The sequence below is a fragment of the Propionispora hippei DSM 15287 genome, assembly GCF_900141835.1.
Classification (GTDB): domain Bacteria; phylum Bacillota; class Negativicutes; order Propionisporales; family Propionisporaceae; genus Propionispora; species Propionispora hippei.
In genome coordinates this window covers 57,672-115,342 of record NZ_FQZD01000013.1, presented here as the reverse complement: position 1 = coordinate 115,342, position 57,671 = coordinate 57,672, and the positions used below count along the sequence as shown (strand labels likewise).

Genomic DNA, 57,671 nt, shown 5'->3' with positions numbered 1-57,671 from the left:
AAACAAGAGCGCTGGTGCTTGCCGAAGATGCGGAAATGATCAGGCAAGCAGACGAGGTAGAGGTTTATCGATATTGTCAGCGGATGCCTCTCGGCCACTGCAGGTCGTTATGTAATCTACAAAACCATAAGGCAACTTGTGGGACAAAAAGATTCGTGCAGGGACAACTGAATATAATTATTATGTCTATTTGCGTATGTAGGAGGATAAATATACATGTGTGGTATTGTTGGATATATAGGCCCTAAACAGGCGGCACCTTTTTTGATTGAAGGGTTGACCAAGCTGGAGTATCGCGGTTATGATTCGGCCGGTATTGCGGTATTTGACGGTAAGGAAATCAATGTGGAAAAAAGTGTTGGCCGGTTAGGCGTCCTCAAGAAGAAAGTAGAAAGTGATTCTCCTATCGGTTGCATCGGCATTGGGCATACCCGTTGGGCGACGCATGGGCGTCCTTCCGATGTAAATTCCCATCCCCACACCGATTGCTCGGGAAAATTCGTGGTGGTTCACAACGGGATTATCGAGAACTACCTGCACCTCAAAGAGAAGCTGATCGCCAAGGGTCATGTGTTTAGCTCGGAAACCGACACCGAGGTGGTGGCTCATCTGGTGGAAGAATACTATGAGGGCGATTTTGAAGCCGCCGTACGGAAAGTTCTGACCGAGATTGAAGGCTCCTATGCGCTGGTATTCATGACGGAACATGAACCGGACAAGATTATCTGCACCAAGCAGGATAATCCGCTGGTTATTGGTCTCGGCAACGGGGAGAATTTTGTGGCCTCCGATATCCCGGCCATCATCAGCCGTACCCGCAAGACCTATATCCTGAGCGACGGTGAAATGGCCATTGTGACTAAGGACTCGGTATGGGTCATGAACCGTCAGGGTGTGCCGATTACCAAGAAAGTATTTGAAGTCAACTGGGATGCCGAAGCAGCCGAGAAGGGCGGCTACGAACATTTCATGATTAAGGAAATATATGAACAGCCGAAAGCTGTACGCGAAACCATGTCGGGACGCCTGGCAAAAGACGATAGCCACATTATCTTTGACGAGCTGAAATGGACACCGGAAGAAGTGGCCGGTATTAACAAGATTGCTATTGTTGCCTGCGGTACGGCCTATCATGCCGGCATTGTCGGCAAATACTATCTGGAAAACCTGGCACGTATTCCGGTCGAGGTCGATGTGGCCTCTGAGTTCCGCTACCGTTCACCGCTGGTGGATGACAAAACACTGGTTATTGTCATCAGTCAGTCCGGTGAAACGCTGGATACGCTGGCCGGTTTGAAAGAAGCCAAACGGCTGGGTGCCAAAACACTGGCTATTACCAATGTTGTCGGTTCTTCCATTGCCCGTGAGGCCGATCATGTGATCTACACTTGGGCCGGTCCGGAAATTGCCGTGGCTTCCACGAAAGCCTATACCACCCAGTTGGTAACCTTGTGCATGCTGTCCATCTATATCGCTGCTTTACGCGAAACCCTGGCGGCGGCACAGGTGAAGGAACTGATTCAGGGGTTGCGCGAGCTGCCGGCCCAGGCCCATGAAATCCTCGAGGATGTGGAGCCGATCAAAACCTTTGCCCAGCAGTACGGTTTTAACGAAGATGTATTCTTTATCGGCCGTGCCCTGGACTATTGTGTGGCGCTGGAAGGTTCCCTGAAACTTAAGGAAATATCATATATCCACGCTGAAGCCTATGCGGCCGGTGAACTGAAGCACGGCACCCTGGCGCTGATTATCGAAGGCGTACCGGTCATTGCGCTGGCGACACAGCCGGATGTGTATGAAAAAATGCTCAGCAACATCAAGGAAGTCAAAGCCCGCGATGCGGTGGTCATCGGGATTGCCATGAAGGGCGACGACCAGATTCGCAACTATGTGGACCATGCCATTTATATCCCGGATGCCCACAAGTATCTGGCACCGCTGCTGGCCGTTATCCCGCTGCAGCTTCTCGCCTACTATGCCGCCATTACCCGTGGCTGCGACGTAGATAAACCGAGAAACCTGGCCAAGAGCGTAACGGTAGAATAATTCAGTAATGAAATAAAAGCACACAATCCCTGCAGTTTTATGCTGCGGGGATTGTGTGCTTTTTTTGCTACTAAAGTATCAGCCAAATCAATATTTTCTGGCCTGCCTGATTCCGGCGGATAAGAATGGAATATAGGTAAATACCTGATACTGCTATTTTATTTAATTAGATTTTTCTGAGGTTGGATAGCAACAATCAGCAGCATTGACGTGCTTGACTGCATCAAAACAGAGCTTAGCGACAGCGTGGAAAATCCGGGATAATATCAACAAGAAAGAAGTAAAACAGTTAATAGTCTAAAATTGCAACTGGACATATCTCCTTAATTTTGCTCCTATCTCGGTTAATAGCCAGGTAGGAGCTTTTTCTTGTAACAATATGTTTTTAGTTTACATAATATAAAAATGGTGAAAAGGAGGCCCGTTTAATATTACACGCTGCGTGAATGTATCCCATGAAAGCCGACGTACAGGAAACACAGATTAGGGAACAAGAGTTCCTTGACTATGGCGGTTCTCAAATAAAATAATTGGAGGAATGTAAAAATGGCAACAGTAGGGCAATCGTTAAAAACACCGGAGGCAGGATGGAGACGGTATGATAATACAGATAACGTATTTTCATACAGCGGAAGTAATTGGATAGCTACTCAAAACGGTGATGTATCAGCTTTTTACAAAGGAGGTTGGCATTATTCCGAAAATCTAACTGACAAGATTATATTTAGTTTTTATGGGGCAAAATTACGTATTATTGCTCAGCCTAATAGCACAAGATCTAATAATCTAGTTGTTACAATAGATGGAGAAAGAGTAGGAACATACAGTATAAACAGTTCGACAGCAACCCATCAATGTTTAGACTTTGAAAAGCTAGATTTAGAATTAAAAATACACAATGTTGTAATAAGCAATGAAGCTACCAACAATAAATATATTTTGTGGGATGCGGTAGATATAGATGCTACTGGCTATATGTTACAGGTTGCACCTACCAACCTAACCGCAATCCCTGGCGATTCCCAAGTAACCCTCAACTGGGATGCAGTTACCGACGTTACTAGCTACAATGTAAAACGCTCAACGACAGCAGGCGGTCCCCATGAAACGATTGCAACTACTATAGCGGGCACCTCATACGTGGATACCAACGTAACAAATGGCACGGCCTATTATTATGTGGTTGCCGCTGTAAATGGGGATGGTGAAGGTGTAATTTCTAATGAGGCTTCGGCTACCCCGCAGGCGACACCTGTAGAAGAGGGCCAGGGCTTGCTTCGGGTTACGATGATTGATTCCAGTGAACGGGAGTATAAGTTGCCTATGAGAGATATTAACGGGTTTATAGGCTGGCTGAATTCGCATAGTAACAGTGATACTCTTAGCTATCAGCTTACTACAGCATTTAGCAGCAAGGAGTATTTGCTGTTTGACAAGATCATTAGCTTTGAAGTGATTCCATTACCGGCAGAGTAACATTAATACCTCCATTCTGGGTTGAGCGCCAGGGTGGAGGTGTTTTTTCTATTAGCATGATGGCTTCTGCTGCCAGGTTTTTTCCTGTGCATAATTGATTAAAGATTAGTAAAACTAGTAAAGCCGAAGGAGGTGAGAAAATGGATATAAGTTATATCTACATGATCTTTGCGTTCCTGGTCGGGGGTACATATCTTTTATTAATACCTAAAGAACAATATAAACGTTATCTCCTTTATGGGCTTGTCTTAGGAAGTATTGTGGATGTTATTCTGGTGGTGATACTTACTTATACTGGGCTTATAGAGTACAAAAATATGGGTCCATTTAATATTTTTGGAATTTTTTCTGCCTGGACGCCAGTCTCATGGGGAATTACGTTTGGCATTTTCTTTTATTTTATGCCGAAACGCAAATTCTTTTTGTTAGCATATGTACCGTCATTTGCTGCATTAGGTCAGATCATAGGAATTGTATTCCAGAACTACGGATTGATTGAATATAAAGGTAAGTTTTTACTCTTTTTTATTTTTTTAGTTTGGTATTCAATCGCGGCATGGGCGTATCAAAGAGAATTACAGTTTTACCTATTGAGACCAGCTATTCAAAAAAAGTTGCACCATGAAGATTCTGATGATGACACGTAGACATTGTACGGTGGTCAGGCTAATGCCTCTATGCTGGTTTATCTTTCAGGATGGAGGGATTTTTGTTTGTGGCTATAATTCTGATTGCTGCATAAACTAACTTATCAGAACATTATTGAGAAGGTGGTGCGGCTGGTGCTTACTTTAGTTTATCTTATGATATTTTGCGGCATTATGACGATCGGGATATTATCCTATAAATTTTTTAAGTTGCCGTGAAAATACCTCTAACTCCGGTTAGAGGTATTTTATTTTAGACTTTAGTCAGTTGAGTGAGTGAAACAACAACCACCAGGTCAGGTGCAAATAAAGATTATATAAAGCCAGCGTCTTAAGGAAGGCGAAAAAGAATGGCATGTAAGACAGGAACGGGAAAACCAACGTTATGAACAGGCGTTAGGGAGATGCAGTAGCTGCAGACTTCTTAGACCGGAGCCAAGTTTTATGGAAAGAAAGATTGAGGCTTTCACAATAGGAGTAATCCTAGGGTCTATACTTGGGGCTATTATTAGTATCTGTTTCTCTTATGGACAACAAGCCGTCAGATACTTATCAATGGATGATGGTACATAATGATAGCGATCTAATCATGGCCGCGGCTATTTTTTTGTGGTTAACGATTTAAGCTGTTGCTAGAGTTTGTGCAGGAGTGGGTACAGGATGTGTTCAGCAGGAATACGCATAAGGAAGCTTCTCCCGGTTGTGCTGAACTGATACAACTGCTATACTGATCATAAAAGGGATGAAGTTCCCCTGCGGAATAATCCGGAATGCTGAAATCAGCTGATGACTTCTACTGTTGTAGGAATTGTCGGCTGTTTTTTTATTTTCCTTTTTAAGTGTCTAATTGAAAAGATGCTTGCCATGAATTTTTGCAGCATAGTGCTTCTTTCAATAAGCAGATGTGTTAGGGATAAAAAGGAGCTGAAAAACGGAGTGCTTTCCGGATTTGAATTTGTCCCCAAGCATGATAAGAATTGTTGTTCCCCACAGCTAAGCCGGCAAATCAGTGACAACAGAATAACGAGAGGAGTGGCGAATGTGTTCGAACAAGAGTTGGATAAATCCAAAGCGCTAAAGTTTGTTTTGCTGATGGGAATTGTTAGCTTGTTTGCCGACATGACTCACGAAGGTGCCCGCAGCATTACAGGGCCTTTCCTGAACAGCCTGGGAGCCAGCGCAGCAAATGTTGGCATCATTGCCGGTTTAGGAGAATTTGTCGGGTATGGCGTTCGGCTTTTTTCTGGCAAATTGAGTGATAAGACAGGGCAATACTGGCTGATTACCATATGGGGCTATATCATCAATCTGGTGGCAGTACCACTGCTTGCTTTGGCTGATAACTGGATGGCTGCAGCCATATTAATGGTTTTGGAACGAATGGGGCGGGCCATTCGCAATCCTGCGCGTGATGTCATGCTTTCCAACGTAGCAAAGCATATTGGCCGCGGTTGGGCTTTTGGCATGCACGAAGCACTGGATCAAATTGGTGCGATGACCGGTCCACTGCTCGTTGCAGGCATTATGTACTTACGGGGTGATTACCGGGTGAGCTTTGCCTGGCTGGCGCTTCCGATGGTACTTTGCTTGCTGACGCTGACCTATGCCCGGATTACCTATCCCAAGCCCTATGTAGTCTTGGAACAGAAGGGTGAAGCTTCTTCAAAGCTATCCGCTAAGTTCTGGCTCTATCTCGCCGCCACTTCGCTGGTTGCTGTTGGTTATACTGATTTTCCTTTGGTTGCATATCATTTCGGCGTGACCTCTTCTGTGCCGGCTGTGGGCATTCCTATTTTTTATTCGGTGTCAATGGGGGTAGCCGCCCTGTCGGCCTTAATTTTCGGACGCTATTTCGACCGGAAGGGGTTGAGCGTTCTTGCTTTTGCAACAGTATTGTCGGCTTTCTTTGCTCCTTGCGTATTTGGTGTCAATATTTATTTGGCCTTTGCCGGCATGGTTTTCTGGGGAATTGGCATGGGAGCCCATGAGTCCATCATGCGTGCCGCCATAGCGGAAATGGTACCGATAGATCGACGCGGCTTTGCTTACGGCCTTTTCAATAGCATTTATGGTTTTGCCTGGTTTTTAGGCAGTGCGGGCATGGGGTATTTGTACGACCTGTCGGTGGGGATGCTGATTGCTTTTTCCGTTGCCGTTCAGCTAGTGTCTGTGCCTTTGTTTATTATCGTGGGGAAAATGCGCTAACCGTTGGTTAAGTCCAGGATAAAGTTTCCTATTTGAGAAAAACGGCCTGAAGACGGTCTTATAAGCCTGGAGTCGCGGCAATCGAGAAGACTTTTCTCGCAGCAAAAGATGGTAGCGCAATAGCGGTCAGATATGTCCTTCCGGGCTATAATGCCTTTCGTTCCGCTTGAAGTCTGTCTTTAGATAATCGCTTGTACAAAAATAACTTGTGCGAAAGAAAAGATTGGAATTGACGTTTCTGCTAGATTAACAGTATAATTTTTACGTAACTAATACATAGTTTGGCGATGGAGTTCGCCATGAACTGCGCAGTTTCGAGTGCGCCGATGACTCCTACCTCTACGGTAGGAGTCTATTTTTATGGCCGAGGCTTAGCATGAAAGGAGAAGAGAGATGAAGTATTCAACAGAAGTCGAAGAAATGACCTGTGTAGCCAAAGGCGTCAATCATGGGGCGGCGCCGATCCCGCAAGAGGGTAAATGGGTAAAGGCCCGGGAGGTCAAGGATATTTACGGTCTGACTCATGGTGTAGGCTGGTGTGCGCCGCAGCAGGGTGCCTGTAAGCTGACGCTTAACGTAAAAGAGGGTGTCATTGAGGAAGCGCTGGTCGAAACGATTGGCTGTTCCGGCATGACCCATTCGGCAGCGATGGCTTCGGAAATCCTGCCAGGCAAAACTATTCTGGAGGCGCTTAATACCGACCTTGTTTGCGATGCCATCAATACTGCTATGCGTGAACTTTTCCTGCAAATTGTTTATGGCCGCAGTCAGACTGCATTTTCCGAAGGCGGTTTGCCGATTGGCGCCGGACTGGAGGATCTTGGCAAAGGGCTGCGCAGTCAGACTGGTACCATGTATGGCACGTTGGCCAAAGGCCCGCGTTATATGGAGTTGGCGGAGGGGTATGTTACTTCGCTGGCGCTGGATGCCGACAACGAAATTATTGGCTATCGTTTCGTCCATTTAGGAAAAATGATGGAAATGATCAAGAAAGGCACCGACGCAAACGAAGCGTTGAAAAAAGCAACCGGTCAATATGGACGCTACGACGAAGGGGTCAAACACATCGACCCCCGGCATGAATAAGCGAGGGGGTAGACAAGGATGGCAAAATTTGAAGGATATGAACGGCGAATCGCCAAAATAGAAGCTTTTTTACAAGAACAGGGAATTGAGTCGCTGGAAGCGGCAAAAGAAATGTGTGAGCAAAAAGGGATGGATGTGCCCGGCATAGTCAAGGGAATTCAGCCGATTTGCTTTGAAAATGCCTGTTGGGCTTATACTTTGGGCGCTGCGGTCGCGCTGAAACGGGGCTGTACCAAGGCTGCCGATGCGGCAGAGGCAATCGGTGAAGGGCTTCAGGCGTTTTGTATTCCCGGCTCGGTAGCCGACGGCCGCAAGGTAGGATTGGGGCATGGCAATCTGGCCGCTATGCTGCTCAGGGAAGAGACGAAATGCTTTGCTTTTCTGGCCGGTCATGAATCGTTTGCCGCTGCTGAAGGGGCGATCGGTATTGCCAAATCGGCCAATAAAGTACGCAAGGAACCGTTGCGGGTCATTTTAAACGGTCTGGGTAAAGATGCGGCACAGATCATTTCAAGGGTCAACGGCTTCACTTATGTGCAGACTGTTTTTGATTATTACACCAGCAAACTGTCAATTGTCAGGGAGAAAGCCTATTCCCAATCGGAACGGGCTAATGTGCGCTGCTACGGCGCCGACGATGTAATGGAAGGTGTGGCGATCATGACGCTGGAAGGGGTCGATATCTCGATTACCGGCAATTCCACCAATCCCACGCGGTTCCAGCACCCGGTGGCCGGCACGTATAAAAAAGAATGCACCGAGAAAGGACGGCGTTATTTTTCCGTTGCCTCCGGCGGCGGTACGGGACGCACGCTGCACCCGGACAACATGGCGGCCGGTCCGGCTTCTTACGGCATGACCGATACTATGGGACGGATGCACTCCGATGCCCAGTTCGCCGGTTCGTCATCAGTGCCGGCTCATGTGGAAATGATGGGCCTCATAGGCATGGGCAACAATCCAATGGTTGGTGCTACCGTCGCCGTCGCTGTTGCGATTGAGGAAGCGGGTAAATAAAGCGGCTGACTCTTCTTTTGAATGCCCTGGCAGATATAAACAAGTGTACTATCGGCAGGTAAAATAGAACCCTGTCTAGTACGTGATGGGCAGAGAATAAGTACAGGGTTCAATAACAAAAGTACTTAGTCCCTACAGTAATAAGCTGCAGGGACTGGGTACTTCTTATTTTGGCTCGATGCAGGCGGCAAAAGTAATCTGACACTGTAAGAAAAGTGGCCGGGCATAGCCGGTAACTAAAATAATGAAAAAATGTAAAAATTTTTCCAAATCGCTTAGAAGGATTAATTTGTTAGGTAGAGAATTAAAAAAATAAATTAGTGCGTAGTTGTTTAAAGGGAACAAAATTGGTGAGAATTACTGTTCAACTGGAATTGAGATAATAACATGTAAGAAAAAGAAAGAAGGAATACTGTGAAAAAGTTACACTTATTATCTTTTTATCTGATCATAGGATTAATTTTTAGTATGACAGGTTTAGCTTTTGCCAATAGTCCGGATGTTTTGGCCAAGGGCGAAGACAGTCACGTAATTCCTTATCCTTCCAGCTATATTACCTCTTCGGAAGGTGCCTCTTCCTATCATGGTATAGGCAATGTTAAACAATCGCCTTATTTTGCCGCACCGGATTTTTATAATCTACAACCGACAAATACCTTAACGATTCTGCCTCATTATAAGACCTATCAGCAAACCACCGAAATCACCTGTGGTCCTGCGGCTGCGTTAACCGTTCTTGTGCACTATGGCAATACAAAATGGACGGAAAAGGCAATTGCTAATATTATGAATACCAAACCGCTTGTAGGAACGGATACAAAAGGGATGGTGAACTTTTTTAAAGGTATTGGCTGGGATGTTACGTCCAGCTTAGATAAGGCTGATAAAAATGGCACTACCTTTGCAAGCATAAATGATTTTAAAAATTTTGTCATAGCCAATTTAAAAGATAATACTCCTGTACTGGTGGAGAATATTGACTGGGGCGGACATTGGCGGGCTATTATCGGGTATGATACCATGGGAACAGATACGACGGCTGATGATGTTTTGATTTTAGCGGATTCTTACGATACGTCGGATCATTTACAGGATGGTTACAATGTGAATTCGGCCGAAAGGTTTTATTACATGTGGTTTGATGCTCATATGCTCCCCAAAGGACAGCAAAATCAACAATGGCTGGTAGCAAAACCACCTTTAATTTAAAAAATATTTGTTAAAGGGTAAATAGGAGCGGTTCCTGGTTACCCTTTAAATAGTTTTGGACGAGGATGGTCTTTGATAGCATACGTCATGTAAAAGGGCTGGTGGCTTTCTCCAGGCGAAATCATTCTTTCTTTTTCCAGGCAGGTATAAAGGGGATATATGGAGAAATGCTTATCCAGTAAGGAATGGCGGGGATTTTCTTAATTATGGTAACAGGATAAATTTCCAGGTTCTGCCTGATATACGGGAGGCTGGGCTTAGTGCGCCGTCCTCTTGTCCGGAAGAGAGTGAGTATAGTGGACGATAAGCTTTATCAATTTGTTTGTATAAAATGCCAGCGGGAACTGGCCTGGGTGCTCAGCGCCAGCAGCGTATACTGCCCTGACTGCCGGAGGTGGACAGGCTTTCAGGATATAAAGAACCCGAAGTTTGAGGCGATAGCCAAACCCGAACTGAGGGATGATGAAATCCGTGATCAAATAGCTATGTTTTGAGCAAGCCGGAGTGATGAAGCCTGGCTTGTTAGGGCATAGAGATTGCTGGCATAAATTTTTATAGCAAAGCAGACCGGCGAAATGGCAACGTTTTTTATAAAAAAATACCGGCGGTAGGTATTTTATTCCGGTAGGCAAGAAGGGAAGCGGTCATAATGACTAAAAAAGCTCCAAAAGAACAACGCAGGGAAGATATTTTGGAAGCGGCGGTCACGGAGTTTCTGGCTAAAGGATACGAAGGGGCTTCCATGGAGGTGATTGCCGCCCGGGCGGGTCTGACCAAGGGCGGTTTATATTACCATTACAAAAGCAAAGACGAGATTTTGCTGGCGGCTAACGGGAAGTATTTTGAGCCGGTCCGGGAACTGATCTATCAAGCGGAGAACCTTTCCTGTCCGGTGGAAGGATTACGCTTTTTCATAGCTGCCTATTTACAATATTGGGCGCAGCATCCCCGGGAAATGACGTTTATTTTATTGTCCCTGTCCAAGATTTTAGCTTGCGCCGCTATGTGGCCGCTTATTAATGCTTATAGCAGTGATATGATTGCCTTTTATGAGCGGTTGTTTACCAAGGGCCTGGAGCAGGGAAAGTTTCGCGACCATTCGCCGCGCAGCCAGGCTACTGCCTTGTTTGCCGCTTTGGATGGAGCCACACCTTACCTGCTGATCAGCCGGCAACTGACGGCTGATCGGGTGGCTGAAAATCTGGAGGGGGCCTTGGTCGCGCCATTGCTAGTGCTTCACCAGCTTTAAAAGGGTAAATTAAATTTGCGGGAGTTTTTTCGCGAGGCAAGGCGGCGGAGGCGTGTCTGAGAATTTACGGGCCTAAGAAAAGACGGAGGAAGTTATGATTGCAAAATGGCTGGCAGGATTAATGGAAGCTAAATTGCCGCAACCCCGGGCCGGGATGGCGGCAGTGGAAATGACCAAAGTGAGCAAGACATATTTTACCGGAGCCGGTGAGTTTGAAGCGTTAAAAGGTATCCAATTGTCGGTAAAGGCGGGTGAGTTTGTCGCCGTGGTGGGAAAATCGGGCAGCGGCAAATCGACCTTAATCAATATGATTACCGGTATTGACCGGCCCACCGGCGGCGAAGTCTGGATCAGCGGCATGCCTGTGCATACACTGAATGAAAATCAGATTGCTGTTTGGCGGGGACGGACGGTAGGTGTGGTCTTTCAATTTTTTCAGCTTTTGCCTACCCTGACGGTGATGGAAAACGTTATGCTGCCCATGGATTTTTGCGGGATGTACAGCCGGACGGAAAGACCGGCAAGGGCCTTAGCATTGCTGGAACTGGTAGGTGTGCGGGAACAGGCGCATAAGCTGCCGGCCAATTTGTCCGGCGGACAGCAGCAACGGGTGGCTATTGCCCGGTCCTTGGCCAATGATCCGCCGCTGCTGGTAGCCGATGAACCGACAGGCAATCTGGACAGCCGCACGGCTACCAGTGTGATTGACTTTTTCCAGAAGCTTGCTGCCGGGGGCAAAACCATTCTTATGGTCACTCACGACAATGACTTGGCCCGTCGCAGCGGCCGGATTGTGACAGTTTATGATGGCCAGATACTGCCGGACGGGGATAAGGAGTGTGCCAGCCGTGGTTAGCTATACCTTGTGGGGGCCACGGTGGCGTAAAGTACTGGCCGATCTGTGGGGAAATAAGCTGCGGACCCTGCTGGTGGTACTGTCTATCACGGTTGGCGTATTTGCCGTCGGCATGGTCTATAGTGCGTATTTAATGTTTGAACGGGATCTGGATGCAAGCTGGAGGTCGGCGGCGCCGGCCAGCGCCAGTCTGTACGCCGATCCCTTTGACCAGGAACTGGTTGACAGCGTACGAAGCCTGCGCGGTGTAAAGGAGGCCGAAGGACGGCGTAATGTTGATCTGCGGGTGAGGACGGCCGGCGGCGAGTGGCGGCAGATGTTTCTGACCGCCATCCCCGACTACAGCAGGCAGAAGGTGAACCGGATTAAGAGCCAGACAGGCGCCTGGCCGCCGGGGGACGGGGATGTTTTGCTGGAACGTTCTTCTCTGGCCGAACTGGGAGTGACGCAAGGCGGCACCATTCAGGTGGAAACCTCGGACGGACACAAGCGTACGCTGAAAATTACCGGTACGGTCTATGATCCCAGTCAGATTCCCAGCATGTTCAGCGGCCGTTCCTATGGCTATATCAGTATGGATACACTGGAAAAACTGGACGAAGAACGCCGGTTGGACCAGGTGAACTTTGTTGTGGAGCCATGGGTGCTTAAGGGCAAGGATACGGCGCCGATCGAAGCAGTGGGGAGGCGGGCCTGGAGCAAGCTGGAGCAAGGCGATACGACGGTGTTCTGGCTGCAGGTAAACAAACCGGGTGAACATCAATTGCAAAGCATTATGAATGCGTTGATCCTGCTGCTGACCGTGTTGGGCATCTTGTCTTTGCTGTTAGGTACTTTTTTGCTGGTGAATACGATAACGGCTATTTTGACACAACAGATCCGGCAAGTCGGAATTATGAAGGCCATCGGTGCCAGGCGGGATCAAATTCTAAGAATGTATTTGGCCATGGTTGGCGTCTATGGCATATTGGCGTTGGTAATTGCCGCACCGTTAGGGGCGCTGGCCGCCAGTATGGTAACCGGATTTATGGCCCAGGTCTTTAATTTTGACTCCGGCGGGGTGGAGCTGCCCGGTAAAGTGCTGCTGCTGGAAGCGGTAGCAGCGCTGGGGGTACCGGCGCTAGCCGCCGTTTGGCCGGTGTGGCGGGGGACGGGAATCACAGTCCGGGAAGCTATCAGCGATTATGGTATTGGCAGCGCAGGCGCTCAAGGTCGCCTGGACTGCTGGATTGACCGGCTGCTGGAACAGCTGAAGAACGTATCACGGCCCGCGCTGCTTTCGTTAAGGAATACTTTTCGTAAAAAAGGGCGTCTGGCACTTACCCTATTGACACTGACAATAGCCGGAACGGTATTCATGGCAGTGTTTACCGTTCGTTCCTCCCTTTACTCTACTTTGGATGAAGCGCTTGACTATTTTCGCTATGATATTTCAGTGGGATTTACCGAGAACTACCGGGCCGCCCGAATTGAGCATGAGGTGCTGCGGATTCCGGGCGTAAAAGCGGCGGAGGCCTGGGGTTTTACTTCCGGGCGGATTTTGCAGAGCGGGCGTAAGGAAGCGGAAGACGATGCCAGTAAGAATGTCATTATTTTAGCGCCGCCGGTGGGTAGTAAAATGATTCAGCCCCAACTGATTGCAGGCCGCTGGCTGGTGCCTGAGGATGAGAGCGCTCTTGTGGTGAATACGGAAACGCTAAAAGACAGTCCCCGGCTTACTGTCGGCAGCCCGGCGATCATCAAGATTGGCACCCGTAAGCTTACCTTTACCGTAGTCGGTATTGCTAAAAGTACGATGACCGGGCCGCTGGCCTATGCTCCCTATTCCTGGTTTAGCGGTGCCATCCAGGAGGCGGGCGGCGCCAGATCCGTCCAGATTACAGCCGGAACGGACAATCCGCAAGAACAGACCGAACTGGGGAGACGGCTCGAGGAGCATCTTAAGAAAAACAATTTGCGGGTACAAAATGTTGATATTACCTGGGAACAGAAGCAACGCATCCGCTCCCAGTTTGACATACTGATTGTATTTTTGCTGCTGATGGCTATCCTGCTGGCGATCGTAGGCGCTTTGGGCCTGATGGGGACCATGGGAATCAACGTATTGGAACGAACCAGGGAGATTGGCATTATCCGGGCGATTGGCGCTTCCAGCAGTACCATTGGCAGAATCTTTGTCGTAGAAGCCTTGTGCATCGGTGTCTTAAGCTGGCTGTTCAGTCTGGTATTGGCTCTGCCGGTAGCCGCATTGCTCAGCTATGAGGTGGGGGTTATGTTTATGCAAAGTCCGCTGACATTTTCATTTAGTTTTTGGGGCGTGGGAATCTGGCTGGTAGTCTCGGTGTTGCTTTCGGTAGCGGCCAGTCTGATTCCGGCCCGTAATGCAGCCAGACTTAGCGTGCGGGAGGTGTTAGGTTATGAATAAAGGAAATGAACTGGATGGTGGAAAAAACAGCGGAAGCCGGACAGCCGTGAGCTGGCTTAAACGGCATTGGCTGTTGACCTTGCTCATGCTTTTTGTCCTCGCTGGCGGAGGCTGGTGGTTTATGGCCGGGAGGCAGACGGATAAGAACGGACTGGCGCCGGTAAAGGCGGACAACCGGGTGCTGGCAGAAGGCATCGTCTTTCCTGTCCGATACGCGCAAATGGTCATGCCGGTGGAGGGCACCATCGGTGAAATACTGGTGCAGGAGGGCGATCTGGTAAAAGCCGGACAGCCGATTATCCGCCTGGTCCGGCAGGATTATCAGGCCAGGGTTGGCAGTACCCGGGCCGATATCAGCCGGACCGCGGCGGCGGTGGAGCAAGCCCGGGTAAACCTGGCTGATGCCGAACGGGAGCTTGCCAGACAGCAGCGGCTGGCAGTGGCTGGGGCAACATCACGGCAGCAGCTTGATCAGGCAGTCACGGCTGTGGACCGCAACAGGGCGGCTTTGGCGCAGGCCCAGGCTGAACTGGAAACCCAGCAAGCCCGGCTTGTGGAAGCCCAGGGACTGCTTGATAAAACCGAAATTAAAGCGGCCATCGGCGGCAAGGTGGCTTATTTGGACAGTAAGGTCGGTGAATATGCCGCTGCCGGTACCGTACTGGTGCGGGTTGCCGATGAGAGTGCCTGGGAAATTCGCAGTGATGATTTGACGGAGCTGACGGTTGCCAGAATAAAGCCGGGCGATCCGGTGACCGTAACCTTTGACGGCATACCGGACCTTACTCTTGCCGGAAAAGTCAAAAGTATCAGACCCTACGGTGAGAAAAAGCGCGGCGATATGACCTACACCGTTACGGTAGCACCGGATTACTGGGACGAACGGATACGCTGGAATATGACAGCCCAGCTTGCCGTTGCGCCTTCCGGCATATAGTTGGCCAATCTGCCGCTTGCTTGAAGGCAGGTAGCGGACTTTTTGTTGCATACTAAGTAATGTGGCAGCCAAAGCCCGGAAAGAGCAGGTAAATGCGATGAATGAAAAATGGTCTATCGGTGAAGTGGCCAAGCTGTTCGAGGTGTCGACCGATACCCTGCGGTATTATGAAAAGACCGGCCTGCTGCCGGCGCATAAGCAGAGCCATAACGGATACCGCTATTATTCCTATGAGGAAATCGTTTTGTTGATGGATATTTTGTTTTTCCGGAACATGGAGATTCCGGTCAAAGAGATTAAGCAGATGGTAACCCAAATGGGGATTGGCGATATCAAGCATATTCTTGACCGAAACGAAAGCATTGTCGAGAGCCGGATACAGGAACTATTGAGACTAAAGCAATCCATTAGTCAGGCGGCCAAGCAGTACAAGCTGTGCGAAGCCTGGCTGGGCAAGTATGCTTTTGTTGCCGCGCCGGGCTTTAGCTATAAGCTGGTTAGCGGTCAATCGGAGGATTTGGTGGACATGCTGCGCAAATACCGAAAGGAAGACTGGCTGGCTGACCGGGTGCAGTACACTCTTTTCGTATCACAGGAAGCGCTGCTTAGCCAGCCTGCTTTCTGCTCGGCCCAGATCGGGATCAGCGTGGAGGCGGTGAACCTCGATGTTTTGACAGCAGCGGAGCAACAGGAGCTTACCGCTTTTCCCGCCGGAGAATATCTCTATACAGTGCTGGGCACGAACTATGAGGAACCCAGGCATGAGGGGCTGGGGCAGGCGCTGGAGCATTTGCAGGCGAATGAAAGAAAGATCAGCGGACCGTTGATCGGCCGGTATATAGCCAGCGTACACCGGGATGGTCTTGACTATTATGAAGTGTGGCTGCCGGCAGATAAAACTTGACCTTTGAGCTGCTCCAAGGTTTATCATCGTAGATGAGGTGATAACCATGCAGCAAAACAGGCTGGAACAGGAAAAAATAACAACCTTATTTTTAAAATACACGATTCCTTCGGTGGCCGGCATGGTATTTCTGGGAATCAATACGATCATTGACGGCTTTTTTGTTGGCCACTATATCGGCGTGGAGGGGTTAGCCGCAGTAACGCTGGCTATGCCCTTTTTGAGTATAAGCATTGCGGTTGGGGTGGTTATCGGTATTGGCGCGCAAAGTCTGATCGGCCGGCAATTGGGCGAGGGAAACAGCCGGGCGGTGGCGGATACCTTTAAGACGGCTGTCTGCTTGATGCTGGGCGTCATGGGGCTGCTGTCCGCCGGCGCTGTCGGGTTTACCAAACCCATAGCGGCCTTGCTGGGAGCCAGCGAGGCCCTGCTGATGCTGACAGCCACCTACATTCACTACACCGGCTGGTTTTTGCCCTGTCTGGGCGTCATGTTTGTTTTGGACTATGTATTGAAGGTCATGGGCAAACCGCTCTATTCGATGCAGGTGTTGACTACGGCGGTGCTTAGCCATATGACCTGTAATTACCTGTTCATTGTACAGGCCGGTTGGGGAATTCGGGGCGCCGCCCTGGCTATGGGAGTAGGCTATAGTGTGGCCCTGCTGCTGGCGCTGCTACCCTTTGTACTGGGGAAGACCGCGGTGAATTTCCGTCAGGGCAGAGTCAGTAAAGCCCTGGCATATCAGATTCTTGCCACCGGTTCACCGGAGGGCTTGACGGAAATCGGTACAGGCGTAACCACTTTTCTGTTTAACCTTACGCTGCTGCGCTATGTGGGGGAAATGGGGATTGCCGCCTTTACGGCCATCAGCTACTTATCGTTTATGGCAAATAACATTTTGCTGGGTTTGGCGGACGGAGTGGGCGCTATATTTAGCTATAACTACGGCCGGGGCAGTATGGAGCGGGTGAAACAAGCGCTAAAGCTGGCCGCCCTGGCGGCATTTCTGATTGGCGTCGGAATGTTTGCGATTATTTCCACTTTTGCCGGAGACATTATCGTACTTTTTCTTGATGCGAAGCATGAGCAGGTGTTTTCCTTTGCCGTGTATGGCGCCGAGCTGTACGCTTTCGCTTTCCTGGTAAACGGCTTGAACATTGTTGCTTCCGGCTATTTTACCGCAATCTGTCAGCCCCGGAACGCCATTGTCATTGCGATCAGTAAGGGAATGGCGGGAATCGGCCTGTGCCTGCTGCTGCTGCCGCTCATCTGGGGAACGGCAGGTATCTGGCTGACGGTGCCTGTGGCGGAGTTGGGTACTTTGTTCCTATCCGCGCTGTTTATCTATAACCATGGCAAGGAGCACCTTCAGCAGGACCTGCGTTAGTATTCGTGTTTCGGGGAGCTTAGGGAGGTTTATTGTGAGAATAATAAAGAGCCTGCGCAGAGGATTAACCATTTTTACTTTCGTGGCAGGGCTGCTGGCAGTCTCGGCAGTCAGTAGCGGATTTTCTGTTCAATTGGCAGTAGCGGCGGCCTTGCCAAGCCATATTACGCTTACCTGGGCCGGTGATCCGCGCACAACCCAGACGATTACCTGGAAAACCGATGCCTTGACACAGGGCGGGCAGGTGCAGTACTGGCCCGTCCTGCCGGGAAAAGCGGAAGAAAAGCAGACGCTGCCGGCCCAGGTAGAGCAGGTGGAGAGCAATTGGGGAACGCTTACCCTTCATACGGCTACACTTACCGGGCTGAACCCGGGCAGCAGCTATGCCTATCGAGTAGGCCGTGAAGGAGCCTGGAGTGAACCGCATCAGTTTGCTACGGCACCGGACAGGCCCCAGCGGTTGAAGTTTATGATCTTCGGCGACTCCCAAAGCATTAACTACAATACCTGGCGCACCACCCTGCAGCAGGCCTATCAGGCGAATCAGGACGCCGCCTTTTTTATCAATATGGGCGATCTGGTTGATGTGGGACAAGATTATGGCCAGTGGGATGCCTGGTTCAACGCGAGCCAGGGAGTGTTAGAGAATATACCCTGCATGCCGCTGGTGGGCAATCACGAAACCTATGGACCGGGGGGAAAGCTTGCCATGCCGGCTTTGTTTACCGCCCAGTTCAAGCTGCCGTTGAATGGACCGGCGGGACTGAAGGGACAGGCGTATTCCTTTGACTACGGTGATATCCATTTTGTGATGCTGGATACCCAGATTGGCGAGGAAGGCCGTTTTGTGCCGGACATGCTGGAGCAGCAGAAGCGATGGCTGGAACAGGATCTGGCGGCTGCACGGCAAAAATGGAAATTGGTTTTTTTACATCGGGCGCCTTATAACAACAAGGCTGCAGGCAATGGAGTCATAAAGACCGCCTTTGCCCCGATTATCGAGCAATACCATGCCGATCTGGCGTTTACCGCCCATGATCATGTGTATGCTCATACGCCGCCGCTGTTTGGCGGTACACCGGCGGACAGTCCGGCCCAGGGAACCATTTACGTTGCCACCGGCCGCAGCGGCAGCAAAACCTATGCTGATTCCATTGCCCGCGAGTGGAACGATTTTTTCTATAACCCGCAGGACGAGCCGAACTATTTGACCGTGGAAGAAGAGAACAACTCCCTGACAGTTAAAGCGTTTAAGCAAAGCGGCAGCCTGATTGATGCGTGGCGTATCACTAAAGGCCAACGGACCGAAGTATCTAACTGAGTACAGGACAATCCCCCAGCCATAGATCAGCTATGGCTGGGGGATTCGTTGTTGCAGACCTGCTGCGCCCTTTAATAGCCGGCGGTAAAGCGCTGACGGATAAATTGCGGTGCTTCTATTTCATCCAGGATGGCGACAGCCAGATCACCCACCGAAATACGGCTTTCCCCTTTTTCGTCAGTGACCGGATTGTCTTTACCAAGCCGGAAGTGTCCGGTCTTGTCGCCGGCGGTCAAATTGGGAGCCGGGCTGATAAAGGTCCAGTTCAGTTCCCTTTCCTGACGCAGTTCCTCCAGCAGCTCCAACGGACCCCGGACTGCTGTTTTAAAGTCCTCCGGGATATGTACGTCATAGACCTTTTCGCCGGAGGGGAGGATCAAACTTGCCGCGCCGCCTACAATCAGAATGCGTTTTACCCTGGAGTTTTTGGCCGCTGCCAGAATGGAGGCGTAGCCTTTCTTATAATCCTCATAGAGATTAGGGTTTTTCCAGCCTGAGTTAAACGCGCTGATGACGACATCCTGCTGCTTGAATAAAGCGGTCAGTGCGCCGGTATCGTTGATATCCAGCGCGAGAGGGAACAGTTTTTCGTCCTGGCAGGTCAATTTGCTGGTGTCCCGGCTGATGGCCGTCACCTGATGGCCTCGGCTAAGCGCTTCACCGACCAGTTGAGAGCCGACAAAACCTGTGGCTCCGATTAACGCAATTTTCACAATAACCAACTCCTCATATTTACAATATATGTCTAATTGGTTATAATACTAGCATGGTGATAAGAAGTGAACAAGTACTAAAGTTTTTATTACATACTTAATAAAAACTTACTTGAAATTACTGAGCGGAGGTTATTATGAAAAGACGTGAACTCTCGTCGATACCCTGTCCCATTGAATATACCATCGAGTTACTAAGTGGAAAATGGAAGATGCATGTCATCTGGCAAGTAGCCAAACAGGAGGTAATCCGGTTTAATGAGCTGAGGCGTCAGCTAAACGGCATTTCCAATGTCATGCTGGCTCAGACCTTGCAGGAACTGGAGGAAGCCGGTGTCATTAACAGGCATCAGTACAACGAGATCCCGCCAAGGGTTGAATATTCGTTGACCGAGCTGGGAAAAGGGCTGCTGCCGGTGTTTGCCGTTTTGGAAACCTGGGGCAAACAATGCGGCTGGACTTATCCGGAGCGGTTTGTACAGGCAGAATAGGTACCGGGAAAATAACCCCTGCTGGATTTTAAGAAATCCGGCAGGGGTTATTTGATTTTATTGATGAGAAGGAATGAATTTCTTATCCTCGGGGGCGGAACGGATAAAAATAGTACGGTGCAGGGGTTCCTGTGACAGGGTTAAATATTTTCCTTCAAACTGCACATAATGAACAGTAGCAATAGCTAGCTTGCACAATGTAATGAATTTCCGATTATTTACAGTGTGGTTTACGATGGAGTTTTGTCTGGTCGCGCGAGAACTGATGACTCAATCTGAGTGAATGAAGAAGGGAAGGATGCAGCTTGTATTATAGCAGTGGAAATTATGAGGCCTTTGCCCGGCCTCAGAAACCGGTGGGTGTGGATGATAAGTCGGCCTATCTTGTCGGTTCCGGGTTGGCTTCTTTAGCGGCCGCCTGCTTTCTGATCCGGGACGGACAGCTGCAAGGGGATCGTATTCATATTCTGGAAGAGCTTCCGATTGCCGGCGGTGCCTGCGACGGAATTCATGACAGCCAGAAAGGGTTTATCATCCGCGGCGGTCGCGAGATGGAGAACCATTTTGAATGTCTGTGGGACCTGTTCCGGTCGATTCCTTCGCTGGAGACGGAAGGCATATCGGTGTTGGACGAATTTTATTGGCTGAACAAGCGGGACCCTAATTATTCGCTCATGCGAGTGACGGAAAAGCGCGGGCAGGATGCTCATACGGACGGGAAATTCGGCTTAAGTGAAAAGGCTGCGCTGGAAATTATGAAAGTCTTTATGACCAGCGACGAGAATTTGTATGATTTGAAAATATGCGACGTTTTTACGGACGAATTTTTTAGCTCCCATTTCTGGCTCTATTGGCGGACCATGTTTGCTTTTGAAGAGTGGCACAGTGCCTTGGAAATGAAGCTGTACCTTCAGCGTTTTATTCATCATATTGGCGGTCTTCCCGACTTCTCAGCCTTGAAGTTCACTAAATACAATCAGTATGAATCATTGATTCGCCCGTTGGTTTCCTATCTCGCCGCCCATGGGGTGCAGTTTCACTATAACAGCAGAGTCGTCAATGTAATTTTTGACATCTGCGGCACCAAAAAGACAGCCGGTAAAATTCTCTATCAGCGTGATGACCGGGAAGAAGTCATCGAATTGACGGAAAATGATCTGGTCTTTATTACTAACGGGAGCTGTACGGAAAACTCTACCTATGGCGATGATCACTATGCGCCCAGACTGAATACAGCTACCGGAGGCTGTTGGGAACTTTGGCGCCGTATTGCCCGGCAGGACCCGGCGTTTGGAAACCCAGATGTCTTTTGCACCGATATAAAAGCCACCAACTGGGAATCGGCCACTATTACCACTCTTGATGACCGGATTCCTCCTTATATTCAGAAAATAGCCAAGCGTGATCCTTTTAGCGGCAGGGTTGTTACCGGCGGGATTATTACCGTAAAGGACTCAAACTGGCTGATGAGCTATACCTTAAACCGTCAGCCCCACTTTAAGGAGCAGCCTAAAGAACAACTGGTTATCTGGCTTTACGGCTTATTTACCGATGTTCCCGGCAATTACATCAAAAAACCGATGAGAGAATGTACCGGCAGGGAGATTGTAGAGGAATGGCTGTACCACCTGGGAGTACCGGAACAGCAGATTGCCGATTTGGCTGCCCGTTCGGCCCATTGTATTCCCTGTATGATGCCGTATATTACCGCCTTCTTCATGCCCCGGAAGGCGGGCGACAGGCCGAAGGTAGTACCGGAGGGCAGTGTGAATTTTGCCTTTATCGGACAGTTTGCCGATACGGTGCGCGATACTGTATTTACCACCGAGTATTCTGTGCGGACGGCCATGGAGGCAGTGTATACGCTGCTGGATGTGGACAGGGGGGTACCGGAGGTTTTTGCTTCCTGCTACGATGTCCGGGTCTTGTTGGACGCGATGTCTAAGATGATGGACGGCAGAAAACTGACTGACATAAAGCTGCCTTTCTTATTGCACGTAATGGAGAAAAAAATGTTGCGGAAAATCTCGGGTACGGTGCTGGAAGAACTGCTTAGAAAATACCGTTTGATCTAAACGGTGCTTCAAACCTGCCGGCATCTCGAGAAATTTTTCTTCAGGTAAGCAAGCAAAAACACAGGAATAATAAAATGGCACAAATAATGCCGTCACCGCTGTCCTGAGCTCAGGTGACGGCATTCTTGACGGGAAAAGTAGGGGTATTTGGCAGTAAATAACAGATTGACATTTTATTAAGGTACCTGTATTATATATATAAGGTACCTTAATAAAATCTAAAAAGGATGAGTACAATGGAGAAAACAAGTTACAATTTGACGGAAAAGTTTATCCTGCTTAGCCGCTTGTTTATGCAGAAACACCATCAAATGGGAGCCAGTCAGCACCATGATCCGTTTCGCGGTCAGGGCAGAATTTTGGCGTTGCTTAAGCTGCAGCCGGAAATGAGTCAAAAGAAACTTTCCTATTTACTTGGTATAAGACCGCAATCGATGGGAGAGCTGCTGGCTAAGCTGGAGTCGAATGGTTATATTCGCCGGACGCCTTCCACTGAAGACCGGCGGGCCATGGAAATTCAGTTAACCGCCGAAGGAGCGGCAGCCGCTGCGGCAAGCGAGGAGCGGCGGGCCAGAGAGCTTGCTGCCGACGATATGTTTCAGTGCTTAAACCAGGAGGAACAGGAAGTGCTGGCCGGTTATCTGGAGCGGGTCATTGGTGCGCTGCAAAAAACAGTTGCCTGTGAGCCAGAGGAGTTTCCTGAGCATTGGCAGCACCCGCATGACTTTGATGATCGCCGTAGAAGATTCGGCGAATGGCCACGAGAACGGTTTTAACAGGCTGATTTATTTTTTCTCCAGCTATTACTTTATGAAGGAGTGAAAAATTATGAAATACGATCCAGAGGCAATGAAGAACTATAGCTCAGCTCATGAAGGCTTTGTGGAACACTATCAGGCGGCTCCTCCCTGGGACATTGGCAGACCCCAGACGCCTTTTTTAACGGTGAGCGACCAAATCGAAAGCCCCGTGCTTGATGTTGGCTGCGGTACTGGCAGTACGTCAATCTTCTTTGCCGCTAAGGGACTTGATGTTACCGGGATTGATTTTGTGGAAAAAGCGATTCAACTGGCTCAGGCAAAGGCCGTCGGCAAGGATTTATCCGTACGTTTTTTGGTGAAAGACGCAATGACGCTGGTCAATTGGGACGAACGTTTTTCCAGCGTGATTGACAGTGGTCTGTTTCATGTATATACGGGAGCGGAACAGAAGCAGGAGCAAAAACTGTATGTGCAGGGATTGGCCCATGTGTTAAAGCCGGGCGGAAGACTTTTCTTACTGAGTTTTACCGAAGAGGCTCCGGAAGGGGGCGTTTCCAGGCAGGAGTTGTCCGATATTTTTGCGGATGGCTGGGAGGTTGAGTCGATCCAGCAAGTCGTTGGTGAAATCAATCCGGCGTTTTTGGCCGAACATTCCGAAGCCTTTCCGGCAGGAGGACCCAAAATGTGGTTTGCCGTGATTCGCCGTTTACCCTGTTAGCAGGACTAATAACCGCTGATTATACTGTATCAGCGGTTATTTTTTTGTTGCATTACTATTTTTTACCTGTTTAGCGCTGACAGGGATATGGAAAATCAGAGCGAAATAGAATGGAATAAAGTAACATAGAATTGGTGGTTTATTAGATGAATCGGAGAAAATTTCTGCAAAGTACTTTTGGCGCATGTACAGCCTTTTGGTTCGGACAAAATTTGTTGGATATATATAAGGTTTTGGCTAAAGAGCAGCCGGCTAAGCTGTTAAGTGTCCAGGCTGGGCTGGAGAACCCGGACGGCAGCAATCAAAATTATTTCCGGTTCGAGCTGTTGATCTCGAGTATTCCTGAAATTATTCCGCAGCAGTCTTCCGTTGGTTTCCTGTTTTTGATAAAAAACTGCCAGCCCGGTGATTTCGCCGGGGCAATGAAATACGACAATCCATATATTAAGCAGGTAGAAGTGAAAGCAGTCAATGCGCAGGATTGCTCTGTCCGGCTGATTGCCAGGAACCAGGCGGTTTTGCCAGAGCTGCGGTATGCCCTGATTCCGTCGGTGCTTCGCGCCGGCAGGAGCCGTCTGAGGATTGACGCGGGAAGCTTCAGTGGTCCGACGGCTATTAAAGAAAGAGATTTAGACATTCAGGAGACTAATCTGGCCTTTGGTCCTCTGGCGACCAGGGAAGTCACAGATTTGATTGTGATCCACCATGTTGGCATGGGCGCCGCCGCCGAGTCGGCGGCAGAAATCCACCGCTTTCACTTGCGCAACGGCTGGTCGGGAATTGGTTACCACTACGTTGTCCACCAGGATGGTACGATAGAACGGGGGCGTCCCAGAGATACCGTAGGGGCCCATACATATGGCTTTAATCAAGCCTCTATTGGCATTGTGCTGGACGGCAATTTTGAAGAAATTGCGCCTACCGACATTCAGCTTGACAAAGCCGCCAGGCTGGTGGCGGCTTTGAGCCACACCTATCAGCTTTCCCCGGATAATCGCAGCGTACGGGGCCACCGGGACTTGAACGCAACCTTATGCCCCGGTAAAAACTTATATTGCGAATTGTCCCAAGTGCGCGACAAGGCATTGGTTTATATGAAACAATAGCAAAGAGCGGTTTCCCATTAGGGAAGTGCCGCTCTTTTGTTATTACAAATTTTTGTCAGGATTTTCATATGCCTTTGGATATAATATTGGACATAATAAATGTAGTATTAAGGAGGAGGTGCGATATGCCCAAGAGCCATATGGAAGAATGGACGGAAGTTAACCCCGAAGTTCTAAAGCTGACTGAGGAGCAACGGGAAACCTTGTACCAAGAATTGAAGCGTTCCGGACAAGTTGAACTCCCTACTAAATATACCGAAACGCACCTGACCGGCGGGGATGCACACAGAGTGAAATAGAAAATTGTTAGAGATAAAAAGAAAAAGAGGGATCGCAAGGGACTTTTCAAGAAAAGGTTTCTGCGGTCCTTCTTCTTTGTAGCGGTAGACCCCAATATAGATGTATAAGCCTACCGCTTGACATTTCTTTCGCTGAAGGGCAGATTGCTGTCATAGTTTCGATTGTGGTTATTTCAATGAACTAAAATAACATTACAATTCACAATATGGGAATGGACTATATTCCCTCACCGTCCAGGCCGGAAAACGGGCAGCCGGTGCTGCGGGAGGGCCGGTTTGCCGGTTTGGGTGTTTTGGTAATTAAGATGACGGCCAGTACGATTATGCCGGCGGCCAGGGCGATATGTGCCGTGAGTGGCTCGTCGGCAAAAACATAGCCCAGAAATACAGCCACTAATGGATTGACGTAGGCATAGGTAGAAACGAGGGAAGGCTCGGCCTTTTTCAGTACCCAGATATAGGCGCTAAAGCCGATCAGTGAACCGATGAAAATTAAATAGGCTAAAGCCAGCAGAGACGGAAGGGAAAGACTGGCCCACTGCAATTTTGCCGGTTCACCGGCCAACAGGCCAACCAGCAGGCATAAGCCGCCGCCGGCAATATTCTGAAGCGCTATAGACATAAAGGAAGAAGCCGGCAACTGGGCCTTGCGGGAATAGACGGAACCTGCCGCCCAGAACAGCGCGGCCAAAGTCAAAACAAGATAGCCCGTAAGTGGAGCAGTGTGATAGCCGGGACTATTCCACGAGTTGCTTATTAGCAGGATTTGTCCCAGAAAGCCCAGTCCCAAGCCGGCAAGAATATGCAGAGTCGGCTTGGACTCTCCGTACCTCAACCAGGCGAATAAGGTCATCCATAAGGGCACGGTGGCCACGATGAGCGCGGCAATGCCGGAGGGAACCGTTTGCTCAGCCCAGGCGACCAAGGCATTGCCGCCTAACAGCATCATGCCGCCACTGATAGCAGCGTTGCGCCAGTGGTATTTTGTTGGCGTTTTGGTGCCTTTGAGCATTTCCCATAAATATAGCAACAGTCCGGCTGTGATGAAGCGGATGCCTGCCAACAGAAAGGGAGGCATGGTTTCCACAGCAATACGCATGGCCAGATAGGTTCCGCCCCAGGCAAAGTAAACTGCCAGTAAAGCCAATAAAATGGGATAGGAAAGTGATCTAAAAACATTCATGGTTGTATTCTCCTAACTAACATTTATAAGACAGCTGACCGGTCTCCTTTAAGGTAGTAAGAACAATAATTGTCTTGGTGGATATGGACTCGCCCCGTACCTTTTCTTTTAATAATTTACTTAGGGCTTCGGTATTTTTCGTCCGGATTTTAAGCAAATAGCAATCGTCGCCGGCAATATTATGTATTTCCTGCGCGCCGGGGATAGCCGCCAGGTCAGCTTCAATATCTTTGTCGCCGGTTACTTTGACCAAAACAAAAGCAAGCATGTCGGCTCCCAGTACATGAGGATTGAGCCGCGCCTCATAGCCGAGGATGACGCCCTCTTCTTCCAGCTTGCGTATGCGGGACAGCGTTGCCGAAGGAGCCAGTTTAATTTCTCGGGCAATGTCCGCATTCGACATTCTGGCATTGGATTGTAATAAGGAAAGAATTTTTTTGTCTATCGTATCCAAGAATATCACCGCCTTGGATTAATTATAATTCTGACATTAAAAGATAGTAAAGAATAAGTTTCTGTATATTTACATAAAATGAGAATAATATTCTTTATTATACTGTAAATAAAGAATATTATTCTAAAAAGCATAAAAGAGATAAAAATTAATTTTAATCTAATCCGGGTTACCTGAAAATTGGTACAGATGAAAGAATATTTAAGAATTCTTTAGAAACTACGATAAATAAATTAGAATGTAAAAATCAGGGAGAAGTGTGAGAGCGATATGGACATACAGGGTATTTCGGCATTAACCCAAAATCAGGCTAGTTATGGGAACCAAAGCCAGTCGTCGGCGACAGACAGCAGTTCTTCCGGCGGCTGGAAGTATCTTACCGTTAAAGAGGGCGGCCGGGTATACACTTATTTGGTAATCGGGAAAAATATGAAAATTTTAATTGGTGAGAGTTCGGAAGAAAAAACAGATAAGAAAGACAAGCAAGCAGCGGATGGCACCAAGGAAGCCAATCAGGAGACCGGCCAGGTTGGAACAACGGCAAGTGATGGTTCTACCGGTGGCGTGGGAAAGGCGACAAACGGACAAAAGGAGAAACAAGTGGATTTCCTTATGAATACCGAGATGCTGGCCTTGACAGGGTATTATCAGGAACAGATGCGGCGAACGATCAAGCAATTTGCGGACGCTGTTGGCAATTCTTCAGACAAGGTTGAAGTGGTTGAGAACGGACAGCCTCACTCGTCCGATCATCGCTAATCCGGGTTAACGCAAAAGAGAGACCTAAACCAATTGCAGTATGGTTTAGGTCTCTTTGTTATTTCCGGCATTTGGGGCGATACTGTCAGTTGCTTTAGCGGCCGAAGGCTTGGATATAAATAAATTAGTCAGGGGAACGAGATACAGGTAGAACGCATAGAGTATGAAGCCGGCATCCGCCGATAATGCTGCCGCAGGAAAAGCTCCGGCAATATTCCACGGAATTAAAACAGAGATTAAAATAACTGTATTCTCCAGGTCAACCGCCAGTCGATATCTGCTCAAGCGCCTGACTTCATAACTTTTACCGGAAAATTGATGGGTAAGCATAACAGCCAGGGTTTGATTGCAACTGAAAGCGGCCGCTGCCAGGCTGGACAGAATAAGCGTCGGGTATACCTGTACTTTTTTGCTAAGTTTCTCAAAAAGCTCTTCCAGGTCATTCAAGAGGCCGGTACCTTTAAAAATGCCTGAGTAAGCGGAAGAAATCAGCACAATGAGTGAAACTTTTACCATGGAGACCAGGCCGCCGCCTTGGATGATATCGGCAAAGAAGCCGTTTTTCTCCATACTGTAACCTAAGATTATATATTTCAGCATGGGGAAAAGAGAAATACCCTGAACAAAGTAGCCAATTAAAATACCGGCTATAATGCTGATGGTCATGGACCGTTTCACATCAACCCGCCAAAAGGCCAGGAGAAGGATAATGATGGCGGGAAACAGTACCACCATGTCCAAATTAAAAGCTGTGACTATCTCCTGGGCCATTGTATTATCGTAAACAGTGAGGGGATTAAAACGGGATAAATACAGATAGCCAATGACGGATAGCGCAAAGGGCAGCCATGAGGTTTTCAGCATGTTTTTTACGTTTATGTATAGGTCGGTATTGGTTAATACGGCTATCAGGTTGGCGCTTGAGGACATGGGAGAACAACGATCACCAAAATAAGCGCCGGCAATGATAGCTCCTGCCGTCATGTTGACGTCCACCTGGCCGCTTTTGGCTAAAACCATAAGCACAATACCGATCGTGCCCACAGTACCGAAGGAGGTTCCCAGCAGGAAGGAAACCAGGCAGCACAACAGAAAAGCAGATAATAGAAAGTACTTTGCACTGATAAAAGCGATTCCATAATAGACGATGAACGAAATAGTTCCGCAAGCTCTCCAGACGGCAGTCAGGACACCAATCAGTACAAAGATTTTGATTACAAGTAGGGACTGCTTCGAGCCGTTCAGCATCATGGCCAGCAAATGGGAAAGGGGATAGCCCCGGCGGCGGGATAGTAGCAGGAAGCAGATGAGGCCCAGGAGAAGCGGATAAAGTATAGCGATTCCCTGGTAAACGCTAAAGAGCAGGGAAGCAAAGAAGAGGGTAAATACGATGGCTAGGTTCACAATAATCAGCTCTTTCTGTTATGAACAATGTATGACTCCACATGATGAGCATCATTTATATATTCCCGCTACACCGTTTGGTCTTCCTGCCGGTGGAAAATTTAGTTCAACAATATTGCTGTTTTGGGTGGTGGATATGTTATTTTTGAAAATATGCCGAACGAATGGGAATGAGAAACCAGTTCGCCGGTGTAGTACGAAATTGTAGTAAAAAAGTTATTTTAATTTTTTATGTGTGAAGAATGCAAGCTTGACAAAAAGTAAGGGTAGGATTATATTAGTTGTGTAAAACTAACTAGTTGAGAGGTATCTTTATGCAGCAAGAGGAAGTCATTGTTAAGGGAATCAACATCATATCGGAATCAATGCGGGAGAGCATGCGCCGCTATAAGGAAGATACGCCGGACTCGAAAGAGCTGTTCAATTTGTCAATAACCCAATTGCATTATCTGCATGTAATCAGCGAACGGGCTAATGTCACAATCACGGAACTGGCCGATCTGTTTGGTGTACAAAAATCTACCGTTACCGTAACGGTTAATAAGCTTTTACAGTGCGGTTATATTGAAAAAATCATATCCAAGGACGATTTGCGTGTTGTGTATGTCAGCCTGACCCAAAAGGGCAAGGAAGTAATTAAACTGGAAGACAAGGGCTATCGCCAGTTTGCCGCTTCTATTTTAGCTATGCTGGATGAGGAAGAGCAAAGCACCTTTACGTTTCTTTTAAATAAAGTGATAAATCAGATGACCCGCGACTAAGCGGGTTTATATAAAAAAAATAGTTAGTTTCTTAAAACTAATCATATAAAAGTGAAGTAAACTTATGCTACGGTCCGGCTAACAAGCCGTGATGAACGGGGCCTTAAAAGGTTAATCAAAGCGGGGAAAAGGAAGCTATATGATATGCATTCCCCGGTTAGGAGGCAGACTCATGAACAGAAGGCAGTTTATTGCTTACAGCGGCAGTGCTCTTGCACTAGCAGGAGGTTTTTCCCTATATAATTCACTGGAACAGCTACAGCCAATTGAACGGGAGAAACCTGTTAATTATCCAGCGGGTCTGGAACCGGAGCTGGCTGATTTGTTATATTACGCCGCATTGGCGCCCAGCGGGCATAATACACAACCCTGGACAGTAAGGGTAATTAGCAGTTATCACTGGATAATCGGTACTGCTGCTTCCCGCTGGCTGCCTGTTGTTGATCCGGAAAACCGGGAAACGATGATCTCCATCGGAGCCTTCCTGGAAAACCTGGTAACGGCGGCAGGCAGCAAAGGCTATGAAGCTGACATCCAAATTATCGCCCAAAGTACAAAGGACCCGGAAATTGCTGGTGTAACCTTACATAAGACCGGCTATCTTGGCGAGTCTCGTCTTTCACAGATTGAATCACGCAGGACGTTGCGAAGTCATTTTCTAACAAAAGCGCTAAGTAGTGAGGATATTGAGTTAATGACCGGAGCGTATCAAGGTAAGGCACTTTATTATCCAAGAAACACAAGGGAAGGCAAGGTCCTGGCGGAAGGTACTGTCCTGGCGAATGAATGGCAGGCCTATCGTGACCCCGCTCAACAGGAATTGGCAGAATGGATTCGCTGGTCCAGCCAGGAAAGCCGGCGCTATAGAAATGGACTGACTCCGGAGACTATGGAAATTGAAGGGATGTCACGCTGGTATGTGAAAAATTTTTATACGCGCCAATCGGTACTGGAAAAGGAATTCCGCGACGCAACCATCAGAAAAATAAAAGAACAAGTGGCTGGCGGCAGCGGGTGGTTGGTCCTTACCAGTAAAGACACCACCATTCCTGAGTTAATTCAAACCGGACGGGAACTGCAACGAATCTGGCTCACCATGAGGGAAAGGAACATAGCACTTCATCCCATGACCCAGGCGTTAGAGGAGACAGTTACCGCCATGGAGCTGCCGGCGACGTTAGGCATTCACGGCGCGGTGCAAGTATTGCTGCGTGTCGGGTATGTTGATCAATATCCCCGTCCGGTCAGCCTGCGCATGCCGGTGCAGGAGATCATTCTGTAGCGAAGGGTTCCGGATACGTGGTTGTCATGGTGCGGCCATATTTTAAAATTAATATAGCAAGCACAAGCAATAAAAAATTGGAGCATGGTGGCGCTCCATTTTTTTATGCTCCTTTAAACAATTTTTACTCCTGTATCGCTAACTGCAATCTAATTCCCCGTGTACCTGTTCTAAAAATTCGGCAGGATTGCATAGGAGGATTCCCCGATCCTCCGATTGTTCATAAATCGAACGGCATAGCTCGATATCGGAATAGTCCTTTAAGCCGTATAATTTGAAAACCATGGGCAGATTCATACCGCAAATAATTATAGCCTGTTTCTGTATGCCCAGTTCGTGCAATAGTAGAATCGTTTCGTTGAAAGCTGTATTGCCAAATATATCGCAGAGAATAATGAACGACTTATCTTTATTGTTCATGCGTTCTATAAAATATTGCTTCAACTCAACCCTGGCGGCTCCGGTATTGCCATACTGAAAACATATCGAGTGGATGTCCGGTTTTGAAAAGAAGTTATGCATAGATTCTATGAGTGATGCAGCTAAGGTCCCATTAGAAACTAACAGCATATTCATTTTCCTTACTCCCCAGATGAATGATGCGCACCATTCATAATGATGTTAAAAGAAATTTCCTTTACACTCTCATTTTATAAAAGAGCAAAATCAAGATCAATTCCCTAAGCGTGGATTTAGTTTGTAAAAGATAGGTATTTCCTGCTTTTTGATATTTGTATATAATAAAGTAGTCAAGTTATCAGGCAAAACAACATTTATCAGAATATTCAAATTGGATGGTGCCCGTCATGCAGACGAAAAACAGGCGGAGAAATGTGTTAGAAGAACTTCAAAAGAATAAATCCGTAAGTATTTCTAAATTAGCCGCGCAATTGGATGTTTCTTCGGTCACCATAAGACGGGATTTGAATCGGCTGGCAGAGCAAGGCATCGTAACCTTGCTGCACGGAGGTGCGGTTCTCAATGAGGGAACAGCCGCCATAAGCTCTGTCATGGTACGGGAAAAAAGATTGCTAACAGAGAAAAGTCACATTGCGGCTTTTTGTTCCGAACTTATCAAAGAAGGAAACTCGGTTTATATCGACTGCGGCTCAACTCCCAAGAGCATCGCTGAAGCGGTGCTGGATAAAAAGAATATCGTGGTATTGTCCCATTCACTGGCAGTCATGAATGTGCTGGCTAATGCGAAGGACATTCAATTGATTTCTGTACCTGGCGTATATATCGCCGCTAAAAAAGGATTTTACGGCCAACTGGCCTTGGAATTTATCAGTAATTTTCAATTGGATATTGCCTTTTTGGGCGTAGGTGGATTAAATATGGAAAGTGGATTAACCGGACCTGATATCGATGATGCTCAAATTAAAAAAGTATTAATAAAAAAGGCTAAGAAGAAAGTAATTGCTGTAGACCACACTAAGATCGGCAAAGAATATTTTGTCAAGGCCTGTGATATTAGTGATGTAGATATGCTGGTTACGGATAAGCAGGCTGATTTACATATGATTGAAAAAATACGCCGGATGGGCGTGGAGGTATTTTTAGTTTAAAAGGTGCAATAGATTGGATACTAATATGTTGTTTGTTCACATACCACTATACAATTGATCCTACCCTAGTCTTACTCATGGGTAGGATCAATTGTTATAATTGGTTTAATGAGACGGATTATTTACTATAACCGGCAATATCGCCTGATATTTCGACTCCTTTAAAAGGAGCAAGGAAATCAGAAAATTACATAAAAATACATGGTAAGGAAGGATTACGGCAATTTGGCTTTGAAATTAGATTAAAAGATGTACTACGGTGTATGTAGCTAAGTTACGGGACCAGGATAAACTGCGAAGGTTATTCACTTTATTGCAGTACCGGAGGGATTGACACCATGACGGGGGATTTTGTTGCAAGAAATGTTTTATCTGAAAAAGAGAGTTTGATTTTGGAGGCTTTACCTTACGGAATCGGTATTATAGATGAAAACGGGTATATTGTGTATGTAAATTCGTGTCAGTTAGAGACGATGAACCTTAGCCATATGATCGGACAGCATATTGACAAGTTTTTACCACGGGGTGTCAATTTCGCGGCAATCCTTTCTACCAGGCTGTCATTTAGTTATAGCAATAATCCCAGGACGAATGGCTGTACGGTAATTGACATTATACCTTTGCACCCGGAAAAGGGAGTGGGCGGCGCTGTTCTGCTGGTGAGAGATGAGCAGGATATAAGCACGGTAAAAGAACAGTTGCAGTGGGCCATGGATAAGGTCAAGTATTTGGAACAACGGTTAAGCGAGAAAAAAGAGTCTGGCTGGTACTCGGAGCGGATGCGGAGTGAATCGATTGAACAGAAGAAGATTCGGTCCATAAAGCATGGCAAAGCTTTTGAAAGGTTTATTGGGATGAGTCCCAAAGTGCTGGACTCATTGGAAGTAGCCGCTAAGGCGGCTAATGTTCAATCGACAGTACTTATCTGTGGCAAAAGCGGCACCGGCAAGGAGCTGGTCGCCGAAGGTATTCATCAGGCCAGTTCCCGGGCGCAGGGAGCCTTTGTGCGGATAAACTGTGCCGCTATTCCGGAAACCTTAATAGAAAGTGAAATGTTTGGACATGAAAAAGGAGCCTTTACCGGCGCTGTAAAACGGAAGCTTGGCAAGTTTGAGCAGGCACATAACGGAACGATTTTTTTGGATGAAATCGGCGAGATGGAATTAAGTATGCAAACAAAGCTGTTAAGGGTGCTGCAAAACGGTTGCTTTGAACGGGTAGGCGGCGAGGAAACAATTCGAGTTGACGCAAGGATTATTGCCGCTACCAACCGGGACCTGGGACAAATCGTCAAAGAGGGACTGTTTAGGGAAGATTTGTATTACCGGTTGAATGTCATTCCCATACACTTGCCGTCGCTTAACGAAAGAAAAGAGGATATCCCCCTTTTAGTGGATCATTTTCTGAAAAAATTTAATCGGGAATTTGGCAAGCAGGTTATTGGTATTAAAAAAGCTGCCATGGATGTTCTTATCTGCTACGATTGGCCGGGAAATGTTCGGGAGCTGCAAAATATTATGGAAAGAATGGTAGCGTTGACCGACAGTCTTTATCTTGAACTGGAGGACATACCGGAGTGCTGTTATTGCAAAGATATGTCCAGTTTGAATGTTGAGGCCGACGATCTTTATGGGGCAATCATGCAGGGAGAATTATTTTCCCTGGCCGATTACGAAAAACATATCATTAAAGCTGCTTTGGAGCGGTACGGAAGCTATACCGCTGTCGGAAAGGCCTTGGGAATTACCCGTAAAACAGTGGCAGCTAAGGTCCAAAAATATGGAGTTGATAAATGACAGGGGCTGCTGAGCGGGCTACTTGAAAGGGGAATTTTAAAATATGACGGAATATTTTGGTGAGTTTTTTGGTACGATGATCATGATTATATTGGGGAATGGTGTTATAGCTAATGTCGTTTTGCGCCGGACGAAAGCGGAAGGCAGCGGTTGGATGGTGATTACTGCCGGCTGGGCTTTTGCCGTAATGATCGGCATATTTTGTGCAATTGCCACCGGTTCTTCCCAGGCGGATATCAATCCGGCCGTAACGCTGGCAAAACTGCTGATGGGTATTTATCAGCCTGCTCAGGCTGTGGTAATTATGCTTTGTCAAATTGCCGGAGGGTTTGTCGGAGCCTGCTTGATTTGGCTTCATTTCTGGCCTCATTGGGCGGAAACGGAAGATAGTCTGATTTTGGTGGTATTTTCAACTGGGCCGGCCATTCGCCAAACGGGAGCCAACCTATTTTCCGAAATTATGGGCACCGTTATGTTGATTGTACCGGTGTTTGCCATGTTCTCAAGAAATCTGGGGAGCTTTCCGCCGGGAATAGGTGCTTATTTAGTCGGGATTTTAGTATGGTCGATTGGGCTGAGTCTAGGTGGTACGACTGGGTATGCTATTAATCCGGCCCGTGATTTAGGGCCGCGGCTGGCCCATGCTGTTTTGCCTATTGCAGGCAAAGGTGATTCAGACTGGAGCTACGCCTGGATTCCCGTAGTAGGTCCGTTCATTGGCGCATTGCTGTCCTACGGAATTGCCCGGGCTGTTGGCATTATTTAAATAGATAGGCGGCAACGTTGAGATGGGTTTAACGGCCTCCGCCTCTTTACTTGGGAAGTTGTGTGCTGGTGTTTGAGCTTTGTTTTCCGAAAGACAGCAGATAGGTAATTACATACTCGGCAATTAAGAAACATAGGAGCACGGTGACAAGCGATACGCCAAGGTATTTTACCCAGACATTGATTTGCATTTTTTGCACGGCGCAGCCGATGGGGATAAGTACACATTGGTGAATAAAAAAGATAATATAAGAATTAGCGGCAAGCCTGCGCCATAAGTAGGCATTGCTATCAAAAAAACGTTGGAATAGGGCAATTAAAGCCAAGGTGGCCGTTAGAGCAAGGGTAGCGTGGGTAAGGGCATGACCAACTTTGGCGACGATCGGGACATCAGGCATAAGCGTAAAGGTAACGCGGTACGCCAGAAAAACAAATAACATAATAAGGGCGGACAAGCCCCAGGGAAGTAAACGGGGGCTATAACCATCAGGGGTAAACCAGGAATACTTCCACGCATATACCCCTAGGCCGAAATAACATAAATGCAAGATAAAGCGGACTGGCTGAAGCATGAATAAAAATTTAACATTTACCCAGGCATCATTCCAAAAGAACAAATTAGCAATAAAAAAGGATGCTGCAGTAAACAAAGCAAAGGCCGGGAAAAACCATAACGAAGGAGTAGCTGGTTGATTTGACTTTTTAAAATAGGCAGGATTGATCTGATAGGCAATTGTTAGCAATAAAAAGAACAGGGCTAATACGCCGAGGAACCAGTATTGTGCCTGTTGGTAATAGGGCCCCCAGAAGCCGGTTGCCCAGAAGGAAAAATAGTTGGGCGGTGTGTCCATTCGGCTGTAAAAAGTACTATAGGCAACAAAGGGAGCCAAGAACAGCACTCCGCCAACCCAAGGAACAACAATACGTTTGAGTTTACCCTGCCAAAAGCCCGATATTCCTTTTTTCAACAAAACGATAGGGGCGAAATAGCCTGCGACCAGGAACATGATAGGCATAATATATACGTCTGTTCCTAATATGAAAAAATCAAAGAACGAGTGCTTTTGGACATCGTTTACAGTCCACCATTTAAGATCCCAGGTGGTATACCCCATAGCAACATGAAACACAACCATTAATAGAATAATAAAAGCTTTTAGGTTATCAAGAAAATACACACGTTGTTTATTTGCGACTGGCAGATTCATCAGTATCCTCCTCCATAATATATATACACCCCTTATAATAGCAATATTTGTGCCAACTTGAGCTGTATGCTTATTACGGCCCCTTTTTAGCGATAATCCGGGTTTTTCTTGGGTTGCTGCTGCGACTGATTACTAAACTGGCAATAAAAAAACGGGTAATAAATACCCGGTAGGGAGAATTTTTACCGTTATTGGACGGTCGTATTTAGAGACAGGATAATAAAAAAAGATGATTCCCCCAACCGATACCAGTAACTAACCAACGCAGTAAACAAAAGAGTTTTGTCATTGAATTATGGCAACAGGACTTTAATTTGCAGTAAATCAATTTATAGATAATATGGGAAAAATGATGATTAAGATAAAGAAATATATGAATGAGTAAAGGAGCGGTGGCATAATATGTTGGATTTAAAGAAGCTGCAATATTTTCTTACTGTTGCTGAAGAAGGACACATTACCAAAGCGGCAAAAAGATTAAATATAGCGCAGCCACCGTTAAGCCACCAGCTAAAAGTATTGGAGCAGGATTTGGGCGTGCAGCTCTTGCAGAAGGTGGGGCGAAATATTCAGTTAACCGAAGCCGGTCGTACACTGCGTACCCGTGGTGAACAAATTTTCGAATTAGTTAAAACAGTCGAAAAGGAGCTGCAGGATGTCTGTAATGGGGGAACAGGCACATTGTCTATTGGTTCGGCTACCTCATGGGGGGCAACGTTTTTATCTGAACAGATCGCTGAATATAATCTCCGGTATCCGAATATCCAGTTCCGTATCTGTGAAGATGTGGGTCATAATATAGTTTCTTTGTTAACCAATGGTGTTATTGAACTGGGAGTTATACTGCCACCATTCAATACGGAACTTTATGAAGCAATACCAATGCCTGCGGAGCCTTTGATGGCAGCTATGACCAATAAGTGGGATGATCAACCTTCCAGATCTGACGCGAGTCTTACCGAACTGGCTAAAAAACCGTTAATTGTCCATCGCAGGAGTGAAAGGCTCCTGGTGTATTATCAGGAAAATAAACTGGAACCACAGATCGTGTGCATTCATGATGACGTGCGCTCCATGTTGTTACTGGCCAATACCGGACTTGGTGTGGCCATTGTGCCAAAAACAATTACCCGCTCGAAGTTTGGAGATGGCCTCATCTACAAAGAAATTACCAAGCCGGGTTCCCGGCTGACGCCATATATTATATGGATGCGCAATCGTAATTTATCGGCAGCAGCCCGCAATTTCGTTAGAATGATTACGGAAAATAAATAATTGCTTTTCATATATAAGTCTTGGGCACAAACCAAAACGCCTGTTCAAATTTGAGCAGGCGTTTTGGTTTATAAAATTGATAATGTCTTATTACATGCACTTTGCTAATATCAGATACCAGGCAGTGGTTGTTTGGCATGGATGTTACCAAGGATCAGGAATAGGCATAACTATAAATGATATAAATAATATATGGATTTTCTATTTTATATGTATTATACATATAATTCTCCTTTTGCTATAATTTACAACATTAACTCAAGACAAGATATGAATAATCATCATGAGCATTTTAGGAGGAATCCAGTGCCTTTTGCATGTGGAAATTTCCTGTTTCATTTCGTATTTTATGATCGTTACGGCCATAGCAAGTATACTTTTGGAAGGCTGCGGACTGGGAATGCGGTTTCGTATCTTAGACAATGGAGTATAAAATGAAACTATATAAGGTTGTTATGAAGGAATTTCGTTATATTTTTTCCCAAAAAAGAATCGGGTTGCTGTTATTTGGAGTTCCTTTTAGCTTTTCAGTGTTGTTTGGCTTGATCTATAGCACGGAAATAGTGAAGTCAATCCCCACGGTGATTTATGATCAGGCTCAGTCGGGTGCAAGCCGTTCTTTGGTGCAGGATTTCGCCGATTCACAGCGTTTCCGGATTGTTGGGGTGGTCAACACCCAAGAGGAAATGGAGCAGTACATCATAAATGAAGAAGCAATTGTCGCGGTCGGCATTCCCTTCGATTTTTCAAAACAAATAAAGCTGGGCCATGGTGGGGAAGTAGTCTTGGAGATAAATGCTACAAATATTATGTATTCAAATACGGTTATGACCTTCGGCAGGGAGATTATTACCTCCTATAACGCTGGAGTAGGGCAAAAATTGGTTGAGGGGGTAAATCAGGTTCCTCAGCAAGCTTTGCATACAGTAGCGCCTGTAATTCTGAAACAGCGATTATTATACAATCCCACTAACTCATATACTGCCTTTTTACTGCCAGGCTTGGTGGCTAATGGTGTGCAAATAGGTATTATTTTATGTGTATGTACAGCGTTGCTACGGGAATTTGGGGCCACGGGGTTATGGCGAACAACCTCGCCCGCTGTAATTGTAACCGGAAAACTATTAGCTTATTGGCTATGTTCTATGGTAGCTATAATCATGTCTATTGCCGTGTGTATTAGTGCCTTTAAGATAGTGCTTCGGGGGAGTATGGGAAGCCTGCTGTTGATTTGCAGTGCCTTTACTTTTATGATAGTAAATCTGGGATTGCTGTTTTCGGCAATGGCTCGGGACGAAAGAATGCCGGTACATCCCGTAATGTTGCTCTATATAATGCCCGCTTTTTTGTATAGTGGATATAACTGGCCTCATATAGCAAAAAGCAGCTTTGTTTACGCATATTCCTTGCTCTTACCCATGACATATGCGGCAGATACGATCCGCGATATTTTACTTGCAGGATATTCCCCAGATTTATTACTGAATAGTGCTGTTTTATATATTGCCGGCAACGTTGTATGGACATTGACTATTGTTGTTTGCAAGCACCGTTGTAAGAGCCTGGTTGCTGCAACTTCACAGGAGGTGCGGCCGTGACCTGGTGGCGGATTGGGCTCCGGGAATTAATTCGTCTTATTAAAAATTATCCTAAATTAATTGTGACCATGTTTATCCTGCCTTTTTTATATCTTAATTTATATGGTATACTCTTTGAAAAACACTCTGTCGATAGCATTCCTCTGATTGTGTATGATGAGAGTCAGACACAAATGAGTCGTAAACTTGTTCAGGCGTTTGAAGACTCAGAGCGATTCACGGTTGTTGCTTATGTGGATTCCCAGGAACAAATAGAAGAGTATCTACAGAGAAAAGAGGCGGATACCGCACTGCTCATACCGGCGAATTTTGCACGGGATATCAATACAGGCATGTCAACTTCAGTGCTTATGGAAAGCAATGGGACTAACCTGCTTATCACCAATATGGTTACAACGGTATCTCAGGAAATTATAGATGATTTTTCTAAAGAAAGAGCAGTTTCTCTATTAAATACTGCCGGATTTTTACCGGGGCAGGCAGACGGCAAAGTATCGCCTGTAGAGTTGCAGATGCGGATGTTGTATAATCCGCTTTTAAGCTATCAAAGCTATTTTGTATTTGGCTTAATGATGATATCGTTACATACGACACTGCTTATTTGTTCCGCCGGCTCAATGCTAATGGAATACAAAATGGGTACATATAAAAACACCGGTTCGCTACATGTTTTAACCGGAAAATTATTACCCTTTTGGGTCGCCGGCCTTTGTGCCTACAGTGTTCTATTGTCGTTGGCGGTTGCTATCTTTGACCTGCCCTTTCGAGGTAATGCTCTGGAAGTATTAGTATTAGGCGCGGCTTTTGTTTTCGCAATCACTTCGTTAGGCAGTTTTTTGATCTCCTTTTTCCAATCAATGTTGAGCTTCTACCAGCTTGTCATATCCTGTACAGTGATCATCTTTACTATGTCCGGGTCTACCTGGCCGCTGACATCCATGCCTGTTGGCATTCAGTGCATGGCCTTGATATTTCCCTTCACTTTCCTGACCAATAACATTCGTAATTTAATGCTCGCCGGTCACACGGCACATCTGCTTCGTGATGTAATGGGGCTAGTTTCTTATGGAGTAGTAACATTTTCGCTGGCATTATATAGATTCCGCAAAATCCGGCTAAGAGGTACATAATACAGCCAATAAATACGAAAGCTGATAGAACAGGCGAAATCTTACCATGTAGAGCTTAAAGCGCCTGATAACGGTTTTTGTGGCACAACTGGGGTAAAAAAGACATTGACATACAAAACGACTGGTCATATAATTTTTATAATTGGAAAAAGTTGTGTGAATTATCCGGGACTTTTTTTGAATTTATATAATTAGTCACTTCAATTAAAAGAGACTAATTATATATTGACCGATACCCAGAGTAAGCATAGCCATGAGATCTGAAAAATGGCGGAGGTGATCGCGCTGTCATTGGATACTGCTTACGTAAGTTGTTAGTGATTTTTAGCACAGCTCTGGAATAAAAAGGGTATCTCGGAGAGTTTCCGACTAGGTGCATTAAAAAAACGGAGGAGGTTTTACTATGGAATTTATGGATGTAGTAAAAACAAGACGCAGCATACGCAAGTTTAAAGCGGAGCCAGTTTCGGCAGAGGACATTGAGAAGATTTTGGAAGCCGGAAGACTTGCGCCGTCCGGCAGCAATTTGCAGCCTTGGCGTTACATTATTGTGAAGGATTCCAATATTCGTGCCCAATTGACCAAAGCGTCGCCAGTTCCGTTTTTTAGTACGGCACCGGTAATTATTGTGTGCTGCATTGACCAGGAGGTTCTACACTCAAGGGGAACACGTTATCGGGAACTGCAGGAGGCAGGTGCCTTTTTAGGGGTTAGTATGTCCAGTGAGAAGGTAGAGGCACTTTTGAAAAAAAGAGGAGCCGATGAGTTGGCAATTCGGGCGAACTTGGCCTTCAACGCAGCCATATCCATAACGCATATGGATCTGCGCGCCGTAGATTTAGGCCTGGGCACGTGCTGGATTGGTCTATATGACAGTGTTGTTTTGAAAGAACTATTAGACATCGAAGACCGGTACCATATTGTCAATGTATTGCTTGTTGGTTATCCGGACCAGGCGCCGGCAGCCAGACCTCGCTTGAAAAGGGAAGATATTATTATAAAAGAGTTTTAATATGGACAGCGATCTAAAATAATTAGGAAGGGTCAATTTTATGCAGAACTTTCAATTTGGAAATCCAACAGAAATTTATTTTGGTCAGGGACAGATTGACCAATTAGCCAAAAACATTCCTGCGGGAAGTAAAGTGTTAATACTTTATGGCGGCGGCAGTGTGAAAAAAACGGGTCTCCTTACAACGGTAAAGGATATTTTAAAAGAATATCAGGTAGGAGAATTTGGCGGTATTGAACCCAATCCTACCTATGAAACATTGATGCAGGCGGTAGAATTGATCCGTCAGGAGAAATTTGATTTTCTCTTGGCCGTAGGCGGAGGCTCTGTTATTGATGGAACTAAATTCGTTGCGGTAGCTGTACCCTATGCGCAGGGAGATCCCTGGGAACTTGTCCGGGATCGGCTGCCGGTTAAAAACGCCTTGCCGTTTGCCGTTGTACTGACACTGCCTGCCACCGGCTCAGAAATGAATTCTGGTGCGGTCATCACCCGTAAAGCGCTTAAGGCAAAACTTTCATTCCTCAGTAAAGCCGTATTTCCCCGTTTTTCCATACTAGATCCCGTTTATACCTATACCTTACCGGAAAGGCAGATTAGTAACGGAGTCGTAGATTCCTTTGTTCATGTGATGGAGCAGTATATGACCTATCCGGTCAAAGGCAAAGTGCAGGACCGTTTTTCGGAAGGTCTGCTGTTGACTCTACTTGAAGAAGGGCCGAAAGCATTACAGGAACCCAAAAATTATGCTGTGCGTGCCAATTTAATGTGGGCAGCTACGTTGGCTTTAAACGGATTAATCGGTAGCGGAGTTCCTCAAGACTGGTCTACCCATATGATAGGTCATGAAATCACCGTATTATATGGCTTGGATCATGCCCAGACTCTTGCCATTGTACTGCCATCCCTGCTGGAGGTTATGCAAGAAGAAAAACAGGAAAAGTTAATACAATATGGTGAACGGATATGGAATTTACCGAAAGAAATGCCTGCAGCAGAAAAGGTTGCAGCTGCCATTGAACGTACTCGAAGCTTTTTTGAAGCAATGAAGGTGAAAACACGCTTGTCTGACTATGGCTTAGGGCAAGCTGTGATTGAACCCATTGTGGCCAATTTAGTAGCGCACGGAATGGGTAGGCTTGGTGAAACAGGCAAAGTAACGCCGGAGGCTGTGCGGGAAATATTAAAAAAGAGTTTGTAAAATAACCATGAATAGAAGGCTCGCCTAAATCAGGATGGTTGACTAATAATATGACCGGTTGTATGATAAAAATATGGCTAGAAAAAAAAGTGCAGATTTAGAAAAAACAAAACAAACATTATTAGAGGTTGGCTTGAAGCTTTTTGAACAAAATGGCTTTAATGCCACAGGCATCCAGGAAATTGCCATATCAGCCGGTGTGCCCAAAGGTTCTTTTTACAATTACTTTGCCAGTAAAGAGGACTTTGGTGTAGAAGTGATTCGTTTTTATACCGAGGCAAGTATCGGGCGGTGGAAACATATGCTGGCAGAGGCAGAAAAGGAGGATTCGCACAAGGCATTAAGCACGGTATTTCTACTGGTCACTGAATGTTATAAATGTGCGGAGGTAAAAAAAGGTTGCTTATTAGGAAACCTTTCTGCTGAAATTAGTGAGGCCAGTGAGGAATGCCGCATAGCCTTACAGGAGGCGATAGCCGAGTTCAAAGAGCTATTAACCGAGCGCTTGCGTACCGGACAACTGGCAGGGAAAGTACGTAAGGATTTGTCAGCCGAGCGGCTGGCCGATTTGATCTGGGACTGTTGGCAGGGGAGCTTGCTGCGAATGAAAGTGGAAAAATCAGTAGAACCTGTTGCTAATAGTTTGCAAATTTTGTTTCAAAATATGTTGTTGCCGTAACTTACGCCGTTGCAAAATAAGCCAGACAAGGCTGCTAATAGCCTTGCCTGGCTTATTAATTATAAAATGGAAGGGTCATATCTAATTAGGGGAATAAACTATACTAACCGGTAACGGGAATAATAATGTGCCTTCTTTTGAAAGTATTCATTAGAATATACTTGTGCTTGGCAGTGAACCAATTAGCACTTGTCAAGAAGGTGTGGCAGTAATAAAATGGTAACCATAGGAGGGAAGCTAATATGGATATTGCCGCTTTATCAGTTGCCTATTCGCTTAGTCAGGTTCAAACAGACGCGAGTATTCAGGTCCTGAAAAAAGTAATGGATACTACCGAAACAAACAGTGCCGAAATGTTGGACATGCTGGTTCCACCTTCTGCTACGCTGGGAAGCAATGTTGACGTGAGTGTTTAGATAGAATAGTCCGCTTGTTAATAAGAAGCACCTGCTAAATTTGCCGAATTTAGCAGGTGCTTTGTGGTTTCATCCGGGGTAGCAGATGCAAACCGTAATCTGAATTCTTCTACGCCTGGCGGCGTAGAAATTTTTTACCATGAAACAGGTGTGGTGATAATTTACAGCAGCCTTGCCCCCGGTTTCATCGAATCAAGATGTGCCTGATCTGTCAAACTAAAGGATGAGTAGATAAATTGTATAGCGATTGGAAACACACATGGGCCTGTAAACGGATATAGGCGGTATTCCCATAACAGAATAAAGGAGGGACAGAGAATGGGGCAAGAGACTTTTCTCATTAATAAAATATGGGATGAATTAAGCCAGATAAATATGCACAAGGTTAACCGGGTTTGCCAGCATAATATTCAAATTGGGCTTGTAGGTTCTACGTCAGCAATTGAAGACATGATGAAATGGTTAGTCAGCTTTCCTTACCATAATTTCACCTTTCCGGTGCCTGATAATGAGGAGATCCACAGCAACAAAGAAATGTTGAAACGTCTAATCATCATACCGGTGTCGACGAAGGAAGAGTTTGATAAAGAAAAACTGAAAACCTCGGACTTTTGTATTGTAGAATCCCGGATTGTCAATGAGGTTAAGCAGTTTCACACAGAGGTGTATCCTTTTGATGCTGCAGATTCTAATCTGGCGGCACAAATACTGGCTAATCATGAGCGCATCAGGTTTGCCCTGTCTCATAATTTTCCTGTTTTCCGTCCTGAACATGCCAAAATTGAAATTCAGGAGACTGCGATTCAAAATACCGCATGGGTGGTTATTTCAACCTTGCCGGCTTATTTGCCGGTCCCCCATAGAACCATAGTCGCTCCGCTGGAAATGTTGGCAGATTTTATCGTACTTACTTTGAATGAAGTGAAGCTTATGTTTGAGCTTATCGGCTTATTGGGTGAAAAAATAGAACTGAGACATATCCTGGATTTTGCTGTCGTCTTTGGCCTGGCAAAGCTTTCAAAGGGAATTGCAGATGTTATTTTGAAATCCATACCGACTCATGCAGCTGTACTTACCAAAGCCGCATTGGCCTATGCGCTAACCTGGTCGATAGGTGAAGCCATAGTCTTCTTTATCGTAGGCCGGCAAAGGTGCAATTTGAGCTTCTTTATGCAAAGAGTGAGGCACCATTTTAAAAATGGACTGACGGAGGCCCAGGCATTAATGAAGAAGAAGGCCTTAGCGGAACGACCAAAGCTGGAAGGGTAATGCAAGCCTGCTATAGTGAATAATAAAACTGCACTCCCCTGATAAGAGTGCAGTTTTATTTTTATGGCTGTGGATATTGGAAAATTCCTTTTGGTCATTGCTATAATAGCCAGGTTGTGTGACAAATAGCTCAGCGGTTTTCAGACCATAATAAATCGGTAAAATGAGTCATCGCTGCCGTTTGCACCACGTCTTTTCGGTGAATCAGCATCGTTGGGCAACTGCGTAGATGAGCCGGCAGCTCATAGGCGGTTAATATGTTTGATTGAAGTTTGTCTTCGATAACCGATCTAGGCAATAAGGATATTCCGATACCGGCTGACACGCCGCCGATAATGGCTTCCAAAGAACCAAATTCAAAACGTCTTAAAGGCGCAGCGTTGCTTTCCAGTAAATATCTTTCCAGCAATGCCCGGTAAGAGCAGCCGGGGCGGAAAACCAGGATCGTTCTATTCCTCATAATTTCCGGGATATCCTGGCTGGTTTCTTTTTTCTCGGCAACCAGAACCATCTCTTCATTAAAGCTTTCCATTTCAGTGATTTCAGGATGGTTGACAGGCGCTGCGACAAAAGCAAGGTCAAGCTCGTAATGCAGGAGTTGATTGATTAAGTATTCAGTGGGTCCGGTCTGAAGTGACAGTTCCACATGGTCATATAAGGAATGGTATTTCTTTAGCAGGGAAGGAAGGCGGGTGGCGGCCGTTGTTTCCATAGCGCCGATGCGCAGCAAACCGCCGGGGGTTTTGGTTGGATTCAGGCGGGAGTATAATTCTTCCATGAGTTGGTTTATTTTTAGCCCTTGCTCCAGGAATATCTGACCGGCGGGAGTAAGCTGCACGCCCTTGGCATTACGGTAAAATAAGTCTACCTTCAGGTTCGCCTCCAGCTTGCGGATACGGGCCGTAACACTGGATTGGGCATAGCCCAGCGTTTCTGCTGCCTGGGTCATCGATCCATGTAAAGCAACCTGGCGAAATACTTTTATATCGTCTAAATCCATCAGATGAGCCTCCTGTATTATAGACAAAAGCGATTGCTGTCATAGAAATGAATCGCTTCTAATAATGGCCTATTTTATAGTACCATAAAACTATATTCAATGCATAGGAGGTGGCCGAGTCGAAGCATAGTAATATGTACAGCCTTATCGGGGGAATTTGTGCTCTCAGCTTAGCTATGGGAATCTCACGTTTTGGTTTCACGCCCATTATTCCTTTGATGCAAAGAGACCTGGGTGTAACCAAATGGGATGTGGCAGTCATGGCTTCAGCAAACTATCTGGGCTATTTGATTGGCGCTTACCTTTCGCGAAAACCGTGGGTTCGAGAGCATTTGCGGACCTGGTTGGGAGCAGGAGTAGTCATCAGTATTATTTTAATGATCAGTATGTCGCTCACGCACAATCATTTTCTTTGGACTTTGCTGCGGTTGGGTTCCGGCTTTCTGAGCGCTATTTTGTTTGTTGTTGCCTCTGTTGTTACCCTGGGACAAGGACGAAGCGACCGGGCAGGATATCTGTATAGCGGGGTGGGTATTGGCATTGCCTTTACCGGTATATTTGTGCCTATATTTGATAGCCTGGGCGGCTGGGAAACGGCCTGGCTGGGCTTGGCAATGGGAGGGAGTGCATTTGGAATTCTCGCCTGGTGTACGCTGGCGAACATGTCGCGCTCTGAATCGGGAGAGCAGGAAAAGGCACGGAGCAGCAATCTATTTATACGGGATTATACCTGGTACATTCTTCTCATCAGTTACGGACTGGAGGGTATTGGCTATATCATAACCGCCACCTTTATTGTGCAAATGATCAAATCAATGCCAGAACTCAGTTCGATTGCGAACCAAAGCTGGGTGCTTATTGGCTTGGCGGCAGCTCCCTCAACGTATCTTTGGGCGCGGATGTCCCAAAAGGCCGGAATCAAAGCCAGCCTGATGCTGGCTTATGGACTGCAGGCCCTGGGCATACTGCTGCCGGTCATCATGCCCAATCAGCTAAGTACCTTGGTAGGAGGCGCTTTATTTGGCGGAACCTTTATGGGAATAACCAGTCTTTCGATCACGTTGGCGCATCAACTGAAACCGGAAGCACCCATGCAGGCGATTGGAGAATTGACGACCATGTATGCCCTGGGTCAGATTATTGGCCCGATCATAGCCGCGTATTTACAAAAAAACTTTGGGATGATGATGCCCAGCCTGTTTGCCGTTGTGGTTTTATTGTTTGCCTTGCTGGTGTTGATGACATTAAGAAGGAATAAGAAAGGCGGAGCGGTTTAATGCCCTATGTAAATATAAAAATCACTAAAGAAGGGGCTACCCCTGAGCAAAAGGCACGATTAATTCAGGGAGCCACGCAACTGCTGGTAGAGGTGCTGGGGAAAAATCCGCAAACGACCGTTGTCGTAATCGATGAGGTGGCTACGGATAACTGGGGGATTGGCGGAGAAACGGTTACCTCGCTGCGAAAAGAACTTGAAAAATAGTCGCTCATCACCGCTCAGCCATAAGCAGTTTTACCCCAAGCAACAAATAAATACCCCCGCAGAGTTTATTCATCCTGGCGGCCGCTTTACTGCCCTGGCGGAGTAAGGTTGTCACACGGGAAGAACAAAACACCAGGAACAGGCACCAAAGAGTACCGGTGGTTAAGAAGGTTATTCCTAAGAGAATAAAGGGCACGATTCCGTAGCTGTTTTGCGGGTCGATAAACTGCGGCAAAAAAGAGATAAAGAAAAGAGCCACCTTAGGATTTAGTACATTGGTTAGCAGTCCCTGCAGGAAGGTCTCTCTAGTGGACTTGACCTGATCAGTCGGTGAAACCAGTGTGCTATTTTTGGCGAGCAGCGTGGTGATACCTAAATAGGCAAGATAGAGAGCACCGGTTGTTTTGACAAGCATAAAAGCCAGGGCCGACTGTGCCAGAATAACAGACAGTCCCAGGGCTGCCAGCAAGGTGTGGACAGCGCAGCCTGCAGTAATACCCAGAACAGAGTAAATACCGGCCTTGCGGCCCTGTGCAATACTCCGGCTTAAAATATAAAGGGTATCCGAGCCAGGAGTGATATTAAGAATGATGCCGGCAATAATAAACATTTCATAATGAACCATACCAAACATACCTTGATTTCCCTCACTTTCCCTTAGATAGACCTATTATAGGCTAACAATATTCCATAAGCAATGGCCCGGCGGCATGTATACAGTATGAGTTGCACAACCCTGTTGTAGAGCGAGCTTTCGCTATTGACATTCTTTTTTCACATCGTTATACTATTAATTAGCTAGGGAAACTAATTCCGAAGGAATGTATTTATGGAAAAACATATGATCACAACGCCGCCTAACCCAAGAGCCCAGTTAGGGAAAGCGTTGTTAGAGATATCGGACGATGTTTTGGATGCGATAAATCATACGCTAAAGAAATATCATATTTCCGAAAGCAAATTTACGTTACTCTTGCTATTATTCGATACAAGCACGGAGCAGCCGTTACAGCCTTCGGAAATTGCTGATAAGCTGGGAATTCGGCGGGCATCGGTAACCAAACAGTTAATTTGGCTGGAAGAACATCAATTGATTACCAGAACCGTATGCCTTGAAGATCAAAGAATGGTTAATGTCAGTATAACTGAAAAAGGGTACCGTCTGCTGGATCTCGTTCTCCCACACTATTGGCAGGCTTGCGCCAATCTCACCCAAAAATTAACCGACGAAGAGACCACTCGTTTACTTGCGTTGTTAATAAAAATCGGTCTATGAGCATAAAATTAATCATACACCGTTTTTATTTTTTCGTTTAGTTAGCCTGGCTAATTTTTTGTGATAAAGGAGTTGATAGGATTTTTGTTTTATCCCTAATAGTTAGCTTGGCTAATTATTGTTCCGGTAACAATCACTTTAATTTTTTGAAAGGATGACTTTATGAAATTCTCTCCCCGGTCTATTGGAATAGGTTTGGCTGCTTTGATGATCTTCCTGGGGGCCGGCCTTTACTACTATTTTCATCGCTGCGACATAGCTACTGACAGTGCGACGATTGACGGCCATGCCGTTATGATAAGTCCTAAAGTACAAGGCTATGTAAAACATGTATATGTTCAAGATAACCAGCTTGTCAAAGCCGGCGAGGTGTTGCTGGAAATTGACCCTACTGATTACCAAATACGCCGTGATCATGCTAAGGCAGCTTTGGCTGCCGCCCGGGCCGCACTGGCGGCAGCGGTTCATAATAGTGAAACAACCGCAATTTCTGCTCCGGCCAATGAAGCTGCTACATCAGCCCAGGTAGCTTCGGCTCAGGCGGTTTGGGAAAAATCAGCCAGTGACAGGAAACGCATGGAAAGCTTATTTGCCGCCGGTGCCTGTTCACAGCAGCAATGGGACCAGGCTATTGCTACCGAAAAAGCGGATCGCGCTGCTTTAGAAAAACTAAGAGCCGATCTAAAATCAGCTTCTACGGCTCCTACTGTAATAGCTGCTTCCCGCAATACTATCGAACAATTGCAGGCGCAGATCACTCAGGCCGAGTCGGACCTGGCTCAGGCGGAAAGTGATGTAGCCAATACGAAAGTCATGGCACCGATGGATGGTCGTGTGATTAAAAGCAATATCGAATTAGGCAACTATGTACAGACAGGTCAACAGGTGGCCTCGCTTGTTGGCACAGACCTGTGGGTAGTAGCCAATTTTAAAGAAACCCAGTTGGAACACATGCAACCCGGCCAATTGGTCGATATCCGCATCGATGCGTATCCTGATGTAGTGTTAAAAGGAAAAGTAGATAGCTTTCAATCCGGTACAGGCTCCCGTTTTTCGCTTTTTCCCGCCGAAAATGCAACAGGAAACTTTGTAAAGATAGTACAGCGTGTACCGGTAAAAATTTTGTTTGATACCCCGCCGGATGTTCAGCTTCATCTTGGCCCGGGCATGTCCGTAGTTCCCACGGTGCATACAGAAAGTATGGACACAAAATGATGGAGCCTTCTTCTGTAAAAATAAATCCCTACGTAGTATCGGGTGTTGTTAGCTTAGCCGCCTTTATTGAACTGCTCGACACAACGATTGCCAATGTCGCCCTTTCTCATATAGCGGGTTCACTCGGGGCTGGGACAGAGGAAAGCACCTGGGTCCTGACCGCCTATATCATTTCGAATGCCATCGTCATGCCCATTTCCGGCTGGCTGTCAGGCGTTATGGGACGTAAAAACTTTTTTATGCTCTGCATTGGCGGCTTTGTTTTTACTTCCTTTATGTGCGGCATTGCTACCTCATTACCCATGCTGGTCCTGTTTCGCCTGTTGCAGGGCGTAGCCGGCGGCGGCCTGCAGCCTGTTCAGCAAGCCATTATCCGGGATGGTTTCCCGCCGGAAAAGCTGGGCATAGCCTTCGGCATTACCGGTCTATCCATGGTTCTGGCGCCGATCATCGGACCAACCCTGGGCGGCTTTATTACGGATAATTATAGCTGGCGCTGGATTTTTTTAATCAATGTCCCCATCGGAATAGTAACGCTGTTTTTAGTAAAGGTACTTGTACAGGGACCGGAAAATACAAAAAAAGTAAAAGGCACGATCGATTATATTGGGCTGGGACTAATTGCAATAGGGTTGGGGGCTCTACAAATTGTGCTGGATAAGGGCCAGCAGGAAGATTGGTTTGACAGCACCTTTATTATAACGTTAGCCTGCATCTCCTTTGTAAGTATTCTGCTGGCGGTGTACTGGCTCTTGCGGCAAAAGGACCCGATTGTCGATTTGAAGCTGCTTGCCATCCCCAGTTTTAGTCTGCCTGGTATAATTCTTTTCTTTGTCGGCTTTACTCTATGGAGTGCCACCTCATTACTGCCGATGATGGTACAGGAGGATTTTGGTTATAATGCCACTTTATCGGGGCTTGTTCTCTCGCCAAGCGCTATTTTTCCGCTGTTTATGATGCCCTTTGTAGGGAAACTGGTCAATTGGATTGAAGCCCGCTATCTCATGTCCTTTGGCCTGTTCATCAATGCTATCGGTATGTGGCTGACAGGCTTAGTCACACCGCAAACCGATTATACCACCTTTGCGATTGCCCGGTGCTTTCAGACGGCCGGCCTGCCATTCCTGTTTGTCCCGGCAACCACGCTGGCCTTTTCCAGAATTCCCAGAGAAAAGAGCAGCAACGCTTCCGCTATCGTGTCCTTACTGCGTAATTTGGGTGGCAGTATCGGCATTTCCTTAGCGACAAGCATCCTTGTGTACAACCGGCAAATGGAGCAGTCGAATTTGGTACAACACCTGACAACAGCCGCAGCCGGCTATAGCAGTTTGCTTTCCGCATATACCCGGACCATGCAAAACATAGGCATACCGGCAGCAGAAGCCTCGGCAAAAGCCATGGGGCAGATCTATCAGCAGCTTCTTCACCAGGCCAGCGTACTGGCGTACCGGGACACCTTTAATTCTGTCGCTGCTATGTTATTTGTATTGGGTATTACAGCACTTTTCTTGCCTGGTAAAAAACCGGTATACAAAAAATAATCGGAGGATACCTAGTCACATGCATAACAAGTTCATGGAGCAAGGCTTTGAATACTACTGGAACGGGGCCGTGCAGCAATTGACCAAGACAGAGGCAGCAACCTATCTGGCTATGATTCGCCTGGAAGAAAAACACACCGTTACTTTAAAACTGGATGATAGCGGTGCCATACTTTGGACACATTGTAGCTGTTCCTGTTCCGCTGGTCCCTGCTGCAAACATATTGCGGCTGCTTATGTTGCGCTGCAGCATCAAAATAGCTCATTACGTTACACTAAAGGGGGAATGAAAACAGTAGACAGATGACACCATTAAACACAAAACATTGGAAAACATAACAAGGAGGAGTAAAAGATGGATTTTGCCAAGATCGGCGCCTATATTGAAAGGTTATATCAAAAAAAAGAATTAACGCAAAAACAATATACTGAGGCTACCGAGCTAAAGGAGTTTGGGGCGGTTGTGGATGACGACGTTGCCAGAATGCTGCAAGTCTTAATCACGCTGACCAGACCGCAAAAAATTCTTGAGATCGGTACAAGTATTGGTTTTTCCACGGTTTCGATGGCCAAAGTGATTAAGCAGCATGGCGGTACTATCGTTACCATCGAAATGGACGCAAAAGTGGCTGAACAAGCGGCGAAAAATTTTGAACGGGAAGGGGTGAAAGAACAGATTGAGCTTAAAATTGGTGAGGCCCGCGCAGTAACCGCAGAGATGAGCGAAGAGTTTGATCTTATTTTCCAGGATGTGGGTGATAAAAAGCTGTACGGCGAAATGCTTGAGGACTACCTTAGGTTGCTTAAGCCAGGCGGTTTGCTGGTGGCTGAAGATACACTGTTTCCTGTATTTGATTTTGATCCTGAGTGTGGCTACTTGAACTCCATGTGTGAGCCATTAGATGCCTTCAATAAAAAAATTGCCGATTGTCCGCAATTTGAGAGTACGCTGCTGCCGATCGGGGACGGTTTTACGGTAGCGGTAAAGAAATAAGCTAGTAAGTAATAAGGGAGAGGGAAAAAAGCTATGAAAATGTCGGGAAACACAATACTCATTACCGGTGGCGGTTCCGGAATTGGACTGGCGTTTGCAGAACGCTTTATAACGAGGGGCAATCAAGTTATTATCTGCGGACGCCGGGAAAATGTACTGCAAAAAGCTAAAGAGAAATTCCCGGATATTGTTACCCGTACCTGTGACTTGACGGTAGAAGCTGAGCGGATTGCATTATTTGACTGGGTAATCGCGAATTATCCCCAGATCAATGTATTAGTCAACAATGCAGGAATTCTACAGCGGTTCAATGTGCTAAAAGCAGACGCAAAGCACGATTGGAGCCATTTCGGTAAAGAAATTACCGCAAATCTGGAAGCGCCTATTCAGCTTTCTATGCTGTTTGCACCATTCTTTGCCGCAAAAGAAGAAGCGGCGATGATTAATGTGACGTCAGGACTGGCGTTTACACCGCTTGCGGTTACGCCGATTTACTCGGCTTCGAAAGCGGCGCTTCATTCTTTTACCGTGTGCCTAAGATACCAGCTTTCCGCTACATCCGTAGCAGTGATCGAAGTCGTTCCGCCGGCGGTGGATACCGATTTAAACGGAACATGGCTGCAGACGCATGTGGAACCGCTGGATGCCTTTGCCGACGGCATTTTTAAGGGACTGGAAGAAGGTAAAACGGAAATTGGCTACAGCACTTCCGCAAGCCGCCTGCGTATGTCGCGGGATGAAATTGACATGTATGCCGAAAAGCTGTATAACGCAATGAAAGATTCTATCAAATAACAATGTAGCTTGCAGCTAAGCGATATAAGCTTTAGTCATGCAGTAAGAGTCAATTGTCAGGCGGGACGAAGCTTTCCGGTTTTTGCTGCATAATATTTCTGCCTTGTACCAAATCGGCGGTGTTAGTCTTAAAAAATAAATATATTGGACATACAATAGGGGGAATGAGGATGAAAGTAATGGCCTTTGTGGGGAGTCCCCGGAGGAATGGCAATACGGACCGAATAGTACGGGCTATCTGTAAAGGTGCCAGGGAAAGCGGTCATGAGGTGGATTTATACCATTTGGCAGAAATGAATAATAAAGGTTGTATTGCCTGCGATGCATGCCAGTTGGCAAAGGTTGATTTTTGTTCTATTGACGATGAGTTAACAACTCTCATGCCAAAAATAGCTAAAGCGGACTGTCTTATTGTGGGAACACCGATATACATGCTACAGGTTAGCGGCGTAACCAAACATTTTCTTGACCGGTTACGTCCCTTCTTAAAACCTGATCTGACAGCAAAACACTTGCCGGGGAAAAAGTATATAACTGTAACCTGCAGCGGTGCCCCGGCAACAGCATTTAGTCATGTGACGGAATACTTGAATCAGTTTTTCGGTTACTTTAGGATGGAAAGTGCCGGGCATATTGTTGCCGGCAGCTTACATGAAAGAGACGATATTATCCGGCAATCCGACATTCTGGAGGAAGCGGAAGATATGGGTAAAAAAATAAATTAGTCTCAAAGCGAGGCAGCTTCCTGCTGATCGCTTTATACATTCAAACGGACATGATAAATCCCCATTTGTAACCAGTACTTTTAACGTTCCCATTTTGGTTGATAAGACAATTGAAGAGATAAATATTAATGATTATGATGCGTTGGCGATTCCGGGCGGTTTTGAGGAATTTGGATTTTATGAAGAAGCCTATGATGAACGGTTCTTAAATCTAATTCGTGAGTTCGATGAACAACAAAAAATAATTGCCACAATTGCGTAGCGGCACTGCCTTTGGGGAAAAGCGGAGTGTTGACGGGAAGAAAAGCCATGACATACCATTTACGGAATGGATATCGGCAAAAGCAGTTGAAAGAATTTAATGTTGATGTAAGAAATGAACCTATTGTGGTGGATAAAAACATTATTACCTCTTATTGTCCTGAGACTGCTGCCGGTGTAGCTTTCAAACTTTTAGAAAAGCTGACCTCTATAGAACAGATGGAAGTTGTAAAACAGGCAATGGGATTTAAATAATGCCTCTTAGGAGTGGCTCTGCAATGTATTAAACATAGAAATAGGAGTTTCATACAAAATTTCGGGCGAAAGGGGAATGTCCCCATTGTCCACTATATTTGGTCAGGAAGCAGAAAATTACCATATTCTGCTTCCTTTCATTTAATGTCTGCCGAGGGGAAAATCAACTCAAGGCGTAAATGAGGAAGTATTGGCATATAAACCAGGCAGCCCGCCTGTATGTAAGAAAAGGACATTGTCATCCTTTTTGAAGTAGCCTTGCTTAGCAAGACCGATCAAGCCAGCCATCGCTTTTCCTGTATAAATTGGGTCCAGTAAAATACCTTCAGTGCTGGCCAGTAATCTGACAGCGTCGACCATATCTGCTGTAGGCAGAGTATACCCTGGGCCTATGTATTCGTCAACACAAACAATTTTGTCCGGGGCTATTTTTAGATTGACTCCCATATAATCAGCAGTCTGTTGCATCAATTCGGCGATCCTATTTTCCAGCACGACTTTAGGATTGAGAACACTAACTCCGGTCACTGGAATGTGGCAGTTGTTGCCCCAGAACCCCAGTAATAGACCGCTATGGGTACCGGCGCTGCCGTCCGGAAGCACAACGTGATGAATAGGGAGGCCTGCGGCAAAGGCTTGAGCCATTATTTCCTCAGCACAGGCAATATAACCGAGGGCTCCCAGGTGGTTAGACCCGCCCATTGGGATTATATAAGGATTACGGCCCTCGTCGATGGCTTCGGCAGCAGCATTTTGTAATTCGGACACTAGGTTGGTTCCCCATGGAACGACTCTGACCTTTTCTACATTGAGCAGATGATAAAGCAATACATTCCCGTTTGCTTGCGGGTTGTAACTTCCCGGAACTATTTCTGACAGGACCAGACGACATTTTAGTCCTTCTTTCACGGCAGCCGCCAGTGTCAAGCGACAGTGATTGGACTGTACGCCACCGCAAGTGATCAGGGTATCGGCTCCCTGAGCTAGTGCATCGGCTATTAGAAATTCAAGCTTGCGCGTTTTATTGCCCCCTTCGGTTAATCCCAATAAATCGTCGCGCTTAATATAAATATTGGGGCCACCAATAGCTTGAGAGAAGCGGGTTAATTTCTGCAATGGCGTCTGGCCTTGCGTATAATGTCGCCGTGGAAAATATGCCAGGTTCATTTTATTTACCTCCAATCTTAAAATAAGGTGGTTCTACTTTATTTGGAGCTATAAGGCAACAGAAATATAAAAATGTGTATGACGTATTGGCGTAGTGGAATACTTTCTCATAATCTGGCATTACTATTCATGATAGTCATATGAGTTTGCAGGCCCTAGTTGGTGTTCTGGCTAAAAAAACTTCGGGAAGGTCAGACAAAGTAGGCTATCTCCAAAATAAGCAGAAATGGGGCGCCCAGGGGAAGAGGCTATATCATATTCGATTATTGTTAGAATTTCATACTGATGTTTATTGCATAACAGTGCAAGATATACTATAGCAAAGTTTAGATATTTTTTAAGAGGTGAGAGCTATGAAAAAAAGTTTGGGTGCGAAAACAATGCTTTATCCGACCCCGGTTTTGGTCGTGTGTACTTATGACCATGAAGGTAAGCCGAATGCCATGACTGCTGCCTGGGGTGGTATCTGTTGCTCACTTCCACCTTGTGTTGCGGTTTCATTACGTGAGGCTACCTATACTCATGGCAATCTTATGGCTAGAAAAGCTTTTACAATCAATATTCCTTCAGAACAATATGTAAAAGAAGCCGATTATTTTGGTATGGAATCCGGAAGAAAAGAAGACAAATTCGCTAAGACTGGACTTACTCCGGTGAAAAGCAAGATGGTTGATGCCCCGTATATTAGCGAATTTCCGGTCAATCTAGAGTGTAAGATTATACAGGTTGTGGAATTAGGTCTACATACTCAGTTTATCGGTGAGGTTTTGGATGCAAAAATTGACGATACGATTCAGGAAAAAAATCAGCCGATTATCGAACAGATAAAACCGTTACTATTTGCTCCCGATAGTATGAATTACTATGGTATTGGGAAACAAGTTGCCAAGGCATATGCTATCGGTAAGCAAATTGGAAATAAATAACGGATTTTTCATAGAAGGTCAGCTATTACAGTTTATCTAGCTTTTCAATTGCTTCGGATAAGTTCGCAGATTTCCTTCGTTGATGAGTTATAGCAGGCTTATCAAAATACTGCAAACTTAATTTTAGGGGATGGCCGGTCCTAAGGTTGCAAGACTATCTGGTCATGAGTCTGAGAATTGCATAATATAATAAAAATTATACAGGGCAATGAGGGCGGCTCATTGCTTTTTCCTGCGCTGTTTGCCATATTCGGTTTACAAACAAGACAGCCTGCTATCCGCCAGAGGATAGCAGGCTGTCTTATTTGTAAACTGTGGTACTGTTAAAAAGCAAGATAATTAGAAAATATCATTTGCTTCATTATAATGATTTCCGGTATTAGTATCTTAATTGTTATTATTTCGCTTTTCTAGCATTGTCTCTCTGGAAAAATTCACCTTATTTTGATTAGCATATAGCTCCAGTCTCAATTTACAGGCAGTTCCCTTTTGATAGGAGTTGGTTAATTCAAAGGGGATGCCGGAATCCAGATAGGCAATGCGTTGGATTTTAAAGGCACTGGCTCCGGATTTGCAATTTAACAGTTGAGCCATTTCTTTATTTAATTTTACCGCCTCATAAGTTTCAATTGCTTTATGGAGATTTAGATCATATCTCGATTTCAAGTAATTGTACAAGGAAGTATTGGAGAAATCTTCATTTATAATATCGCTGCATAAATAGAGCGGGATACGGGTGACTTCCAATAACAAAGGTTCCGTATTGGCCAATCTCAGTCTGGTAAGTTTGAATACTTTCGTTCCTTCATTAAGATTTAATTCTTTAGCTGTTTCACCTGTCGCATACTCAACCGCGTGTTCTAGAACCTGTGAATGTGGATATATTCCCAACTCAAACATGTCTTCAGTAAAATTATAGAGATGATTTAAGTTTCGGCTAAGTTTTTTTTCGGCAACAAAAGAGCCTTTGCCTCTTCGTCTAAGGACAAGATTCTCTTCTACCAATTGATTTAGGGCTTGTCTAACGGTGGAACGACTCAGGCCATATTGTGAGCATAGCTGACTTTCCGGCGGAAGCAAGTCGCCCGGCTTTAACGTGCCGTTTTGTATTTCGTTTTTTAGTTGAGTAAACAATTGATAATATAAGGGGACTGTGCTCTCGTGTATAATATTAAACTTTAAGGTATTAGCTGGCATATAATCTCTCCTGGTTCTTATTTTCCTATATACTGTGGAATATAAAGATGTAACAAGGGAATAGGAAGACGGTTATCTTGCTGGAAATTAAATTCCTTTTATATAGTCATTATAGTGTTATTGATGGTAATATACAATATCAATA

At 46.2% G+C, this 57,671-nt stretch carries 57 protein-coding genes and 2 riboswitches; of the genes, 47 read left to right on the top strand and 10 right to left on the bottom strand.

Going from position 1 to position 57,671, the window contains the following annotated elements; all coding sequences use genetic code 11:
* The first annotated feature begins 216 nt into the window (after positions 1 to 216).
* The 15 genes from glmS (at position 217) to F3H20_RS09490 (ending at position 18,768) form a co-directional block, all read left to right on the top strand.
* Positions 217 to 2,046, top strand: a complete 1,830-nt coding sequence (glmS, locus tag F3H20_RS09560; RefSeq protein WP_149734701.1) for a glutamine--fructose-6-phosphate transaminase (isomerizing) — start codon at positions 217 to 219, stop codon at positions 2,044 to 2,046.
* Positions 2,047 to 2,592: 546 nt separating this feature from the next.
* Positions 2,593 to 3,522 (top strand): fibronectin type III domain-containing protein, encoded by a 930-nt coding sequence (locus F3H20_RS09555; protein ID WP_149734700.1) that lies wholly within the window; start codon positions 2,593 to 2,595, stop codon positions 3,520 to 3,522.
* A gap of 140 nt (positions 3,523 to 3,662) precedes the next feature.
* The gene (locus tag F3H20_RS09550) at positions 3,663 to 4,169 is read left to right on the top strand and encodes a hypothetical protein (protein ID WP_188128264.1); all 507 of its coding nucleotides are present in this window, start codon (positions 3,663 to 3,665) and stop codon (positions 4,167 to 4,169) included.
* A 729-nt stretch (positions 4,170 to 4,898) separates the two neighbouring features.
* Positions 4,899 to 4,972, top strand: a riboswitch (Fluoride riboswitch).
* Positions 4,973 to 5,210: 238 nt separating this feature from the next.
* Positions 5,211 to 6,374, top strand: coding sequence for an MFS transporter (locus tag F3H20_RS09545; RefSeq protein WP_223191707.1), 1,164 nt, complete (start codon positions 5,211 to 5,213; stop codon positions 6,372 to 6,374).
* Positions 6,375 to 6,648: 274 nt separating this feature from the next.
* Positions 6,649 to 6,717: riboswitch (Fluoride riboswitch) on the top strand.
* Between the two features lie 50 nt (positions 6,718 to 6,767).
* Complete coding sequence (locus tag F3H20_RS09540) at positions 6,768 to 7,460, top strand: iron-sulfur cluster assembly scaffold protein (RefSeq protein WP_149734699.1); 693 nt, start codon at positions 6,768 to 6,770, stop codon at positions 7,458 to 7,460.
* 18 nt (positions 7,461 to 7,478) lie between these two features.
* A complete protein-coding gene (locus tag F3H20_RS09535) occupies positions 7,479 to 8,477 on the top strand; it encodes a GGGtGRT protein (protein WP_149734698.1) in 999 nt (332 codons plus the stop codon).
* Positions 8,478 to 8,891: 414 nt separating this feature from the next.
* Positions 8,892 to 9,686, top strand: a complete 795-nt coding sequence (locus F3H20_RS09530; RefSeq protein WP_223191706.1) for a C39 family peptidase — start codon at positions 8,892 to 8,894, stop codon at positions 9,684 to 9,686.
* Between the two features lie 296 nt (positions 9,687 to 9,982).
* The gene (locus F3H20_RS09525) at positions 9,983 to 10,180 is read left to right on the top strand and encodes a hypothetical protein (RefSeq protein WP_149734697.1); all 198 of its coding nucleotides are present in this window, start codon (positions 9,983 to 9,985) and stop codon (positions 10,178 to 10,180) included.
* A 155-nt stretch (positions 10,181 to 10,335) separates the two neighbouring features.
* Entirely contained in the window at positions 10,336 to 10,935 is a 600-nt protein-coding gene (locus F3H20_RS09520) for a TetR/AcrR family transcriptional regulator (RefSeq protein WP_149734696.1), read from the top strand.
* A gap of 94 nt (positions 10,936 to 11,029) precedes the next feature.
* Entirely contained in the window at positions 11,030 to 11,791 is a 762-nt protein-coding gene (locus F3H20_RS09515) for an ABC transporter ATP-binding protein (protein ID WP_149734695.1), read from the top strand.
* Entirely contained in the window at positions 11,784 to 14,216 is a 2,433-nt protein-coding gene (locus F3H20_RS09510) for an ABC transporter permease (RefSeq protein WP_149734694.1), read from the top strand. Before F3H20_RS09515 ends, F3H20_RS09510 begins: the two co-directional genes overlap by 8 nt.
* The gene (locus F3H20_RS09505) at positions 14,209 to 15,153 is read left to right on the top strand and encodes an efflux RND transporter periplasmic adaptor subunit (RefSeq protein ID WP_149734693.1); all 945 of its coding nucleotides are present in this window, start codon (positions 14,209 to 14,211) and stop codon (positions 15,151 to 15,153) included. The genes F3H20_RS09510 and F3H20_RS09505 overlap by 8 nt, the downstream gene beginning before the upstream one ends.
* 97 nt (positions 15,154 to 15,250) lie before the next feature.
* Complete coding sequence (locus F3H20_RS09500) at positions 15,251 to 16,057, top strand: MerR family DNA-binding transcriptional regulator (RefSeq protein ID WP_149734692.1); 807 nt, start codon at positions 15,251 to 15,253, stop codon at positions 16,055 to 16,057.
* A 46-nt stretch (positions 16,058 to 16,103) separates the two neighbouring features.
* Positions 16,104 to 17,447 (top strand): MATE family efflux transporter, encoded by a 1,344-nt coding sequence (locus F3H20_RS09495; RefSeq protein WP_149734691.1) that lies wholly within the window; start codon positions 16,104 to 16,106, stop codon positions 17,445 to 17,447.
* A 34-nt stretch (positions 17,448 to 17,481) separates the two neighbouring features.
* Positions 17,482 to 18,768 (top strand): purple acid phosphatase family protein, encoded by a 1,287-nt coding sequence (locus tag F3H20_RS09490; RefSeq protein ID WP_149734690.1) that lies wholly within the window; start codon positions 17,482 to 17,484, stop codon positions 18,766 to 18,768.
* A 71-nt stretch (positions 18,769 to 18,839) separates the two neighbouring features.
* On the opposite strand, the gene F3H20_RS09485 is transcribed toward F3H20_RS09490, so the two are convergent.
* On the bottom strand, positions 18,840 to 19,481 hold the full coding sequence (locus tag F3H20_RS09485) for an NAD(P)-dependent oxidoreductase (protein WP_149734689.1): 642 nt from the start codon (positions 19,479 to 19,481) through the stop codon (positions 18,840 to 18,842).
* Positions 19,482 to 19,618: 137 nt separating this feature from the next.
* Between F3H20_RS09485 and F3H20_RS09480 the strand changes: the two genes are divergently transcribed.
* The 6 genes from F3H20_RS09480 (at position 19,619) to F3H20_RS19885 (ending at position 24,931) form a co-directional block, all read left to right on the top strand.
* A complete protein-coding gene (locus tag F3H20_RS09480) occupies positions 19,619 to 19,972 on the top strand; it encodes a winged helix-turn-helix transcriptional regulator (protein ID WP_149734688.1) in 354 nt (117 codons plus the stop codon).
* A gap of 305 nt (positions 19,973 to 20,277) precedes the next feature.
* Entirely contained in the window at positions 20,278 to 22,047 is a 1,770-nt protein-coding gene (locus F3H20_RS09475; protein ID WP_149734687.1) for an oleate hydratase, read from the top strand.
* A 236-nt stretch (positions 22,048 to 22,283) separates the two neighbouring features.
* Positions 22,284 to 22,823, top strand: coding sequence for a MarR family winged helix-turn-helix transcriptional regulator (locus F3H20_RS09470; RefSeq protein ID WP_149734686.1), 540 nt, complete (start codon positions 22,284 to 22,286; stop codon positions 22,821 to 22,823).
* A 52-nt stretch (positions 22,824 to 22,875) separates the two neighbouring features.
* A complete protein-coding gene (locus F3H20_RS09465) occupies positions 22,876 to 23,526 on the top strand; it encodes a class I SAM-dependent methyltransferase (protein WP_149734685.1) in 651 nt (216 codons plus the stop codon).
* Between the two features lie 146 nt (positions 23,527 to 23,672).
* Positions 23,673 to 24,632 (top strand): peptidoglycan recognition protein family protein, encoded by a 960-nt coding sequence (locus F3H20_RS09460; RefSeq protein ID WP_223191705.1) that lies wholly within the window; start codon positions 23,673 to 23,675, stop codon positions 24,630 to 24,632.
* A gap of 125 nt (positions 24,633 to 24,757) precedes the next feature.
* A complete protein-coding gene (locus F3H20_RS19885) occupies positions 24,758 to 24,931 on the top strand; it encodes a hypothetical protein (protein ID WP_188128263.1) in 174 nt (57 codons plus the stop codon).
* Between the two features lie 217 nt (positions 24,932 to 25,148).
* Here F3H20_RS19885 and F3H20_RS09455 read toward each other — a convergent pair whose 3' ends face one another.
* Positions 25,149 to 26,114 carry an EamA family transporter gene (locus F3H20_RS09455; RefSeq protein WP_149734684.1) on the bottom strand — a complete coding sequence of 322 codons (966 nt, stop codon included), beginning with the start codon at positions 26,112 to 26,114 and terminating at the stop codon, positions 25,149 to 25,151.
* A 16-nt stretch (positions 26,115 to 26,130) separates the two neighbouring features.
* Complete coding sequence (locus tag F3H20_RS09450; protein WP_223191704.1) at positions 26,131 to 26,568, bottom strand: Lrp/AsnC family transcriptional regulator; 438 nt, start codon at positions 26,566 to 26,568, stop codon at positions 26,131 to 26,133.
* A 270-nt stretch (positions 26,569 to 26,838) separates the two neighbouring features.
* On the opposite strand from F3H20_RS09450, the gene F3H20_RS09445 reads away from it, so the two are divergent.
* Complete coding sequence (locus F3H20_RS09445) at positions 26,839 to 27,327, top strand: hypothetical protein (RefSeq protein ID WP_149734682.1); 489 nt, start codon at positions 26,839 to 26,841, stop codon at positions 27,325 to 27,327.
* Between the two features lie 45 nt (positions 27,328 to 27,372).
* On the opposite strand, the gene F3H20_RS09440 is transcribed toward F3H20_RS09445, so the two are convergent.
* Complete coding sequence (locus F3H20_RS09440; protein ID WP_149734681.1) at positions 27,373 to 28,731, bottom strand: Na+/H+ antiporter NhaC family protein; 1,359 nt, start codon at positions 28,729 to 28,731, stop codon at positions 27,373 to 27,375.
* Between the two features lie 314 nt (positions 28,732 to 29,045).
* Here F3H20_RS09440 and F3H20_RS09435 point away from each other — a divergent pair, with 314 nt between their 5' ends.
* Positions 29,046 to 29,492, top strand: coding sequence for a MarR family winged helix-turn-helix transcriptional regulator (locus tag F3H20_RS09435; RefSeq protein ID WP_149734680.1), 447 nt, complete (start codon positions 29,046 to 29,048; stop codon positions 29,490 to 29,492).
* Positions 29,493 to 29,664: 172 nt separating this feature from the next.
* Complete coding sequence (locus F3H20_RS09430) at positions 29,665 to 30,774, top strand: Acg family FMN-binding oxidoreductase (protein WP_149734679.1); 1,110 nt, start codon at positions 29,665 to 29,667, stop codon at positions 30,772 to 30,774.
* A gap of 138 nt (positions 30,775 to 30,912) precedes the next feature.
* Here the strand turns inward: F3H20_RS09430 and F3H20_RS09425 are convergent, their stop codons facing one another.
* Complete coding sequence (locus F3H20_RS09425) at positions 30,913 to 31,350, bottom strand: PTS sugar transporter subunit IIA (protein WP_149734678.1); 438 nt, start codon at positions 31,348 to 31,350, stop codon at positions 30,913 to 30,915.
* Between the two features lie 257 nt (positions 31,351 to 31,607).
* Between F3H20_RS09425 and F3H20_RS09420 the strand changes: the two genes are divergently transcribed.
* The 3 genes from F3H20_RS09420 (at position 31,608) to F3H20_RS09410 (ending at position 34,904) form a co-directional block, all read left to right on the top strand.
* Entirely contained in the window at positions 31,608 to 32,342 is a 735-nt protein-coding gene (locus tag F3H20_RS09420; RefSeq protein WP_262501612.1) for a DeoR/GlpR family DNA-binding transcription regulator, read from the top strand.
* 338 nt (positions 32,343 to 32,680) lie between these two features.
* Positions 32,681 to 34,138: a sigma-54 interaction domain-containing protein gene (locus tag F3H20_RS09415; RefSeq protein ID WP_149734676.1), complete on the top strand. Its 1,458-nt coding sequence runs from the start codon at positions 32,681 to 32,683 to the stop codon at positions 34,136 to 34,138.
* 43 nt (positions 34,139 to 34,181) lie between these two features.
* Positions 34,182 to 34,904: an MIP/aquaporin family protein gene (locus F3H20_RS09410; protein WP_149734675.1), complete on the top strand. Its 723-nt coding sequence runs from the start codon at positions 34,182 to 34,184 to the stop codon at positions 34,902 to 34,904.
* Positions 34,905 to 34,950: 46 nt separating this feature from the next.
* Here the strand turns inward: F3H20_RS09410 and F3H20_RS09405 are convergent, their stop codons facing one another.
* The gene (locus F3H20_RS09405) at positions 34,951 to 36,111 is read right to left on the bottom strand and encodes an acyltransferase family protein (RefSeq protein WP_149734674.1); all 1,161 of its coding nucleotides are present in this window, start codon (positions 36,109 to 36,111) and stop codon (positions 34,951 to 34,953) included.
* Positions 36,112 to 36,513: 402 nt separating this feature from the next.
* On the opposite strand from F3H20_RS09405, the gene F3H20_RS09400 reads away from it, so the two are divergent.
* From F3H20_RS09400 to F3H20_RS09365, 8 genes are all read left to right on the top strand, one after another.
* Entirely contained in the window at positions 36,514 to 37,386 is an 873-nt protein-coding gene (locus tag F3H20_RS09400) for a LysR family transcriptional regulator (protein ID WP_149734673.1), read from the top strand.
* A 434-nt stretch (positions 37,387 to 37,820) separates the two neighbouring features.
* Positions 37,821 to 38,984 (top strand): ABC transporter permease, encoded by a 1,164-nt coding sequence (locus tag F3H20_RS09395; RefSeq protein ID WP_188128261.1) that lies wholly within the window; start codon positions 37,821 to 37,823, stop codon positions 38,982 to 38,984.
* A complete protein-coding gene (locus F3H20_RS09390) occupies positions 38,981 to 40,114 on the top strand; it encodes an ABC transporter permease (RefSeq protein WP_149734671.1) in 1,134 nt (377 codons plus the stop codon). The genes F3H20_RS09395 and F3H20_RS09390 overlap by 4 nt, the downstream gene beginning before the upstream one ends.
* Before the next feature lie 403 nt (positions 40,115 to 40,517).
* Positions 40,518 to 41,126, top strand: a complete 609-nt coding sequence (locus F3H20_RS09385) for a nitroreductase family protein (RefSeq protein ID WP_149734670.1) — start codon at positions 40,518 to 40,520, stop codon at positions 41,124 to 41,126.
* Between the two features lie 40 nt (positions 41,127 to 41,166).
* Complete coding sequence (locus tag F3H20_RS09380; RefSeq protein WP_149734669.1) at positions 41,167 to 42,327, top strand: iron-containing alcohol dehydrogenase; 1,161 nt, start codon at positions 41,167 to 41,169, stop codon at positions 42,325 to 42,327.
* Between the two features lie 73 nt (positions 42,328 to 42,400).
* A complete protein-coding gene (locus tag F3H20_RS09375) occupies positions 42,401 to 43,006 on the top strand; it encodes a TetR/AcrR family transcriptional regulator (protein ID WP_149734668.1) in 606 nt (201 codons plus the stop codon).
* A 242-nt stretch (positions 43,007 to 43,248) separates the two neighbouring features.
* The gene (locus F3H20_RS09370; protein WP_149734667.1) at positions 43,249 to 43,422 is read left to right on the top strand and encodes a YjfB family protein; all 174 of its coding nucleotides are present in this window, start codon (positions 43,249 to 43,251) and stop codon (positions 43,420 to 43,422) included.
* A 318-nt stretch (positions 43,423 to 43,740) separates the two neighbouring features.
* Entirely contained in the window at positions 43,741 to 44,691 is a 951-nt protein-coding gene (locus F3H20_RS09365) for a hypothetical protein (protein WP_149734666.1), read from the top strand.
* Positions 44,692 to 44,821: 130 nt separating this feature from the next.
* Here the strand turns inward: F3H20_RS09365 and F3H20_RS09360 are convergent, their stop codons facing one another.
* Positions 44,822 to 45,691 (bottom strand): LysR family transcriptional regulator, encoded by an 870-nt coding sequence (locus F3H20_RS09360; RefSeq protein WP_149734665.1) that lies wholly within the window; start codon positions 45,689 to 45,691, stop codon positions 44,822 to 44,824.
* Between the two features lie 134 nt (positions 45,692 to 45,825).
* Between F3H20_RS09360 and F3H20_RS09355 the strand changes: the two genes are divergently transcribed.
* Positions 45,826 to 46,968, top strand: a complete 1,143-nt coding sequence (locus F3H20_RS09355; protein ID WP_149734664.1) for a YbfB/YjiJ family MFS transporter — start codon at positions 45,826 to 45,828, stop codon at positions 46,966 to 46,968.
* Positions 46,968 to 47,174 (top strand): tautomerase family protein, encoded by a 207-nt coding sequence (locus tag F3H20_RS09350; RefSeq protein WP_149734663.1) that lies wholly within the window; start codon positions 46,968 to 46,970, stop codon positions 47,172 to 47,174. The genes F3H20_RS09355 and F3H20_RS09350 overlap by 1 nt, the downstream gene beginning before the upstream one ends.
* Positions 47,175 to 47,181: 7 nt before the next feature.
* On the opposite strand, the gene F3H20_RS09345 is transcribed toward F3H20_RS09350, so the two are convergent.
* Entirely contained in the window at positions 47,182 to 47,808 is a 627-nt protein-coding gene (locus F3H20_RS09345) for a LysE family translocator (protein ID WP_149734662.1), read from the bottom strand.
* A 195-nt stretch (positions 47,809 to 48,003) separates the two neighbouring features.
* On the opposite strand from F3H20_RS09345, the gene F3H20_RS09340 reads away from it, so the two are divergent.
* The 9 genes from F3H20_RS09340 to F3H20_RS20140 all read left to right on the top strand — a co-directional run bounded on the left by F3H20_RS09340 (position 48,004) and on the right by F3H20_RS20140 (position 54,236).
* Entirely contained in the window at positions 48,004 to 48,450 is a 447-nt protein-coding gene (locus F3H20_RS09340) for a MarR family winged helix-turn-helix transcriptional regulator (protein ID WP_149734661.1), read from the top strand.
* Between the two features lie 162 nt (positions 48,451 to 48,612).
* A complete protein-coding gene (locus F3H20_RS09335; protein WP_149734660.1) occupies positions 48,613 to 49,665 on the top strand; it encodes an HlyD family secretion protein in 1,053 nt (350 codons plus the stop codon).
* Positions 49,662 to 51,206 (top strand): DHA2 family efflux MFS transporter permease subunit, encoded by a 1,545-nt coding sequence (locus tag F3H20_RS09330; RefSeq protein ID WP_149734659.1) that lies wholly within the window; start codon positions 49,662 to 49,664, stop codon positions 51,204 to 51,206. The genes F3H20_RS09335 and F3H20_RS09330 overlap by 4 nt, the downstream gene beginning before the upstream one ends.
* A gap of 19 nt (positions 51,207 to 51,225) precedes the next feature.
* Positions 51,226 to 51,513 carry an SWIM zinc finger family protein gene (locus F3H20_RS09325; RefSeq protein WP_149734658.1) on the top strand — a complete coding sequence of 96 codons (288 nt, stop codon included), beginning with the start codon at positions 51,226 to 51,228 and terminating at the stop codon, positions 51,511 to 51,513.
* Positions 51,514 to 51,561: 48 nt separating this feature from the next.
* Positions 51,562 to 52,200, top strand: a complete 639-nt coding sequence (locus F3H20_RS09320) for an O-methyltransferase (RefSeq protein WP_149734657.1) — start codon at positions 51,562 to 51,564, stop codon at positions 52,198 to 52,200.
* Between the two features lie 33 nt (positions 52,201 to 52,233).
* The gene (locus F3H20_RS09315) at positions 52,234 to 52,995 is read left to right on the top strand and encodes an SDR family oxidoreductase (RefSeq protein ID WP_149734656.1); all 762 of its coding nucleotides are present in this window, start codon (positions 52,234 to 52,236) and stop codon (positions 52,993 to 52,995) included.
* A 170-nt stretch (positions 52,996 to 53,165) separates the two neighbouring features.
* Positions 53,166 to 53,720, top strand: coding sequence for a flavodoxin family protein (locus F3H20_RS09310; RefSeq protein ID WP_149734655.1), 555 nt, complete (start codon positions 53,166 to 53,168; stop codon positions 53,718 to 53,720).
* Positions 53,716 to 53,982 carry a DJ-1/PfpI family protein gene (locus F3H20_RS20445; protein WP_394349564.1) on the top strand — a complete coding sequence of 89 codons (267 nt, stop codon included), beginning with the start codon at positions 53,716 to 53,718 and terminating at the stop codon, positions 53,980 to 53,982. Before F3H20_RS09310 ends, F3H20_RS20445 begins: the two co-directional genes overlap by 5 nt.
* A 47-nt stretch (positions 53,983 to 54,029) precedes the next feature.
* The gene (locus F3H20_RS20140) at positions 54,030 to 54,236 is read left to right on the top strand and encodes a type 1 glutamine amidotransferase family protein (protein WP_223191703.1); all 207 of its coding nucleotides are present in this window, start codon (positions 54,030 to 54,032) and stop codon (positions 54,234 to 54,236) included.
* Between the two features lie 168 nt (positions 54,237 to 54,404).
* Here F3H20_RS20140 and F3H20_RS09300 read toward each other — a convergent pair whose 3' ends face one another.
* Positions 54,405 to 55,403 (bottom strand): D-cysteate sulfo-lyase, encoded by a 999-nt coding sequence (locus F3H20_RS09300; protein ID WP_149734654.1) that lies wholly within the window; start codon positions 55,401 to 55,403, stop codon positions 54,405 to 54,407.
* A gap of 353 nt (positions 55,404 to 55,756) precedes the next feature.
* On the opposite strand from F3H20_RS09300, the gene F3H20_RS09295 reads away from it, so the two are divergent.
* On the top strand, positions 55,757 to 56,329 hold the full coding sequence (locus F3H20_RS09295; RefSeq protein WP_149734653.1) for a flavin reductase family protein: 573 nt from the start codon (positions 55,757 to 55,759) through the stop codon (positions 56,327 to 56,329).
* Between the two features lie 387 nt (positions 56,330 to 56,716).
* Here the strand turns inward: F3H20_RS09295 and F3H20_RS09290 are convergent, their stop codons facing one another.
* Complete coding sequence (locus F3H20_RS09290; RefSeq protein WP_149734652.1) at positions 56,717 to 57,526, bottom strand: GntR family transcriptional regulator; 810 nt, start codon at positions 57,524 to 57,526, stop codon at positions 56,717 to 56,719.
* Between the last annotated feature and the right edge of the window lie 145 nt (positions 57,527 to 57,671).

Coding starts and splice junctions, on each gene's coding strand:
- glmS (WP_149734701.1), top strand. CDS start 217: ATGTGTGGTATTGTTGGATATATAGGCCCTAAACAGGCGGCACCTTTT.
- F3H20_RS09555 (WP_149734700.1), top strand. CDS start 2,593: ATGGCAACAGTAGGGCAATCGTTAAAAACACCGGAGGCAGGATGGAGA.
- F3H20_RS09550 (WP_188128264.1), top strand. CDS start 3,663: ATGGATATAAGTTATATCTACATGATCTTTGCGTTCCTGGTCGGGGGT.
- F3H20_RS09540 (WP_149734699.1), top strand. CDS start 6,768: ATGAAGTATTCAACAGAAGTCGAAGAAATGACCTGTGTAGCCAAAGGC.
- F3H20_RS09535 (WP_149734698.1), top strand. CDS start 7,479: ATGGCAAAATTTGAAGGATATGAACGGCGAATCGCCAAAATAGAAGCT.
- F3H20_RS09520 (WP_149734696.1), top strand. CDS start 10,336: ATGACTAAAAAAGCTCCAAAAGAACAACGCAGGGAAGATATTTTGGAA.
- F3H20_RS09515 (WP_149734695.1), top strand. CDS start 11,030: ATGATTGCAAAATGGCTGGCAGGATTAATGGAAGCTAAATTGCCGCAA.
- F3H20_RS09505 (WP_149734693.1), top strand. CDS start 14,209: ATGAATAAAGGAAATGAACTGGATGGTGGAAAAAACAGCGGAAGCCGG.
- F3H20_RS09500 (WP_149734692.1), top strand. CDS start 15,251: ATGAATGAAAAATGGTCTATCGGTGAAGTGGCCAAGCTGTTCGAGGTG.
- F3H20_RS09495 (WP_149734691.1), top strand. CDS start 16,104: ATGCAGCAAAACAGGCTGGAACAGGAAAAAATAACAACCTTATTTTTA.
- F3H20_RS09480 (WP_149734688.1), top strand. CDS start 19,619: ATGAAAAGACGTGAACTCTCGTCGATACCCTGTCCCATTGAATATACC.
- F3H20_RS09470 (WP_149734686.1), top strand. CDS start 22,284: ATGGAGAAAACAAGTTACAATTTGACGGAAAAGTTTATCCTGCTTAGC.
- F3H20_RS09465 (WP_149734685.1), top strand. CDS start 22,876: ATGAAATACGATCCAGAGGCAATGAAGAACTATAGCTCAGCTCATGAA.
- F3H20_RS09460 (WP_223191705.1), top strand. CDS start 23,673: ATGAATCGGAGAAAATTTCTGCAAAGTACTTTTGGCGCATGTACAGCC.
- F3H20_RS19885 (WP_188128263.1), top strand. CDS start 24,758: ATGCCCAAGAGCCATATGGAAGAATGGACGGAAGTTAACCCCGAAGTT.
- F3H20_RS09455 (WP_149734684.1), bottom strand. CDS start 26,114: ATGAATGTTTTTAGATCACTTTCCTATCCCATTTTATTGGCTTTACTG.
- F3H20_RS09445 (WP_149734682.1), top strand. CDS start 26,839: ATGGACATACAGGGTATTTCGGCATTAACCCAAAATCAGGCTAGTTAT.
- F3H20_RS09435 (WP_149734680.1), top strand. CDS start 29,046: ATGCAGCAAGAGGAAGTCATTGTTAAGGGAATCAACATCATATCGGAA.
- F3H20_RS09430 (WP_149734679.1), top strand. CDS start 29,665: ATGAACAGAAGGCAGTTTATTGCTTACAGCGGCAGTGCTCTTGCACTA.
- F3H20_RS09425 (WP_149734678.1), bottom strand. CDS start 31,350: ATGAATATGCTGTTAGTTTCTAATGGGACCTTAGCTGCATCACTCATA.
- F3H20_RS09415 (WP_149734676.1), top strand. CDS start 32,681: ATGACGGGGGATTTTGTTGCAAGAAATGTTTTATCTGAAAAAGAGAGT.
- F3H20_RS09410 (WP_149734675.1), top strand. CDS start 34,182: ATGACGGAATATTTTGGTGAGTTTTTTGGTACGATGATCATGATTATA.
- F3H20_RS09405 (WP_149734674.1), bottom strand. CDS start 36,111: ATGAATCTGCCAGTCGCAAATAAACAACGTGTGTATTTTCTTGATAAC.
- F3H20_RS09400 (WP_149734673.1), top strand. CDS start 36,514: ATGTTGGATTTAAAGAAGCTGCAATATTTTCTTACTGTTGCTGAAGAA.
- F3H20_RS09395 (WP_188128261.1), top strand. CDS start 37,821: ATGAAACTATATAAGGTTGTTATGAAGGAATTTCGTTATATTTTTTCC.
- F3H20_RS09385 (WP_149734670.1), top strand. CDS start 40,518: ATGGAATTTATGGATGTAGTAAAAACAAGACGCAGCATACGCAAGTTT.
- F3H20_RS09380 (WP_149734669.1), top strand. CDS start 41,167: ATGCAGAACTTTCAATTTGGAAATCCAACAGAAATTTATTTTGGTCAG.
- F3H20_RS09375 (WP_149734668.1), top strand. CDS start 42,401: ATGGCTAGAAAAAAAAGTGCAGATTTAGAAAAAACAAAACAAACATTA.
- F3H20_RS09370 (WP_149734667.1), top strand. CDS start 43,249: ATGGATATTGCCGCTTTATCAGTTGCCTATTCGCTTAGTCAGGTTCAA.
- F3H20_RS09365 (WP_149734666.1), top strand. CDS start 43,741: ATGGGGCAAGAGACTTTTCTCATTAATAAAATATGGGATGAATTAAGC.
- F3H20_RS09360 (WP_149734665.1), bottom strand. CDS start 45,691: ATGGATTTAGACGATATAAAAGTATTTCGCCAGGTTGCTTTACATGGA.
- F3H20_RS09355 (WP_149734664.1), top strand. CDS start 45,826: ATGTACAGCCTTATCGGGGGAATTTGTGCTCTCAGCTTAGCTATGGGA.
- F3H20_RS09350 (WP_149734663.1), top strand. CDS start 46,968: ATGCCCTATGTAAATATAAAAATCACTAAAGAAGGGGCTACCCCTGAG.
- F3H20_RS09345 (WP_149734662.1), bottom strand. CDS start 47,808: ATGTTTGGTATGGTTCATTATGAAATGTTTATTATTGCCGGCATCATT.
- F3H20_RS09340 (WP_149734661.1), top strand. CDS start 48,004: ATGGAAAAACATATGATCACAACGCCGCCTAACCCAAGAGCCCAGTTA.
- F3H20_RS09335 (WP_149734660.1), top strand. CDS start 48,613: ATGAAATTCTCTCCCCGGTCTATTGGAATAGGTTTGGCTGCTTTGATG.
- F3H20_RS09330 (WP_149734659.1), top strand. CDS start 49,662: ATGATGGAGCCTTCTTCTGTAAAAATAAATCCCTACGTAGTATCGGGT.
- F3H20_RS09325 (WP_149734658.1), top strand. CDS start 51,226: ATGCATAACAAGTTCATGGAGCAAGGCTTTGAATACTACTGGAACGGG.
- F3H20_RS09320 (WP_149734657.1), top strand. CDS start 51,562: ATGGATTTTGCCAAGATCGGCGCCTATATTGAAAGGTTATATCAAAAA.
- F3H20_RS09315 (WP_149734656.1), top strand. CDS start 52,234: ATGAAAATGTCGGGAAACACAATACTCATTACCGGTGGCGGTTCCGGA.
- F3H20_RS09310 (WP_149734655.1), top strand. CDS start 53,166: ATGAAAGTAATGGCCTTTGTGGGGAGTCCCCGGAGGAATGGCAATACG.
- F3H20_RS20140 (WP_223191703.1), top strand. CDS start 54,030: ATGACATACCATTTACGGAATGGATATCGGCAAAAGCAGTTGAAAGAA.
- F3H20_RS09300 (WP_149734654.1), bottom strand. CDS start 55,403: ATGAACCTGGCATATTTTCCACGGCGACATTATACGCAAGGCCAGACG.
- F3H20_RS09295 (WP_149734653.1), top strand. CDS start 55,757: ATGAAAAAAAGTTTGGGTGCGAAAACAATGCTTTATCCGACCCCGGTT.
- F3H20_RS09290 (WP_149734652.1), bottom strand. CDS start 57,526: ATGCCAGCTAATACCTTAAAGTTTAATATTATACACGAGAGCACAGTC.